Genomic DNA, 57,671 nt, shown 5'->3' on the forward strand with positions numbered 1-57,671 from the left:
TTCCTGTGGTCCGGCGCGGGGCAGGCGATCGCCGCCGGCCGGGCGCGCGAGGCGGTGTCCGGCCTGAGCGTGCGCGGCCTCGCGCGGCCCGCGGTGCCCGTGGCGTCGGACGCGTCCGTCGCCGCGGTGGGTCGCGACGTCGCGCGCGCCGGCGGGCCGCACGTGCTCGCCGTGGTGGTGGACCCGGCCGGGCGCCCGGTCGGGTACGTCGACGCCGCGGCGGCCGCCGCGGTGCCGCCGGACGTGGCGGAGAGCACGCCTGTCACGGCGGTCGCCGTCCCCGTCCCGGCCCAGGGGACCGTGGACGCCGGGCTCGCGGGACAGGACATGCTCGCGGCGCTCGCGCGCGCCGGTCGCGAGGCGTCGGTCGTCCCCGTCGTCGACGGCGGGCGCGTCGTCGGCGCGCTCGAGGTGACCCGGGTCGTGGCCGCGCTGCGCGACGCCCGGCGCCGCTGAGTCGCCGGTCCGCCCACGGGCGCCCGTAGGATGGTCGCCCGTGACCGACGAGCCGACCACCACGACGCCCGACGAGCCCGACGCGCCCCGCCCGCCCGCGACGGGGGCCGCGCAGCGCCGCGGCCCGTTGCGCGTCGGCGACAAGGTGCAGCTCACCGACCCGCGCGGGCGCCTGCACACCATCAAGCTCGCTCCGGGCGCCACGTTCCACACCCACAAGGGCTACCTGCGCCACGACGACCTCATCGACCGCCCCGAGGGCACGGTCGTGCGCAACACGGCGGAGATCGAGTACCTGGCGATGCGCCCGCTGCTGTCCGACTACGTGCTGTCGATGCCGCGCGGCGCGGCGGTCGTCTACCCGAAGGACGCGGGCCAGATCGTCGCCATGGCCGACGTCTTCCCAGGGGCGCGCGTCGTCGAGGCCGGCGTGGGGTCCGGCGCGCTGACGATGTCGCTGCTGCGCGCGGTCGGCGACGCGGGCGAGCTGCACTCCATCGAGCGGCGCGAGGACTTCGCCGCCATCGCGCGCGGCAACGTCGAGACCTTCTTCGGCGGGCAGCACCCGGCGTGGTCCCTGTCGGTGGGTGACCTCGCCGACGTCCTGCCCACGGTGGCGCCGGACGGTACGGTCGACCGCGTCGTGCTCGACATGCTCGCCCCCTGGGAGAACCTGGACGTCGTCGCCCGCGCCCTCGTGCCGGGCGGCGTGCTCGTGTGCTACGTCGCGACGACGACGCAGCTGTCCCGGCTCGCGGAGGACCTGCGCGCCGACGGCCGGTACGCCGAGCCCGTCGCGTGGGAGTCGATGGTCCGCGGTTGGCACCTCGAAGGCCTCGCGGTGCGTCCCCAGCACCGCATGATCGGGCACACCGGGTTCCTGCTGACCGCGCGCCGCCTCGCGGACGGCGTCGCGCCGCCCGAGCGCAAGCGTCGGCCCGCCAAGGGCGCGTACCCGACCGACGAGCAGCAGTGGTCGCCCGAGGAGCTCGGGGAGCGCCCCGTGTCGGAGAAGAAGATCCGGCGCGTGCGGCGCGACGTCGGGCAGGCGCCCCAGGCGGAGGCTCCCGGCGCAGAGCGCTCGGCGGACGTGCCTGACGCGTGACGGTCGGGTGACGATCCTCCGCGTCGCCGTCTCACCACGAGTGTCGTGCATGTACGCGGACGACAATTGTGCCTAAGGTCGAGGACCCGACCGCGAGAGGGGACACCCGATGAGCGAGACATTCGGCCGGAGCGACGAGGGTGCGACGAGCGCCGCGCGCGAGCTCGCGCTGCTCTCCGCGAAGAACGAGAGGCTCGCCGAGGCGCTGCGTGCCGCCCGCGACCAGATCCTCGAGCTGAAGCGGCAGATCGACGAGCTCGCGAAGCCCCCGGGGACGTACGCGGTGTTCCTCGCGGCGCACCCCGACGGGTCGGTCGACGTCTCCGCGTCCGGGCGCAAGATGCACGTCGGCGCGAGCCCCGGCATCGACGTCGAGCGGCTGCGCCCCGGCCAGGAGGTCAAGCTCAACGAGGCCATGACCGTCGTCGCCGCCGGCGGCTACGAGCGCACGGGCGAGATCGTCACCGTCAAGGAGATCCTCGACGCCGACCGCGTGCTCGTGGTCGGCCGCGCCGACGAGGAGCGCGTCGTGCGTCTCGCCGGGTCCGTCGCGCGGTCCTCGCTGCGGGTGGGTGACTCGCTGACGATCGACACCCGGTCCGGGTTCGTCTTCGAGGTCATCCCGAAGTCCGAGGTCGAGGAGCTGGTCCTCGAGGAGGTGCCGGACATCCGGTACGAGGACATCGGGGGCCTCGGACCGCAGATCGAGCAGATCCGTGACGCCGTCGAGCTGCCGTTCACCCACCCGGACCTCTTCCGCGAGCACGGGCTGCGGCCGCCCAAGGGCGTGCTGCTCTACGGCCCGCCCGGGTGCGGCAAGACGCTCATCGCGAAGGCCGTCGCGAACTCCCTCGCCCACACCGTGGCGCGCTCGCGCGGGGAGCCCGTCGAGCCCGGCACGGCGAAGAGCTACTTCCTCAACGTCAAGGGCCCCGAGCTGCTCAACAAGTACGTCGGCGAGACCGAGCGGCACATCCGGCTGATCTTCGCCCGCGCGCGCGAGAAGGCGTCGCAGGGCACGCCCGTCGTCGTGTTCTTCGACGAGATGGAGTCGCTGTTCCGCACGCGCGGGACGGGGCTGTCGTCCGACGTCGAGACGACCATCGTGCCGCAGCTGCTGTCCGAGATCGACGGCGTCGAGCGCCTCGACAACGTCATCGTCATCGGCGCCTCCAACCGCGAGGACATGATCGACCCGGCCATCCTGCGCCCGGGACGTCTCGACGTGAAGATCAAGATCGAGCGCCCCGACGCCGAGGGCGCGAAGGAAATCTTCGCGAAGTACCTCACGGACGACCTGCCGATCCACTCCGCCGACCTCGCCGAGCACGGCGGCAACCAGCGCGAGGCCCTCGACGCGATGATCCGCTCCGTCGTGGAACGGATGTACTCCGAGGACGAGGAGAACCAGTTCCTCGAGGTCACCTACGCCAGCGGCGACAAGGAGGTCCTGTACTTCAAGGACTTCAACTCCGGCGCGATGATCCAGAACGTCGTCGACCGGGCGAAGAAGTCCGCCATCAAGGACCTTCTCGCGACCGGCCAGCGCGGCATCCGCGTCGACCACCTCCTCGCCGCCTGCGTCGACGAGTTCAAGGAGAACGAGGACCTGCCCAACACCACCAACCCCGACGACTGGGCGCGCATCAGCGGCAAGAAGGGCGAGCGCATCGTCTTCATCCGCACGATCGTCCAGAAGAAGGGTGAGGGCGGGTCGCCGCGCACGATCGACACGGTGACCAACACGGGCCAGTACCTGTAGTGCGTCCGCGCCGGGGTCGCGTGCCGGGTGCGGGGTGCGCCGGGGCGTGACCTCCGGGGCGGCCGTGCCGGGTCCGCCATCCGCGCCGCTCGTCCCTCGCGACGCTCCCGCCAGACCCGCCACGACCCGCCACGGCCGCCCCTCCGGCCACGCCCCGCCGCAGTCGTCCACGCGACGTCGCCTCGGGCGCGGGGTGTCGCTCGTGCGGCATAGGGTGGGCGCGTGAGCGTTCGACGGGTCATGGGCATCGAGACGGAGTACGGGGTCCTGCAGCCGGGCCAGCCCCTGGCGAACCCGATGCTCATGTCGAGCCAGGTGGTCACGACGTACCGGGCGCTGGCGGCGCGCAGCGACGGCGCACGGGGCCGTGCGCGCTGGGACTACGACGACGAGGACCCGCTGCAGGACGCCCGCGGCTTCCACGTGCCGCGCGCCTCGGCGCACCCGTCGATGCTCACGGACGACCCGTCGGCGCCGGCGCCGTCCGGCCCGGTGGCGGACGACGGGGAGCGGGGCGGGTCGCTCCAGGAGCTCGCGCGGCCGACGACGGAGGAGTACGACGACCCCAGCGCGGCCAACGTCATCCTCACGAACGGTGCGCGGCTGTACGTGGACCACGCGCACCCCGAGTACTCGTCGCCCGAGGTGACGGTGCCGCACGACGTGGTGTGCTGGGACGTCGCGGGGGAGCGGGTCATGCTCGCCGCCGCGCGCGAGCTGGCGAACGCGCCCGGCGCGCCGGTGGTGCTGTACAAGAACAACGTCGACGGCAAGGGCGCGAGCTACGGCACGCACGAGAACTTCCTGGTGGACCGGGCGGTGCCGTTCGGCGTCGTCGTGGAGGTCCTCACGCCGTTCCTCGTGACCCGCCAGGTGTTCGCCGGCTCGGGACGCGTGGGGCTGGGCCCGGCGGGCGAGGAGCACGGCTTCCAGGTCTCCCAGCGCGCCGACTACGTCGAGGCGGAGGTGGGGCTCGAGACGACGCTGCGCCGCCCCATCGTGAACACGCGGGACGAGCCGCACGCCGACCGCCAGCGCTGGCGCCGGCTGCACCTCATCATCGGCGACGCGAACCTGTTCGAGCCGGCGACGTACCTCAAGACGGGCACGACGTCGCTCGTCCTGTTCCTCGTCGAGCACCTCGAGGAGCTGGGCCACGCCGTGCGGGCGCGGTTGGCCGGGCTGCGCCTCGCGGACACGGTCGGCGACGTGCAGCGCGTGAGCCGCGACCTCGACCTGAAGCGTCCGTTGCGCCTGGCGGACGGGCGCTCGCTCACGGCGCTCGAGATCCAGCGCGAGTACCTCGAGGTCGCGGCGGAGGCGTCCGCGAGCCTCTCGGGCAAGGACGGCGTCGACCGGCCGACGCGCGACGTGCTCGCACGCTGGGAGTCGGTGCTGACGCGCCTGGCGACCGACCGCGACGCGTGCGCGCGCGACGTCGAGTGGGTCGCGAAGCTGCGACTGCTCGACCGCCTGCGCGAGCGCGACGGGATCGGCTGGGACCACCCTCGGCTCGCGGCGATGGACCTGCAGTGGTCGGACGTGCGCCCCGAGCGGGGCGTCTACCACCGGCTGCTCGCGGCCGGCGCCGTGGACCGGGTCGTCACGGAGCGCGAGGTCGGCGCGGCGGTGCACCACGCGCCCGAGGACACGCGCGCCTACTTCCGGGGCGAGGTCGTGGCCCGCTACGGCGACCAGGTGTCCGCGGCGAGCTGGGACTCGGTGATCTTCGACGTCCCCGGCGCGCCGTCGCTGCAGCGCGTGCCCATGATGGACCCGCTGCGCGGCACGCGCGCCCACATCGGGGCGCTGCTCGACGCGAGCCCTGACGCGGCGGCGCTCCTCGCAGGTCTCGCCGCACCGGGGTGAGCCTCCGGCGACTAGGCTGGAGGCACGACGGCGCCCCTCGGGGCGCCGCGTGCGAGCAGGAACCGGCTGTGCCCGGTTCGCACGCGAGTCTGGGACGACGAGCGCCGGGCGTGCCCGGCGGACGAGGAGGCAACCATGGCGGGTACGGAACGCACCCACGCGTCGCACGAGGACCGGCGTCCCGACGACGAGCCGGACGTCCCGGAGACCCCCGCGGCACCGCAGGCCCAGTCCCGCGACGCGGAGGTGGACGCGCTCCTCGAGGAGATCGACGAGGTCCTGGAGACCAACGCGGAGTCCTTCGTCCGGGGATTCGTGCAGAAGGGCGGCGAGTAGGAAGAGTGGTCGAGCGCCGATGAGCACCCACCAGTCCCCGCGCCTTCCCCACACCTTCACGACCCCCGGGTCGTCGTCGTTCCTCGACTTCCTCTCCGGCCACGCACCGGACCTGCTGCCGTCGCGCCGTGCCGGGACGCACCCGGGATCGGCCCCTGAGGCGCCGCACGGGACCACGATCGTCGCGGCCACGTTCGGGGCCGAGGGCGCCGGCGGCGTCGTCATGGCCGGTGACCGGCGCGCCACGATGGGCCCGATGATCGCCCACCGCGAGATCGAGAAGGTCTTCCCGGCGGACGAGTTCTCGGCCGTCGGCATCGCGGGGACGGCGGGTCTCGCGGTCGAGCTGGTGCGCCTGTTCCAGCTCGAGCTCGAGCACTACGAGAAGATCGAGGGGGCGCTGCTCTCGCTCGACGGCAAGGCGAACCGTCTGTCGACGATGATCCGGCAGAACCTCGGGATGGCGATGCAGGGCCTCGCCGTCGTCCCGCTGTTCGCCGGGTTCGACCTCGACCGCGGACAGGGCCGGATCTTCTCCTACGACGTGACCGGCGGACGCTACGAGGAGCGCGACCACCACAGCGTCGGCTCGGGCTCGGTGTTCGCCCGGGGCGCGCTGAAGAAGCTGTGGCGGCCCGGCATGGACCGCGACGCGGTCGTGCGGGTAGCGGTCGAGTCCCTCTACGACGCGGCGGACGACGACTCCGCGACCGGTGGCCCCGACACGGTGCGGCGGATCTGGCCGGTCGTGGCGGTCGTCACGGGCGCGGGGTACGAGCGCGTGCCCGGCGACGAGCTGGAGGCCGTGGTCGAGCAGATCGTGACCGAGCGCCGCGAGGGCGCGGCCGGTGGCCGCGCCGTTCCGGGAGGTGAGCCCGCATGACGATGCCCTTCTACGTCTCGCCCGAGCAGCTGATGAAGGACCGGGCGGACTTCGCGCGCAAGGGCATCGCCCGTGGTCGCTCGGTCGTGGCCCTCGCCTACGAGGACGGCATCGCGTTCGCGACGGAGAACCCGTCGCGCGCGCTGCACAAGATCTCGGAGATCTACGACCGGATCGCGTTCGCCGCGGTCGGCAAGTACAACGAGTTCGAGAACCTGCGGGTGGCGGGCGTGCGGTACGCCGACCTGCGGGGGTACTCCTACGACCGGACGGACGTCAACGCGCGCGGGCTCGCGAACGCGTACGCCCAGACGCTCGGCACCGTGTTCACCACGGAGTCGAAGCCCATGGAGGTCGAGATCGTCGTCGCCGAGGTCGGACCGACCGCGGCGCAGGACCAGCTCTACCGCATCTCGTACGACGGCTCGGTCGCCGACGAGCAGGGCTACGTCGTCATGGGCGGTCAGGCGGAGCAGCTCGGCCGCATCCTCGCGGACGGCTGGGAGCCCGCGATGGCTCTCGGGGACGCGCTGCGCCTCGCCGTGCGGGCGCTGGGGGACGGGGCCGGGGAGTCGGCCGCGCGCGAGATCCCGGCCGGCCAGCTCGAGGCCGCGGTGCTCGACCGCACGCGCCCGCGCCGGGCGTTCCGGCGGCTCTCCGGCTCGGTGCTCGAGGACCTGCTGCGGGAGGCTCCCGCGGACGGGGCGGCACCGGTCGCCGACGTGTCGGACGGGGGGTAGGACGGATGGACCGCAGGATCTTCGGCATCGAGACGGAGTACGGCGTCACGTGCGCCTCGGACGACGGCCGCGGGCTGTCGGCGGACGAGGTGGCGCGCTACCTGTTCCGCAAGGTCGTCGCGTGGGGGCGCTCGTCGAACGTCTTCCTGCGCAACGGCTCGCGCCTGTACCTCGACGTGGGCTCGCACCCGGAGTACGCGACGGCCGAGTGCGACGACGTCCGCCAGCTCGTCGCGTACGACCGCGGCGGGGAGCGGATCCTCGAGGGGCTCGTCGCGGACGCGCAGCAGCGGCTCGAGCACGAGGGGCTGCCGGGACGCATCCACCTGTTCAAGAACAACACGGACTCCGCGGGCAACTCCTACGGCTGCCACGAGAACTACCTCGTGCGGCGCCAGGGCGACTTCGCGCGCCTGTCGGACGTGCTGGTGCCGTTCCTCATCACGCGGCAGATCCTCACCGGTGCCGGCAAGGTGCTCTCGACGCCGCGGGGCGCGGTCTACTGCCTGTCGCAGCGCGCGGACCACATCTGGGAGGCGGTGTCGAGCGCGACCACGCGGTCGCGCCCGATCATCAACACGCGCGACGAGCCGCACGCCGACGCCGAGAGCTACCGGCGCCTGCACGTCATCGTCGGCGACTCGTCGATGGCGGAGACCACGACGATGCTCAAGGTCGGGACGACCGACCTGATCCTGCGCATGGTCGAGGCCGGCATGCCGATGCGCGACCTCGCGCTCGAGAACCCCATCCGCTCGATCCGCGAGATCAGCCACGACGTCACGGCGAAGCAGCCGGTGCAGCTCGCGAGCGGGCGCACCGTGACGGCGATCGACCTGCAGGGGGAGTACCTCCAGCGTGTCAAGGAGTTCGTCGACTCCGAGATGTCGCCCACGCCGGTGGTCAAGCAGGTCCTCGACCTGTGGGAGCGGGGACTGCGGGCGCTCGAGACGGGCGACCTCTCGCTGGTGGACCGCGAGCTCGACTGGGTGATCAAGTACCGGCTCATCGAGCGCTACCGCGCCAAGCACGGGCTCGAGCTCGACGACCCGCGCGTCGCCCGTCTCGACCTCGCCTACCACGACATCTCGCGCACCGAGGGGCTGTACAACCTCCTCGCCGCACGCGGCATGGTGGAGCGGATCACGACGGACCTCGAGGTGTTCGAGTCGACCGCCGTGCCCCCGCAGACCACGCGCGCCAAGCTGCGCGGGGACTTCGTGCGTGCCGCGCAGGAGGCGCGCCGCGACTACACGGTGGACTGGGTGCACCTGAAGCTCAACGACCAGGCGCAGCGCACCGTGCTGTGCAAGGACCCCTTCCGCAGCGTCGACGAGCGCGTGGAACGACTCATCGAGTCGATGTGACGTGCGGGGCGTGATGTGAGGACCGTGGTTCCGACGGCCGTGCGACCCGACGGGGTCTGGGCACGGCCGGTACGACGTCGCGCGCCCGGGCCCGTGCGCCCGGTGCGCCGACTGGTCGTCGTGGCGCTGGCGCTCGTCGCCGCGCTCGTCCTGGGCGCCTGCGAGGAGCCCGAGGACGCGGCGCAGACCCCGCTCAACACGGCGGTCGAGGTCGCGGGCTCCGCGGGCGCGCCGCCGTCGCTGACGTACACCGCGCCGCTCGACGTGCCGCAGACCCGCTCGGAGGTCGTGTGGCCCGGCACCGGCCGCGAGCTCGTCGAGGGCGGGCCGCTGCTGCTCAACCTCTACGCGCAGGACGCGCGGGACGGGACGGTGCTGCAGAACACGTACACCGACGCGCCGCAGTGGTTCACCCTGAGCGACGAGTCCGTCGGCGACGACCTCGCCGACCTGCTGCGCGGGCAGCGCGTGGGTGCGCGGCTGCTCCTCGCCCAGGAGGACGACGGCGTGCCCGTCGTCCTCGTCGTCGACGTCCTGCCGACGCGCGCGGACGGCGAGGACGTCTCCCCGCCCGAGGGGATGCCGACGGTGGAGCGCGCCGAGGACGGCGCACCGACCGTCACGGTCCCGGCGGACACGCCGCCGCCCGCCGACCTCGTCGTGCAGCCGCTCGTGCGCGGGGACGGGCCGCAGGTCGAGGCGGGGCAGGTGGTCACCGTCCGCTACACGGGCGTGCGCTGGTCGGACGGCGGCGTCTTCGACTCGTCGTGGGCGGCCGGCGCCACGCCGTCGTCGGTCATGATCGGCATCGGCGAGGTCATCGAGGGCTGGGAGCAGGGGCTGCTCGAGCAGTCCGTCGGGAGCCAGGTGCTCCTCGTCGTGCCGCCCGACCTCGGGTACGCCGGCACCGCGAACCCCTTGGCGGACGAGACGCTCGTCTACGTCGTCGACATCCTCGACGCCCACTTCCCGGTGACCGCCGAAGAGGCGGCGGGCGAGACGTCCGGCGCCCCCGACCCGACCGGCGAGGAGCCGGCCGACCTAGGAGAGACCTCATGACCGTCGCGATCCGCGTGATCCCCTGCCTGGACGTCGACGCCGGCCGGGTCGTCAAGGGCGTGAACTTCGAGAACCTGCGCGACGCGGGCGACCCCGTCGAGCTCGCGTCGCGCTACGACCGCGAGGGCGCGGACGAGGTGACGTTCCTCGACGTGTCGGCGTCGTCGGGCAACCGGGAGACGACGTACGACGTCGTGCGCCGCACCGCCGAGCAGGTCTTCGTGCCGCTCACCGTCGGCGGCGGGGTCCGCACCGCCGACGACGTGGACCGGCTGCTGCGAGCCGGCGCGGACAAGGTCGGGGTGAACACGGCCGCCATCGCGCGCCCGGAGCTCATCGCGGAGATCGCCGACCGGTTCGGCAGCCAGGTCCTCACGCTGTCCGTGGACGCACGCCGCACGACGGACGGCACGAGCACGCCCTCGGGCTACGAGGTCACGACGCACGGCGGTCGACGGGGGACGGGGATCGACGCCGTCGAGTGGGCGGCGCGCGCGGCCGGTCTCGGCGCAGGCGAGATCCTGCTGAACTCCATGGACGCCGACGGCACGACCGCCGGGTTCGACCTGGAGATGTTCGCCGCCGTGCGCCGAGAGGTCCGCGTGCCGCTCATCGCGAGCGGCGGGGCGGGCACGCCCGAGCACTTCGTCGAGGCGGCGCGCGCGGGCGCGGACGCGGTCCTCGCGGCGAGCGTGTTCCACTTCGGTGCGCTCACCGTGGCGCAGGTCAAGGACGCGATGCGTGCCGCCGGCGTGGAGGTGCGCTGAACTCATGACCGACACCCTTCCGTCCGAGCCGGCCGTGCGGCGCCCGCACGGGCTCACCGGCTCGCGCGTGCGTCGCTCCCTCGTGCTCATGGGCCGCGGGATCCGCGACGAGCCGCGCACCTACGTCCTCGCGATCGGCGCCTCGGCGCTGTTCGGCGCGCTCACCGTCGGTGTCAGCCGCGCGGTCGGCACCGTGACGGACGAGGTGGTCGTGCCCGCGCTCGCGGGGGACGAGGTCGCGCGGGGACGCATCTGGCTCGCCGGGCTCGTGCTCGCCGGTATCGCGCTCTCCCTGGCCCTGAGCGTGGCCGCGCGCCGCATCTTCGCCGGCAACGGCTACGCGGCCCTGCAGGCGCGCCACCGCACCGCCGTCTCCCGCCAGTACCTGCGCCTGCCCATGTCCTGGCACCGTGCGCACCCGGCCGGGCAGCTGCTGTCGAACGCCAGCTCGGACGTCGAGGCCGCGACGGGGGTGTTCAACCCGCTGCCGTTCGCGCTCGGCGTCGTCGTCATGATCGGCGTGGCCGCGGTCATGCTGTTCCGCGTCGACGTGTGGCTCGCGTGCGCCGCGCTCGTGGTGATCCCGCTCGCGGTCGTCGTGAACGTGGTGTTCCAGCGGCACATGTCGCCGGCCGTCACGCGGGCGCAACAGCTGCGCGCGGAGGTCGCGGACGTGGCGCACGAGAGCTTCGAGGCCGCGCTGCTCGTCAAGTCGCTCGGCACGGAGGCGCGCGAGGAGCGACGGTTCGCCGCCCGGACGGACACGCTGCGCGCCGCCAACGTCCGCGTCGGCGTGGTCCGCGCCTTCTTCGACCCCGTGATCGAGCTGCTCCCGTCGCTCGGCACGCTCCTCGTGCTGGGCGTCGGCACCGCCCGGCTCGCCGCGGGGGGCGTGGACGCCGGCGACATCGTCACCGCCGCGTACCTGCTGACCGTGATGGCCGTGCCCGTGCGCGCGTTCGGCTGGGTGCTCGGCGAGCTGCCGCGCGGGCTGGTCGGTTACGAGCGCATCAGCCGCGTCATCGACTCGGGCGGCGTGCTCGTGCCCGGCACGCGACCCCTGCCCGCGACCGGTCACGGCCTCGCGGTCCGCCTCGAGGACGTGGGACTCGACGTGCGTGCCGGCGGGCGCGACATCACGCTGCTGGACGGGATCGACCTTGACCTCGCGCCGGGCGCCGTCGTCGCGGTCGTCGGGCCCACCGGCGCCGGCAAGACGACCCTCGTCTCGCTGCTCGCCCGGCTGTCCGACCCGACGCGCGGCCGGGTCCAGCTCGACGGCGTCGACGTGCGCGACGTCCACGAGCGCGACCTCACGCAGCAGGTCGCGCTCGTCGCGCAGCAGGCGTTCGTCTTCGAGGACTCCGTGCGGGCCAACGTCACGCTCGCGGACGAGGACGGGACCGGCCCCGACGACGAGCGCGTGTGGGAGGCGCTGCGCCTCGCGCGCCTGGACGACGTCGTCGAGCGGCTGCCCGAGGGGCTCGACGCCCCTCTCGGTGAGCGCGGTGCGAACCTGTCGGGCGGGCAGCGCCAGCGCCTCGCGATCGCCCGCGCGCTCGTGCGCCGCCCGCGGCTGCTCGTCCTCGACGACGCGACGTCCGCCGTGGACCCGCGCGTCGAGCAGCAGATCCTCGCCGGCCTCCGGCGCGAGGGCGGTGACCGGCCCACGGTCGTCATGGTCGCCTACCGCATGGCGAGCGTCGCGCTCGCGGACGTCGTCGTGCACGTCGAGTCCGGACGCGTCGTCGACGTCGGCACGCACGCCGAGCTCGTCGCCCGCGACCCCGGGTACCGCGAGCTCGCGACGGCGTACGCGCGCGAGGCGGAGCGTCGTGCCGCCGACGAGCGGGACGCCCTCGACGGGACGGTGGGCCGCGCCGGCCGGCCCGACGACGGGGGACCACCGGCCGACGCAGGACCGGGCGAGGACCTCGACCGGTACGAGGACACGGAGGCCGACGCCGTGGCGCGGCGGGCCGAGGCAGGGGCACTGGAGGAATGAGCACCTCGACCACCGGACCGGCCGCCGACGCGCGCATCGCGTCGGCCAGCACGCTCGGCGTGCTCGCGACCCTGCGCCGCGGCGTGCAGGTGTCGCCGCAGATCCTCGACGGGCTGTGGGTCACGCTCGGCCTCGCGGTCGCGGCCGCGCTCGGCCGGATCGTCGTGCCCGTCGCGGTCCAGCAGACCATCGACACCGGCGTCCTCGCCGAGGGCGGGCCGGACACCGGGCGCGTGGCCGTGCTCGTCGGCGCGGCGGCCGGCGTGCTCGTCCTGGCCGGTCTGTGCTCGGCGCTGGTCAACGTCCGCCTGTTCCGGTCCACGGAGGCCGGCCTCGCGGCGCTGCGCGTGCGGGCGTTCCGCCACGTGCACGACCTGTCCGTGCTGACCCAGAGCACGGAGCGGCGCGGATCCCTCGTCTCCCGCGTGACGAGCGACGTCGACACGATCTCCCTGTTCGTGCAGTGGGGCGGCATCATGCTGCTCGTCTCGGTGCTCCAGATCGGCGTCGCCACGATCCTCATGGCGGTCTACTCGTGGCAGCTCACCCTCGTCGTGTGGGCCTGCTTCGTGCCGCTGTTCCTCGTGCTGCGCCCCGCGCAGCGGCGGGTCAACGACGCCTACACCGCGGTCCGTGCGCGTGTGGGCGCGATGCTGGGCGCGATCTCCGAGTCCGTCGTGGGCGCCGAGACCATCCGCGCCTACGGCGTGGGCGCCCGCACGGCCCGGCGCATCGACGCGGCCGTGCAGGACACCCGGCGGGCCATGGTCCGGGCGCAGAAGCTCGTCGCCGTCGTCTTCTCGAGCGGCGTGCTCGTGGCGAACCTCGTGCTCGCCGTCGTCGTGGTCGTCGGCTCCCTCCTCGGGGTCGCGGGCGACATCTCGGTGGGTCGCCTCCTCGCGTTCCTCTTCCTCGTCCAGCTCTTCACCGGACCGGTGCAGATGGCCACGGAGATCCTCAACGAGCTGCAGAACGCCGTCGCCGGCTGGCGGCGCGTGCTCGCCGTCCTGGAGACGCCCGCGGACGTCGTCGACGCCGGCGACGACGGCGTCGACAGCCCGCGCGGTCCGGCCCACGTGCGCCTGGAGGGCGTCCGCTTCGCCTACCCGGACGGGCCCGAGGTGCTCCACGGCGTCGACCTCGACCTGCCGGCGCGCGCGTCGGTCGCGGTCGTCGGGGCCACGGGCTCGGGCAAGACGACGGTCGCCAAGCTCGTCACGCGGCTCATGGACCCCACGGCGGGCCGCGTCCTGCTCGACGGCGTCGACCTGCGCCGCATCCGCGCGGCCAGCCTGCGCGAGCGCGTGGTGCTCGTGCCGCAGGAGGGCTTCCTGTTCGACGGGACGCTCGCCGAGAACGTGGCGTACGGCCTGCGCGGCGCCGAGGCGGACGAGACGCCCGCGGCGGGTACGCCCGGGCGGCGGCGCATCGAGGAGGCCGTCGACCGGCTCGGCCTCGCCGACTGGGTCGCGGACCTGCCGGACGGGCTCGACACCCCGGTCGGCCAGCGCGGCGAGTCGCTCTCGGCGGGCGAGCGCCAGCTCGTGGCCCTGCTGCGCGCGTACCTCGCCCAGGGCGACCTCCTCGTCCTCGACGAGGCGACGTCCGCCGTCGACCCGGCGACGGAGGTGCGCATCGCGCGGGCGCTCGCGTCCCTGACGGAGGGCCGGTCGACGCTGACCATCGCGCACCGCCTGTCCACCGCCGAGGCCGCCGACGTCGTGGTCGTCGTCGACGCGGGACACGTCGTCGAGGTCGGTCACCACGACGAGCTCGCCCGCGCCGACGGCGTCTACGCCCGCATGCACGCCGCGTGGATCACGCAGACGCGGTGACGGACGTGCACGGTGAGCGCGGGCGACGGGCGGACCGCGTCGTCTGGCAGGATTCTCGGGTGCCCGACGACTCGACCAGCCCCGCCCCGGCGACCGCTCTCGCCCCCGACGTCGCGTCCCGCCTCAAGCGCGACGACGCCGGCCTCGTCGCGGCGGTCGTCCAGCAGCACGACACCGGCGAGGTGCTCATGCTCGGCTGGATGGACGACGAGGCGCTGCACCGCACGCTCACCACGGGCCGCGTGACGTTCTGGAGCCGCTCGCGCCGCGAGTACTGGCGCAAGGGCGACACGTCCGGCCACGTCCAGGTCGTGCGGTCCGTCGCGCTCGACTGCGACGGCGACGCGCTGCTGGTGCGCGTGCACCAGGTCGGGGCGGCGTGCCACACCGGCACGCGCACGTGCTTCGAGGCCGGGGGAGACCTCGGCGCCGTCGCCGGCGAGCTGCCGCCGGCCGCACCCGACGCCACGCACTCCGGCGCCCCGACGACCGACCCCGAGGAGGAGGACCAGTGACCACGTCCGACGCGGCCCGGAGCACGACCGTCCCGGCGGGCGGGCCCGCGTGGGGCGAGACCTGGCCCCACGCGCCGGGCTTCCGCGAGCTCGCGGCGACGCGCCGCGTCATCCCCGTCGTGCGACGCCTCCTCGCCGACGACGTCACGCCCGTCGGCCTCTACCGCACGCTCGCCGGTGGCCGCCCGGGGACGTTCGTGCTCGAGTCCGCGGAGTCCGACGGCACGTGGGGGCGCTGGTCGTTCGTCGGCGCCGCGTCGCGCGCCACCCTGACCGCGCGCGACGGCCGGGCGGTCTGGTCCGGTGACGTGCCCGTCGGCATCCCCACCGAGGGCGACGTCGTCGACGTGCTCGAGGCGACGCTCGAGGCGTTGCGCACGCCTCCGGTCGAGGGCCTGCCGCCGCTCACCGGGGGCCTCGCGGGTGCCGTCGGGTGGGACGTCATCCACCACTGGGAGCCGACGCTGCCCACCGCGGCCCCCGACGAGCTCGGCGTGCCCGAGCTGACGCTCTGCCTGGCGACCGACGTCGCCGCCGTCGACCACCGCGAGGGCAGCGTGTGGCTCGTGGCCAACGCGATCAACTTCGACGACACCGACGCGCGGGTCGACGACGCGTACGCCGACGCCGTCGCCCGGCTCGACGCGATGCAGGCGCGGCTCGTCGCGGGCGGGACGCACGTCGTCTCGGCCGCGCACGACGCGCCCGAGCCCGAGCTCGAGTTCCGCTCGACCCGCGAGGAGTTCGAGGACGCGGTCGCCGCCGGCAAGGACGCCATCCGCGAGGGCGAGGTGTTCCAGGTGGTGCTGTCCCAGCGCCTGGACCTCGACTGCCCGGCCGAGCCGCTCGACGTGTACCGCGCGCTGCGGACCATCAACCCGAGCCCGTACATGTACTACTTCCAGCTCACCGACGCCGACGGTCGAGACTTCGCCGTCGTGGGCTCGAGCCCCGAGACGCTCGTCAAGGTGACCGACGGGCGGGTCGTGACGTACCCCATCGCCGGGTCGCGGCCGCGCGGGGCGACGCCCGAGGAGGACGTCGCGCTGGGGGAGGAGCTGCTGGCCGACCCCAAGGAGCGCGCCGAGCACATCATGCTCGTCGACCTGTCGCGCAACGACCTCGTCAAGGTCTGCGAGCCCACCTCGGTCGAGGTCGTGGAGTTCATGGCGACCAAGCGGTTCAGCCACATCATGCACCTGTGCTCGACGGTCGTCGGCACGCTGCGCGCCGGGGCGTCCGCGCTCGACGCCTTCCGCGCGACGTTCCCCGCGGGCACGCTCTCCGGGGCGCCCAAGCCGCGCGCGATCGCCCTCATCGACGAGCTCGAGCCGGCTCGTCGCGGCATCTACGGCGGCACCGCGGGCTACTTCGACTTCGCGGGCGACATGGACATGGCCATCGCGATCCGGACCGCGCTGATCCGCGACGGGCGCGCGAGCGTCCAGGCGGGTGGCGGCATCGTCGCCGACTCCGTCCCCGCCCTCGAGTACGCCGAGTCGCGCAACAAGGCTGCCGCCGCCGTCCGCGCCGTCCAGGTGGCGGCACGGCTGCGAGGTCTCCCGTGAGGACGCCCACGCGCCGCACCGCCGTCTGGGTGCTCCTGCTGCTCGGCGGGGCGACGCTCGCCGCCGCCGCGCCGACGTGGTCGACCACCACCGGCGCGTCGGCGCTCGACCCCGTGGTCGACGTGGCCGTGACGGGCACCGCGGCGGCGCCGGGCGTCGGTGCCGCCGCGCTCGTCCTCGTGGCCTCGGCGCTCGCGCTCGGGCTCGTGGGCCGCGTCGGCCGGTGGGTCGTGCTCGCCGTGGCCGCGCTCAGCGGCGTCGTGACGACGGCCTCGGCGCTCGCGGTGGCGCTCGACCCCGAGCCGAGCGCGCGCTCCGCCGTGGCCGAGGCGACCGGCGTCACCGAGCTCACCGCGCCCGTGGCGCTCACCGCGGCGCCGTGGATCGCGGCGGTCCTGGGCGTCGTCACGGTGCTGGCCGTCGTCTGGGTGGCCGCCGGCACCCGGGCGTGGGGGCGGGCGTCGTCCCGGCACGAGCGCGACGCCGGCGCCCCGTCGGACGCCGCCGGCACGGCCGGTGCGACCGGTGCCTCCGGGGCCGACGTGCCCGCGCGGACCGACCTCGACGACCACGACGCCTGGGACGCGCTCTCGCGCGGCGAGGACCCCACCGACCGATGACACCCCGCAGCCGAGGACCGGCCCGGACAGGGCCGTTCCGATAGGCTGGGCGCACATCATGACGAAAGGCACGACCCCCATGGCCCACAAGCACCAGACCACCGAGATCGCGTACCTGCCGCCCGCGGCGCCGCCCACCAACCACGGCCACACCGTCGCGGCGTGGTTCACGATGATCGGCATCATCGTCGGCGTGCTCGTCGCCGCCGTCGGCGTCGTGGTCGCCGCCGTCTGGCTGTTCTGGGTCGGGATGGGCGTCGTCGCGGTGAGCCTGCTCGGCGGCCTCGTGCTGCGCAACCTGGGATACGGGCAGAAGCCGGCCTCCAGGTGACCTCACCGCCGGCCGCACGACCGGGCGAGGGCGGGGTCGCCGCGACCTCGCACCCTCCCGGTGCCCGTGCGGCCGGCGGTCCCTCTCTCGTCCCCCGTGCGGCGGCCGCGCCGCTCGCGACCGGCGCCCTCGTGGCGGCGGCGACGGCGTACGTCGCGCTCGTGGACCCGAACCGGCCCGGTCACTACCTGACCTGCCCGCTGCTCGCGCTGACCGGGTTCGCGTGCCCGGGCTGCGGCGGGCTGCGCGCGACGCACGACCTCGCCCACCTCGATCTCGCCGGTGCCTGGGCGGCGAACCCGCTGTGGGTGCTCGTGGCGCCGGTGCTCGTCGTGCTGTGGCTCGTGTGGCTGGCGCGGGCGTGGCGGGGGCTCCCGGGGCCTCGCGTGCCGGGAGGCGTCGCGTGGGCCTCGCTGGCGGTGCTGGTGCTGTTCGGCGTGCTGCGCAACGTGCCCGTCCTCACCGGCTGGCTCGGCCCGGCCGGTGGCTGAGCGCGGCCCGCTCGTCTCGTGGGATGAGCCGTGGTCAACGCCGGTCGGGCACGGCCCTACGATGGCTGTACCTCCCCGTCGACGGGGCGGCCGGCCGTGCGGGCGGAGCACGACCGGCTCGACGGCGAGGACGAGGCGACGAACCCGGGGAGTGATGGGGCGATGACGGTTCTGGACGACATCGTCGCGGGCGTGCGCGAGGACCTCGCCGCGCGCCAGGCGACGACCTCGCTGGACGAGCTCAAGGAGCGCGCGTCACGGGTGCCCGGTGCGCTCGAGTGCGTGAGCCGCCTCAAGGCGGACGACGCGGTCGCGATCATCGCGGAGGTCAAGAGGTCGAGCCCCAGCAAGGGCGCCCTCGCCTCGATCAGCGACCCGGCCGAGCTCGCGAGCGAGTACGAGAAGGGCGGGGCCTCGGCCATCTCCGTGCTGACGGAGCAGCGCCGCTTCAACGGCAGCCTGGCCGACCTCGACGCCGTCCGCGCACGTGTCGACGTGCCGGTGCTGCGCAAGGACTTCGTCGTGACGCCCTACCAGGTGTGGGAGGCGCGCGCGCACTGCGCGGACATCGTGCTGCTCATCGTCGCCGCGCTCGAGCAGACGGTGCTCACGTCCCTCGTCGAGCGCGTGCACTCGCTCGGCATGACGGCCCTCGTGGAGGTGCACACGCTGGAGGAGGTCGGCCGGGCGCTCGACGCCGGCGCGCGCGTCATCGGCGTCAACTCCCGCGACCTCAAGACGCTCGACGTCGACCGCACGACGTTCGCCCGCCTGGCGCCCGCGATCCCGGACGACGTGGTGCGCGTCGCGGAGTCGGGCGTGCGCGGTCCGCACGACGTCATGGACTACGCCCGCTCGGGAGCGCACGCGGTGCTCGTCGGGGAGGCGCTGGTCACGGACGACGCGCCCCGCGCGTCGGTCGCGGACCTCGTCGCCGCCGGCGCCCACCCGTCGCTGTGGTCCGTGCGGCCCTGAGGCGCCCGACCCCCCGGTCCCGCACCGCCTCGGAGCCGCGCCCCGGCCCGTCAGCCCTTCCATCCCGCAGGAGGTCCGGCCCCGTGCCCGACTCGACACCCACCACGCCCGAGGCGTCCGTGCCCGCGCCGTCCGCCGGCGCCGACCGCTCGGTGCGCGCCGACCTGGGGCGCACGCTCGCGAACCACCAGGGCCCGTACTTCGGCGACTTCGGGGGCCGGTTCGTCCCCGAGGCGCTCATCGCCGCGCTCGACGAGCTCGAGACCGAGTACCGCAAGGCGCTCGACGACCCGGAGTTCGTCGGCGAGCTCGCGCGCCTGCACCGCGAGTACACGGGGCGGCCCAGCCCCCTCACCGAGGTACCGCGCTTCGCGGAGCAGGTCGGAGGCACGCCGGGCGCGGTCCGGGTGCTCCTGAAGCGCGAGGACCTCAACCACACCGGCTCGCACAAGATCAACAACGTGCTCGGGCAGGCCCTGCTCGTCAAGCGCATGGGCAAGACGCGGGTCATCGCGGAGACGGGGGCGGGCCAGCACGGCGTGGCCACCGCCACGGCCGCGGCGCTGCTCGACCTCGACTGCGTCGTCTACATGGGTGAGGAGGACACGCGGCGCCAGGCGCTCAACGTCGCGCGCATGCGCCTCCTCGGTGCCGAGGTCGTGCCCGTGGCGATCGGCCAGCGCACCCTCAAGGACGCCATCAACGAAGCCCTGCGCGACTGGGTCGCGAACGTGGACACCACCCACTACCTGCTCGGCACGGTGACCGGCCCGCACCCGTTCCCCGAGATGGTGCGCGAGTTCCACCGGGTCATCGGCGAGGAGGCACGCACCCAGGTCCTCGACCGGGTCGGCCGTCTGCCCGACGCCGTCGTGGCCTGCGTGGGCGGCGGCTCGAACGCGCTCGGCATCTTCAACGCCTTCCTCGACGACGACGGCGTCGCGCTCCACGGGTTCGAGGCCGGCGGCGAGGGGATCGCGTCGGGCCGGCACGCCGCCCGGTTCAGCGGCGGGGCGCCCGGGGTGCTGCACGGTGCGCGGTCCTACCTGCTGCAGGACGCGGACGGCCAGACGCTGGCGAGCCACTCCATCTCGGCGGGCCTCGACTACCCGAGCGTCGGGCCCGCGCACGCGTGGCTGCACGACCTGGGCCGTGCGACGTACCAGCCGGTGACCGACGACGAGGCGATGGAGGCGTTCCGCCTCCTGTGCCGCACCGAGGGCATCATCCCGGCGATCGAGTCCGCGCACGCGCTCGCCGGGGCGCTGCGGCTCGGTCGCGAGGCCGTCGCCGCGGGCCGCGAGGACCACGTGATCCTCGTCAACCTGTCCGGGCGCGGGGACAAGGACGTGGCCACCGCCGCGCGGTGGTTCGACCTCGTGGACGACGACGCGATCGCCGAGACGGCGACGGGCACGGAGGGAGAGCTGTGAACGGCGTGCAGGAGCAGCCGCGGACGGGGGCGCCGGCGCGGTCGCGCACGGCGGACCGTCTCGCGCAGCTGCGCGAGGAAGGTCGGGCGGCCCTCGTCGGCTATCTTCCGGTCGGCTTCCCGACGGTCGAGCGCTCGGTCGAGGCCGCGGTCGCGCTGGTGGACTCCGGCGTCGACGTCCTCGAGCTCGGCATCCCTTACACCGACCCCGTCATGGACGGTCCGGTCATCCAGGCAGCGGCGGAGGCCGCGCTCGACGCGGGCGTCCGCGTCGCCGACGTCTTCGCCGTCGTCGAGGCCGTCACGTCGCGGACCGGCGGCCGGGTACCGGTGCTCGTCATGACGTACTGGAACCCGGTGCTGCGGCACGGCGTCGACGCGTTCGCGCGCGACCTCGCGGCCGCGGGCGGTGCCGGTCTCATCACGCCGGACCTCATCCCGGACGAGGGGCGCGCCTGGATCGAGGCCGCCGACCGCCACGGGCTCGACCGCGTGTTCCTCGTCGCACCGAGCTCGACGCCCGAGCGCCTGCGCCTCACGACGCAGGCGTCCCGCGGGTTCGTCTACGCCGCCTCCACCATGGGGGTGACGGGTGAGCGCACCCAGGTCGGCCCGCGTGCCGAGCAGCTCGTCGCCGACACCCGCGCCGCGGGCGCGCCGTACGTGTGCGTCGGCCTCGGCGTGTCGACCGGGACGCAGGCCGCCGAGGTCGCACGCTTCGCGGACGGCGTCATCGTGGGGTCCGCCTTCGTGCGGCCGCTCCTCGCGGACGCACCCTGGGACGAGCGGCTCGAGGCGTTGCGCGCCGTCGCCGCGTCCCTCGCCGAAGGGGTGCGGGGTGCGCGCCGCACGGACGTCGACACGGGTCCCGGGAGCCGTCCCGCCGGTGCGGGCGTCGGCGAGGTGGTCGCATGAGCGCCGCGACCGCCGTCGGTCAGCTGACCGCCTGGGCCGCGGGTGCCCCCGCCGCCGGGGTGCTCCCGGCCGCGATCCCGAGCCCGCCGCAGCACACCTGGTACCTCGGGCCGTTCCCGCTGCGCGCGTACGCGCTGGCGATCCTCGCGGGCATCGCGGTGGCGCTGTGGCTCACGCGCCGCCGCTGGGTCGAGCGCGGCGGAGAGGCGGACGACGTCCTGGAGATCGCGTTCTGGGCGGTGCCGTTCGGCATCGTGGGCGGGCGGATCTACCACGTCTTCTCCACGCCCGACCCGTACTGGGGCCCGAACGGTGACCCGGTGCGCGCGCTGTACGTCTGGGAGGGCGGTCTCGGCATCTGGGGTGCGGTCGCGCTCGGTGCCGTCGGTGCCTACATCGGCTGCCGCCGCCAGAAGGTCAGCTTCCCCGCGTTCGCGGACGCGCTCGCCCCCGGGCTGCTGCTCGCGCAGGCCGTGGGCCGGCTGGGCAACTGGTTCAACCAGGAGCTGTTCGGCGCACCGACGACTCTTCCGTGGGGGCTGCGGGTCGACGACTCCGTGGCCGCGGCGGCCGGTGCCGGGTACCCCCCGGGGACGCTGTTCCACCCCACGTTCCTCTACGAGATGGTCTGGAACGTCGGAGCCGCCCTGCTCCTGATCTATCTGGACCGTCGGTTCCGGCTCGGTCATGGTCGGGTATTCTGGCTCTACGTTCTCGTCTACACGCTCGGTCGTGTGTGGATCGAGATGTTGCGCATCGACGAGGCCGAGCTCGTCCTCGGTCTCCGGCTGAACGTCTGGACGTCGATCCTGGTCGGTCTCGGTGCGTTGGTAGCGTTCGTCGTGATCGGGCGCCGCCATCCTGGACGCGAGGAGACGGTGCAGCTCGCAGGTCGCCCTGAGGCGGCCGGCGAGCCGGATCAGGACCCTGCGCCCACCACGGGGTCCGCGGACGAGGTCGCGAGGTCGACCGACGCCGAGGACACCCAGAAGACCGAGGACTCCGACGACGCGGAGGAGTCCGAGCAGGCAGATGCCGCGCGACCAGACCCAGGTCGGTGAGCATCCGTCACCCCGTAGGACACCGCCCGGGCGACCGCCCGGTGGGTCCCATCATGTCCGTAGGGCCGATGACGTCCCGAAACCCCCCAGCTGGAATGAGCTCGGCCTGCGTGGCCGGGCGCCTGTGAGGACGGTGTTGATGACCACGCCGCAGTACCGGGACGCGTACCGGGCACCCGCCCTGGCCGCTCCTCCCACGGCTCTCGGTCTGTACGACCCCGCCGCCGAGCACGACGCCTGCGGCGTCGCCTTCGTGGCGACGCTGCGCGGTACGCCCGGACGCGACATCGTTGACGCGGGCCTGACGGCCCTGCTCAACCTCGACCACCGCGGCGCGGTCGGCGCCGAGGAGAACAGCGGCGACGGCGCGGGGATCCTCACGCAGATCCCGGACGCGTTCGTACGCGACGTCGTCGACGCCGAGCTGCCTCCCGCCGGTCACTACGCCATCGGCACGGCCTTCCTCCCGCAGGACGCCGAGGCGGCGGCCGCAGCCGTCCGCGGCGTCGAGGCGATCGCCGCGGAGGAGAAGCTCGACGTCCTCGCCTGGCGCGACGTGCCGGTGACGGCCGACCTCGTCGGACCCTCCGCGCGCGCCTCGATGCCGACGTTCCGCCAGCTCGTCGTCGCCGACCCGGCGCGCGAGCTCGCGGGCGTGGACCTCGACCGCCGCGCGTACCGGCTGCGCAAGCGGGTGGAGAACGAGCTCGGCCTGTTCTTCGCGTCGCTGTCCGCGCGGACGCTGACGTACAAGGGCATGCTCACGACGGCCCAGCTCGAGCCGTTCTTCCCGGACCTGTCCGACCCGCGCTACGCGAGCGAGATCGCGCTGGTCCACTCGCGCTTCTCGACGAACACGTTCCCGTCGTGGCCGCTCGCGCAGCCGTTCCGGATGATCGCGCACAACGGCGAGATCAACACGGTGCGCGGCAACCGCAACTGGATGGCCGCGCGCGAGGGCACGCTGGCGTCGGACGCGCTGGGCGACCTCGCCCCGCTGCTGCCCGTGTGCTCCGACGGCTCGAGCGACTCGGCGAGCTTCGACGAGGTGCTCGAGCTCCTGCACCTGTCGGGCCGCCCGCTGCCGCACGCCGTGCTCATGATGATCCCGGAGGCGTGGGAGAACCACGCCGCGATGGACCCGGACCTGCGCGCGTTCTACGAGTACCACGCGGCGCTCATGGAGCCGTGGGACGGTCCGGCGTGCCTGAACTTCACCGACGGCACCCTCATCGGTGCCGTGCTGGACCGCAACGGGCTGCGCCCGGGCCGCTACTGGGTCACCGAGGACGGGCTCGTCGTGCTCGCGAGCGAGGCCGGCGTGCTGGACCTCGACCCGGCGACGATCGTCCGCAAGGGCCGCCTCGAGCCGGGCCGCATGTTCCTCGTCGACACCGGCCAGGGCCGGATCATCGAGGACGAGGAGATCAAGTCCCAGCTCGCCGCGCAGCGTCCCTACGCGCGGTGGGTCGCGGAGAACTCCGTGTACCTCGACCAGCTCCCGGAGCGCGAGCACGTCGCGCACAGCCCGGCGTCCGTGCAGCGCCGCCAGCGTGCCTTCGGCTACACGGAGGAGGAGCTCAAGGTCATCCTCACGCCGATGGGCAACACCGGCGCGGAGCCGCTCGGCGCGATGGGCACCGACACGCCGATCGCCGTGCTCTCGCAGCGACCGCGCCTGCTCTTCGACTACTTCACGCAGATGTTCGCGCAGGTGACCAACCCGCCGCTGGACGCGATCCGCGAGGAGCTCGTGACCTCGATCGGCGGCGCGATCGGCCCCGAGCCGAACCTGCTCGTCGACACGCCGGACCACGCGCGCAAGCTCGTGCTGCCGTTCCCGGTGCTGGACAACGACCAGCTCGCCAAGATCATCCGCGTCGACAAGGACCCGCGCCTGGCCGGCACGTTCCGCTCGGTCACGGTCAAGGGCCTGTACCGCGTGTCCGGCGGGGGAGAGGCGCTGCTCGCGCGCCTCGACGAGATCTTCGCGGAGGTCGACGCGCACGTCGAGGCGGGCGCCAGCTTCATCGTGCTCTCCGACCGCGACTCCGACTCGGACCTCGCGCCGATCCCGTCGCTGCTGCTGTCGAGCGCCGTCCACCACCACCTGCTGCGCCGGCACACCCGCACCCAGGTGTCCCTCGTCGTCGAGGCGGGCGACGTGCGCGAGACGCACCACGTCGCGCTCCTCATCGGTTACGGCGCGGCCGCCGTCAACCCGTACCTCGCCATGGAGACCGTCGAGGACCTGGCCCGTCGCGGCTACCTCGCGGTCGACCCGGAGAAGGCCGTCGGGAACCTCATCAAGGCGCTCGGCAAGGGCGTGCTCAAGGTGATGAGCAAGATGGGCATCTCGACCATCTCCTCCTACCGCGGCGCCCAGGTCTTCGAAGCCGTCGGGCTCTCGCACGACCTCGTGCACGACTACTTCGCCGGGACCACCTCGCGCCTCGGCGGCGTCGGCCTCGACGTGATCGCGGCGGAGGTCGCGGCGCGGCACGCCGAGGCGTACCCGGCGTCCGGCAACCACCAGGCGCACGTGAGCCTGGCGACGGGCGGCGAGTACCAGTGGCGTCGTGACGGCGAGGAGCACCTGTTCGACCCGGAGACGGTGTTCCGGCTCCAGCACTCCACGCGCGAGCGCCGGTTCGACATCTTCCGCCAGTACACGCACCGCGTCGACGAGCAGTCGTCGCGTCTCATGACGCTGCGCGGGCTGCTCGCGATGCGCGAGGGCGAGCGTCCCGCCGTGCCGCTCGACGAGGTCGAGCCCGTGAGCGAGATCGTCAAGCGGTTCAACACGGGCGCGATGTCCTACGGGTCCATCTCGGCGGAGGCCCACGAGACCCTCGCGATCGCCATGAACCGTCTCGGCGGGCGCTCGAACACGGGTGAGGGCGGCGAGGACGCGGAGCGGCTGTACGACCCGGAGCGCCGCTCGCGCGTCAAGCAGATCGCGTCGGGACGCTTCGGCGTCACGAGCGAGTACCTGACGAACGCCGACGACATCCAGATCAAGCTCGCCCAGGGCGCCAAGCCCGGCGAGGGCGGTCAGCTGCCCGGGCACAAGGTGTACCCCTGGGTGGCGAAGACCCGGCACTCGACGCCGGGCGTCGGCCTCATCTCGCCGCCGCCGCACCACGACATCTACTCGATCGAGGACCTCGCGCAGCTCATCCACGACGCGAAGAACGCGAACCCCTCGGCCCGGATCCACGTCAAGCTCGTCTCCGAGTTCGGCGTCGGGACGGTCGCGACGGGCGTGTCCAAGGCGCACGCGGACGTCGTGCTGATCTCCGGCCACGACGGCGGCACGGGCGCGAGCCCGCTGACGTCGCTCAAGCACGCCGGTACGCCGTGGGAGATCGGCCTCGCCGAGACCCAGCAGACGCTCGTGCTCAACAACCTGCGCGACCGCATCGTCGTGCAGGTGGACGGGCAGATGAAGACCGGTCGCGACGTCGTCGTGGCGGCGCTGCTCGGGGCCGAGGAGTTCGGCTTCGCGACGGCCCCGATGGTCGTGTCCGGCTGCATCATGATGCGCGTGTGCCACCTCGACACGTGCCCGGTGGGCGTCGCCACGCAGAACCCCGAGCTGCGCGCGCGGTTCACGGGCAAGCCCGAGTTCGTCGTGAACTTCTTCGAGTTCATCGCCGAGGAGGTGCGCGAGTACCTCGCCCGCCTGGGCTTCCGCACGCTCGAGGAGGCCGTCGGCCACGTCGAGCTGCTCGACACCCGCAAGGCCGTTGACCACTGGAAGGCGCAGGGCCTCGACCTGGGCCCGGTGCTCGAGAAGCCCGTGCCGGTCGAGGGCTCGTCGCTGCGCAACACGACCACGCAGGACCACGGCCTGGACAAGGCCCTGGACAACCAGCTGGTCGCGCTCGCCGCGGACGCGCTCGAGCGGCGCGAACCGGTGCGGATCGCCCTGCCCGTGCGCAACGTCAACCGCACGGTCGGCACGATGCTCGGCCACGAGGTGACCAAGCGCTTCCGGGGCGACGGACTGCCCGACGACACCATCGACGTCACCCTGACGGGGTCGGCGGGCCAGTCGTTCGGGGCGTTCGTCCCGCGCGGCGTCACGCTGCGCCTGTTCGGCGACGCCAACGACTACGTCGGCAAGGGGCTGTCGGGCGGCCGCATCGTCGTGCGGCCCGACCGCAACGCGGTCCTCACCGGGTCGAGCAACGTGATCGCCGGCAACGTGATCGGGTACGGCGCGACGTCCGGGGAGGTGCTCCTGCGCGGACGCGTGGGCGAGCGCTTCGGCGTGCGCAACTCCGGTGCGACGCTCGTCGTGGAGGGCGTGGGCGACCACGCCTGCGAGTACATGACCGGCGGCACCGTCGTCGTCCTCGGCCCGACGGGCCGCAACTTCGGTGCCGGCATGTCCGGCGGGACGGCGTACGTCCTCGACCTGCGCGAGGAGGCTCTGAACACGAGCGCCCTCTCGACCGGGGAGCTCGGGCTCGGCCCGCTGGAGGACGACGAGGTGGCGTTCCTCGAGAAGCTCGTGCGCCGCCACCAGGAGGAGACCGGCTCGCCGCTGGCTGCCGAGCTCCTGGCCGACTTCTCCGCGGCGGCGCGGCGGTTCACCCGCGTGCTGCCGACCGACTTCGCGCGCATGCGCTCGGCGCTCGACAAGGCCGAGTCGGCGGGGCTCGACCCGGCCGCGCCGGGCGTGTGGGACCAGATTCTGGAGGTGGCCCGTGGCTGACCCCCGTGGCTTTCTGAAGGTGCGCGAGCGCGAGCTCCCGCCGAACCGGCCCGTGGCCGTGCGCCTGCGCGACTGGAAGGACGTGCACGCCCACCTCGAGGAGGGCCAGGTCTTCCTCAAGGAGCAGGCGGGGCGCTGCATGGACTGCGGCATCCCGTTCTGCCACCAGGGCTGCCCGCTCGGGAACCTCATCCCCGAGTGGAACGACCTCGTGTACCGCGAGCAGTGGGTCGACGCGATCGACCGCCTCCACGCGACGAACAACTTCCCCGAGTTCACCGGTCGCGTGTGCCCGGCGCCGTGCGAGTCGAGCTGCGTGCTCGGCATCAACCAGCCGGCCGTGACGATCAAGAACGTCGAGGTGTCGATCATCGACCAGGCGTTCGCCCGCGGGTACGTCACGCCGCAGGTGCCGCAGCGCCTGACCGGCTGGACCGTGGCCGTCGTCGGCTCCGGACCCGCCGGGCTCGCCGCTGCCCAGCAGCTGACGCGCGCGGGGCACACTGTGGCCGTCTACGAGCGGGACGACGCGATCGGCGGCCTCCTGCGCTACGGCATCCCCGACTTCAAGCTCGAGAAGTCCCACATCGACCGCCGCATCGCGCAGATGGAGGCGGAGGGCACGCGGTTCCGCCCGGGCGTCGAGATCGGCGTCGACATCACGTGGGACGAGCTGCGCGCTCGCTTCGACGCCGTCGTGGTCGCGACGGGAGCCACGGTGCCTCGCGACCTGACGATCCCGGGCCGGGAGCTCGACGGCGTCCACTTCGCGATGGAGTTCCTGCACCAGGCGAACGCGGTCGTGGCGGGGCGCGAGGTCCCGGACCAGATCACGGCGACCGGCAAGCACGTGATCGTCATCGGCGGTGGCGACACCGGCTCGGACTGCCTCGGCACCTCGCTGCGCCAGGGGGCGGCGAGCGTCACGACGCTCGCCATCGGCAAGCAGCCGCCGCTCGAGCGGCCGGCGAGCCAGCCGTGGCCGACCGACCCGATCGTCTTCGAGGTCTCCTCGTCGCACGAGGAGGGCGGCGAGCGTGAGTACCTCGCCTCGACGGTGGAGTTCCTCGACGACGGCCACGGGAACGTCCGGGCGCTGCGCGTGGCCGAGACCGAGTACCTGCCGGACGGCCGGCGCGCGCCGCGCGCCGGGACGGAGCGGGAGATCCCGGCGGACCTCGTGCTCGTCGCCATGGGCTTCACCGGACCCGAGACCGGCACGCTGACGGAGCAGGCCGAGGCGGGTCTCACGGGCCGGGGCCTGGTGGCGCGCGACGACGACTTCGCGTCGACGCTGCCCGGGGTCTTCGTGGCCGGCGACGCCGGCCGTGGTCAGTCGCTGATCGTGTGGGCGATCGCCGAGGGTCGGGCGGCGGCGGCTTCCGTCGACGCCTACCTGCAGGGTGGGACCGAGCTTCCGGCGCCGGTTCGCGCGAGCACCGTGTCGCTGCGCGCCTGACGTTCACCCGGTGCCGTGCCCGGCGCCGGGACGATGTGCGGGGCATCCTTGGGAGGGGCACCCCGCGACGGCCGGCTCGCCGCCGGACCGACAACTAGAGGCTGGAGATATGCGCAGAGCAAAGATCGTCTGCACCATCGGACCCGCGACCGAGTCGCCGGAGCAGCTCCGGGCGCTGGTCGACGCCGGCATGGACGTCGCCCGGATCAACCGCAGCCACGGCAGCGCGGAGGAGCACGAGGCCGTCTACCACGGCGTGCGCGCCGCGGCGGAGGCGTCGGGCCGGTCGGTGGCCGTGCTCGTCGACCTCCAGGGCCCCAAGATCCGTCTGGGCCGGTTCGCCGACGACGAGAAGCACTGGCTCGAGGTCGGCGACGAGTTCACCATCACGACCGAGGACGTCGTGGGGACCAAGGAGCTCGTCTCGACGACCCACAAGGGCCTGCCGGGCGACGCGCGCGTCGGCGACCCGATCCTCATCGACGACGGCAAGGTGCTCGTGCGGGTCACCGCCGTCGACGGCCCGCGCGTGGTGACGCGCGTCGAGGTCGCGGGCCCCGTGTCCAACAACAAGGGCCTCAACCTCCCGGGCGTGGCGGTCTCCGTGCCCGCGCTGTCCGACAAGGACCGGCAGGATTTGCGCTGGGCGCTGCGCCTCGGCGCCGACTTCATCGCCCTGTCGTTCGTGCGGTCGGCGAAGGACTTCGACGACGTCGCGCAGATCATGGCGGAGGAGGGCCGCACGGTCCCCGTCGTCGCCAAGATCGAGAAGCCGCAGGCCGTCGACAACCTCGCCGAGATCGTCGACGCGTTCGACGGCGTGATGGTCGCCCGCGGCGACCTCGCGGTCGAGCTGCCGCTCGAGCAGGTCCCGCTCGTGCAGAAGCGCATCGTCGAGCTCGCGCGTCGCAACGCGAAGCCGGTGATCGTCGCGACGCAGGTGCTCGAGTCGATGACGACCAACCCCCGCCCGACGCGCGCCGAGGCGTCCGACTGCGCCAACGCCGTGCTCGACGGCGCGGACGCGGTCATGCTCTCGGGCGAGACGAGCGTCGGCGACTACCCGATCGTCACGGTGCAGACCATGGCGCGCATCATCGAGGCGACGGAGGAGGCGGGCCGCGAGCGGATCGCCCCGCTCGGCTCGACGCCGCACACGCGCGGTGGCGCCATCACCCGCGCCGCCGCGGAGATCGGCGAGATCCTGGGCGTCAAGTACCTCGTGACGTTCACGCAGTCCGGCGACTCGGCGCGGCGCATGTCGCGTCTGCGCTCGTCGATCCCGCTGCTGGCGTTCACGCCGCGCGAGCACGTGCGCAACGTGCTGTCGCTGTCGTGGGGCACGCAGACGTACCAGGTCCCCGAGGTCGAGAACACCGACGCGATGGTGGGCCAGGTCGACACGACGCTGCAGGCCAACGGCCTGGCCGAGGTCGGCGACCTGGTGGTCGTCGTCTCGGGGGCGCCGGTGGGGCAGCCGGGCACGACGAACTCGATCCTCGTGCACAAGATCGGCGACCACTCCGACACGCTGAAGTGATCCCCGCGCACCCGTGAGGGTGCACCGGTCGACGCCCGGGTGGCGCACCCCACGGTGCGCGACCCGGGCGTCGTCGTGCCTGCCGGCGTCCTCGACTCGCGCCACGCCGTCACCGGACGTTCGCCCGCCGTCCACCTGGAGCCGCTAACCTCGCGCGACCGACCGTCCCACAGCAGGAGCAGCGTGCCGCACCCGACCACGACGCCCGACCCGCTCCTCGCGGCGACCCGGGCCCCCGCACCCCGCACGCTCCTGGAGGTCCTCGCCGCCACGGCGCACGAGCACCCGGACGCCCCCGCGATCGACGACGGCACGGTCCTGACGTACGCGCAGATGCTGCGCGAGGTCGAGGTCCGCGCGTCACGGCTCGTGGAGCAGGGTGTCGGGCCGGGTGAGCGGGTCGGCGTGCGCGCGACGTCCGGCCGCGCGGACCTGTACCTGTCGATCCTCGCGATCCTCACGGCCGGGGCGGCCTACGTCCCGGTGGACAAGGACGACCCCGAGGAGCGGGCCGAGCTCGTGTTCACGGAGGCGGGGGTGCGCGCGGTCGTCGGGGACGACGCCCGCCTGGCCGTGCCGCCGGGAGCGGAGCCCGGTGCACGGGCCGGCGAGGCGCCGGGGCTGCAGGACGACGCGTGGGTCATCTTCACGTCGGGCTCGACCGGCACGCCCAAGGGCGTCGCGGTGAGCCACCGCAGCGCCGCGGCGTTCGTCGACGCGGAGGCGCGCCTGTTCCTGCGGGACGCGCCGCTCGGACCGGGCGACCGGGTGCTCGCGGGCCTGTCCGTGGCGTTCGACGCCTCGTGCGAGGAGATGTGGCTGGCGTGGCGGCACGGGGCGTGCCTGGTGCCCGCGCCGCGGTCGCTCGTGCGCACGGGCGCGGACCTGGGACCGTGGATCGCGGCTCAGGGCATCACCGTGGTCTCGACCGTCCCGACGCTCGCCGGGCTGCTGCCGCCCGAGACGCTGCGCTCCGTCCGCCTGCTGATCTTCGGCGGCGAGGCCTGCCCGCCCGAGCTGGCGGCGCGCCTGGCCGTGCCGGGCCGCGAGGTGTGGAACACCTACGGCCCCACCGAGGCGACCGTCGTCGCGTGCGCGGCGCCGCTCGACGGCGAGGGGCCGGTCCGGATCGGGCTGCCGCTCGACGGCTGGGACCTCGCGGTCGTCGGTCCCGACGGCGCGCCGGTCCCGCCGGGCGGCACGGGCGAGCTGGTCATCGGCGGGGTGGGCCTCGCGCGCTACCTGGACCCCGGGAAGGACGCCGAGAAGTACGCGCCGCACCCCGGGCTGGGCTGGGACCGCGCCTACCGCAGCGGCGACCTCGTGGTCCGCGACGACGCAGGGCTGCTGTTCGTCGGGCGAGCCGACGACCAGGTCAAGGTCGGCGGGCGTCGGATCGAGCTCGGCGAGATCGACGCCGCGCTGCTCGGCCTCGACGGCGTGAGCGCCGCCGCGAGCGCGGTACGCCGTTCGGACGCGGGGAACCAGGTGCTCGTGGGGTACCTGGTGGCCGACCCGTCGCGCGCCCAGCCGCTCGACGCGCGCGCCGGCGTGGACGCGCTGCGCCGCACGCTGCCCGCCGCGCTCGTGCCGCTGCTCGCGGTGGTCGACGAGATCCCGACCCGCACGTCGGGCAAGGTCGACCGCGACGCGCTGCCGTGGCCTCTTCCCGAGGGGTCGCAGCTCGCGGCCGAGTCCCGTCCGGTGGAGGGCGCGGAACCGTTGAGCGCGACCGAGGAGTGGGTCGCGCAGGTGTGGCACGGGGTGCTCGGCGCGGCGCCGCAGGTCGCCGACGACGACTTCTTCGAGCTCGGCGGGGGGAGCCTCACCGCGGCGCAGGTGGTCTCGGCCCTGCGGGAGCGCCTGCCGAGCCTCACGGTCGCCGACCTGTACGACAACCCGTCCGTCGGCGAGCTCGCGGCGCTGGTGGAGCGCGAGGCCGGTGCTGCGGCCCGCACGGCCGGTCCGTCCGGCGCGGCCGAGCCGCCGGCAGGACCGGCCGTCCCGGTCGCCCGGCGCACGCAGGCCGTGCAGCTGCTCGTGCTGCTCGCCCTGCGCACGCTCGCGGGGCTGCGCTGGCTGACGGGTGTGGCCGCGATCAACAACGTCCTGGCCGCGACGACGCCCCTCGCGTTCCTCCACCCGGTCTCGTGGTGGTGGGTCGTGGCCGGCTGGGTCGTGCTCGTGAGCCCGCCGGGGCGCCTTCTCGTCGCGGCGGGCGGCGCGCGCCTGCTGCTGCGGGGCGTGCGCCCGGGACGCTACCCGCGCGGGGGCGGCGTCCACCTGCGCCTGTGGGCCGCCGAGGGGCTCGTCGGCGCGGCCGGCGGCGTGACGGTCGCCGGTGCGCCGCTCGTGGGTCTGTACGCGCGCCTGCTCGGCGCGAAGGTGGGCCCGCAGGTCGAGCTGCACACCCTCCCGCCGGTGACGGGCATGCTCACTCTCGGCGCGGGGTGCGCCGTGGAGCCGGAGGTGGACCTGTCGGGGTACTGGGTCGACGGCGACACGCTCCACCTGGGACGGGTCCGCGTCGGCGCGGGCGCGACGGTCGGTGCGCGGTCGACGCTGCTGCCGGGCGCGCGGATCGGCAAGGGCGCCGACGTGGCCGCGGGGTCCTGCGTGTCGGGGCGCGTGGGCGCGCGCGAGTACTGGGCGGGGTCGCCCGCGGTACGGGTGCGCAGCGAGGTGCGGCACCCCTGGCCGGCGGCCCGGCCGCCGCGCCGACGACGCTGGGCGCTCGCGTACGGCGTGAGCGGCGTCGCGCTGAGCCTCCTGCCGGTCGTGGCCGTCGCCACCGGGCTGGTGGTGCTGGTCGCGGGCGTGCCCACGGCGGGCGCGACGGACGTCTCGGCGCTGCTCGGTCCGCTCGCGGCACGGCTCCCGCTGGCGGCCCTCGCGGGCGCGGCGGCCTACGCGCTGCTGACGCTCGGGTGCGTCCGGCTGCTCGCGCTCGGCCTCCACGAGGGCTTCCACGCGGCGCACAGCCGCCGGGGCTGGCAGGCGTGGGTCACGCAGCGGCTCATGGACTCCGCGCGCACGGCGCTGTTCCCGCTCTACTCGAGCGTCGTGACGCCCGCGTGGTTGCGGCTGCTCGGCGCGCGCGTGGGACGCGACGTCGAGGCCTCCACGGTCGTGGGGCTCCCGTCGATGATGGAGGTCTCGCGCGGCGCCTTCCTCGCCGACGACACCATGGTCGCCCCGTACGAGCTCGGCGGCGGTTGGGTGCGCGTCGCCCGCGCGCGGGTGGGCAAGCGGGCGTTCCTCGGGAACTCGGGGATCACCGCGCCGGGCCGGTCGGTGCCCAAGAACGGCCTCGTGGCGGTCCTGTCGGCCGCGCCCGCGAAGGCCCGGTCGGGCTCGTCGTGGCTCGGGAGCCCGCCCACGCGGCTGCGGCGGGTCGCGTCCGAGGGGGCGGACGAGTCCCGCACCTTCTCGCCGCCCACGCGCCTGCTCGTCGCGCGCGGCGCCGTCGAGGCGCTGCGGTGGTCGGCGCTCGTGTGCTCCGCGGGCCTCGCGGTCGCGGTCGTCCTCGTGCTCCAGGCCGTGGTGGACGCCGGCGGCTACGGCGCGGCGGCGCTCGGGTCCGGCGTGGTCCTGCTGGCCGCGGGCGTGACGGGTGCCCTCCTGACGACGGCGGTCAAGTGGCTCCTCGTCGGCCGGTTCCGCGCGGGCGACCACCCGTTGTGGAGCACCTTCGTGTGGCGCAACGAGCTCCAGGACACGTTCGTGGAGACCGTCGCCGCGCCGTGGTTCGCCGAGCACGTGTACGGCACGCCGCTGCTCACGGTCTGGTTGCGCACCCTCGGTGCGCGGGTCGGCCGCGGCGTCTGGTGCGAGACCTACTGGCTCCCGGAGGCGGACCTCGTGCACCTCGCCGACGGGTCGACCGTCGGGCGGGGGTGCGTGCTGCAGACCCACCTGTTCCACGACCGCGTGATGAGCCTCGGCACCGTGCACGTCGGCACGGGCGCGTCCGTCGGGCCGCACGGCGTGGTCCTGCCGGCGTCCGTCGTGGCGGACGGCGCCCGTGTCGGCCCGGCGTCGCTCGTGATGCGTGGTGAGCTCGTGCCCGCCGGCTCCCGGTGGCACGGCAACCCGATCGTCCCGTGGACGCGCGACCCGGCCTGACGTCGGGGACGGTGGTGCGACCCCGTCGCGTACGATGCGGCGACCCGACCCTGGAGGACTGCGGAACGTGGCACGCCGTCATCGCTCGCCGAACGCCCCCGACCCGTACGCCCCGCACCGCGGGTCGACCGAGCACCACGTGGACCGGTACGGCCTCGACCTGACGTACCGCGTGCGTCCCAACCGCCTCGACGGCCTCGCGACGCTCGACGTCGTCCTGGACGCGGACGTCGACGCCGTCGAGCTCGACCTGGTCCACCTGCGCGCGTCGCGCGTCACGGTCGACGGGTCGCCCGCGCGCTTCTCGCAGGGCGCGGACCGCCTGCGCGTACGGCTCGGCCGCACCGTGGCCCGCGGGACGGCCCTGCGGCTCGAGATCGCGTACGGCGGGCGCCCGCGCCCGTCCATCGGCCCGTGGGGCGACGTCGGCTGGGAGGAGCTCTCGGAGGGCTCGCTCGTCGCCGGGCAGCCCGACGGCGCGCCCACGTGGTTCCCGTGCAACGACGGCCCGGCGCACAAGGCGACGTTCGAGATCTCCGTCACCGCGGACGCCGGGTACGTGGTGGCCGCCAACGGGCCCCTGCTCGAGGTCGCCCGCCGTGCCTCGACGCGCACCTGGCGGTTCGGCCCGACCGCGCCCATGTGCACCTACCTCGCGACGGTCCTCGTCGGCCGGTTCGACGAGATCGACCTCGTGCCGGCGGGGCAGGCGCACGCCTCGGTGGCGCAGAGCGCGCTCGTGCACGCGGCGCAGCGGGACGACGCCCGCACGGACCTCGCGGGGCACGCCGCGATGATGCGCGCGTTCGAGGAGAGGTTCGGCCCGTACCCGTTCCCCGAGGGCTACCGTGTCGTGGTCACCGAGGACGAGCTCGAGATCCCCCTCGAGGCGCAGGGGCTGTCGGTGTTCGGGGCGAACCACGTCGACGGCGAGGGGACGTGGGACCGGCTCGTCGCGCACGAGCTGGCGCACCAGTGGTTCGGCAACAGCGTGTCGGTCGCGCGCTGGCAGGACATCTGGCTCAACGAGGGCTTCGCCTGCTACGCGGAGTGGCTGTGGTCGGAGGCGGACGGGCGCGAGCCGGCGGACGACCACGCGCGCGCCGCGCGGGCCCGGCTGTCCTCGCTCACCCAGGACCTCGTCGTCGCGGACCCGGGTCCGGACCTGATGTTCGACGACCGGCTCTACAAGCGCGGTGCGCTGGCGGTGCACGCGTTGCGCCTGGAGCTGGGCGACGACGCGTTCTTCGCGCTGCTGCGGCGGTGGACCGACGAGCACCGGTACGGGTCGGTGACCACGGACGACCTGCGCGAGCTCGTCCGGGCTGCGCGCGACGACCTCGACCCGCTCCTCGACGCCTGGCTGCTCGAGACCGCGCTGCCGGAGCTGCCCCCGGCGCCGTGACCCCTGGGTGGTGCGGTCCGCCTCACCGGGCGAGCGTCGCCACGGCGGCCACGTGCCCGCCTGCGAGCCCCGCGACGTCGAGGAGGCGGACGTCGTCGAGCGGACCGAGGTGCGGGGGAGCCAGCAGCAGGGCGGGCGGCTCGTCGGGGGCGGACAGCACGAGCGCGGACGGTGCGACGACGAGACCGTGGCCGGTGGCCTTGAGCAGCGCCTCCTTGCGGACCCACGTGCGCGCGAGCGCGCGCGGGTCGGCGGGGGAGGGCTCACGGGGGTGCAGCAGCACGTCGGCGACCGGCGCCGCCGCGACCGCCGCGACCGACTCCACGTCCACGCCGACCGGCCCCGTGTCGCAGACGGCGGCCGCGACGAGGCCGGGCGCGGTGCTCACGGACACGTGCAGCCCGGCCGCGAGGGCGGCCGGCAGCTCGGGCTTGCCGTGGCCCGCTGCGCCGCAGGTCCGGCACCGGCGGACCGGCGTCGGCGCCACCTCGACGCCGGCGACCTCCTGCACGATCTCGGCCGCGAGGTGCCAGGCCGCGCGGGAGCGGGCGGCACGGGAGCCGACGGCGCGGGCGTCCGCAGCACCGGCGGGCGACCCCGGCGGCAGCGCTCGTGTGGTGACCGGCCGGGTGGTGACGTGGAGCACGACGCCATTGTCCCCGTCCCCGTCCCCGTCGCCGTCGTCGACGCGCGGGCCGGGCTCGCTCGACGCGCACGGTGCCCCGAGAGGGATTCGAACCCTCACTGTGCCGGGTTTGAGCCGACTGCCTCTGCCAGTTGGGCTATCGGGGCGGGCCGCGGCGCACCCGGGGAACGGGCGCGGCCGCGCGGGGTGAGCCTATCCGCAGGCGCGGCGCACGAGGAACTCCGCGCGTCCTCCGACGGGGCTGGAGCGAGAATCACAGTCCGCGACGCGCGAAAGGTCCGCCGTCACGGCCGCGCGCGCACTACGATGAACCCCGTGAGTGACGAGACAGCGCAGCCCGAGGACAGGACGCCGCTCGACCTGCCCCCCATGATCGAGACCGAGCCGGCCGAGCCGACGCCGCCGTCGACGGGTCGTCCCGCGCGCCGCGCGGTCGTCGCGGAGGACGAGGCGCTCATCCGCCTCGACGTGGTGGAGACGCTGCGCGAGGCCGGTTTCGAGGTCGTCGGCGAGGCCGGGGACGGAGAGACGGCCGTGCGGCTCGCGCTCGAGCTCAAGCCCGACGTCGTCGTCATGGACGTGAAGATGCCCGAGCTGGACGGCATCTCCGCCGCCGAGCGGATCGGCAAGGCGCACGCGGCCCCGGTCGTGCTGCTGACGGCGTTCTCGCAGGCCGAGCTGGTCGAGCGGGCACGCGACGCGGGCGCCATGGCGTACGTCGTCAAGCCGTTCACGCCGGCCGACCTGCTCCCGGCCGTCGAGATCGCGATCTCGCGCTACTCGCAGATCTCGGCGCTCGAGTCGGAGGTCGCGGACCTCGCCGAGCGGTTCGAGACGCGCAAGCGTGTCGACCGCGCCAAGGGCCTGCTCATGACGAAGATGGGCCTGACGGAGCCGGAGTCGTTCCGCTGGATCCAGAAGACGTCGATGGACCGGCGGCTCACGATGCGCGAGGTCGCGGACGCCGTCATCGAGCAGGTGGGCGGCGCCTGAGCCGCTCGAGCGGCCGGCGGCCGCGTCTTCGCCCTCCCGGCACGACCCTTTGTCACGACGGGCGGAGCGGGCTATCGTCTTCGACTGGCGTCCAGCTGTTCCGGGGCGGTGGACGTGGTCGCCACGTAGTGCTCAGTCGGCAGCCGACGGCATAGACACAGCGACGTGGAGTTCTCGCGCCCCCACGTGCTCGGTCCCGTCGGTCCACGGTGCGAACGAGGAGGACACGTGCGCCACGCAGTGGAGGTCAGGCCCGCGACCGGTGACGACCTGCCCCGGATCGCCGCGCTCTGCGCGGAGGCCCGGGCGGAGTCCGCGTCCGGCGCCCAGCTGTGCGCCCCGGACGAGGACCGCCTGGTGCGCCACCTGTCGGTGCTGCTCGCCCTGCCCGGAGGGAGCGTCCTGACCGCGGTCCAGGACGAGCGTCCCGTCGGGTTCGTGCTCGCCCGCGTCCTGGACCCGCACCTCTTCGCCGACGAGCCGAGCCTCTACGTCGAGGCCATCTACGTCGGTGAGGAAGCCCGTCGTCGTGGCGTGGGGCACGCGCTGCTCAGCGCGACGGCCGAGCTCGCCGCCTCCGAGGGCGCGTCGTACGTCTACTCGGTCCCGATCCCGGGCTCGCGCGGGGTGCAGAGATTCCTCGCGCGTCTCGGGTTCGCCCCGGTCGCCGGGCACCGCGTGGTCGCGACGGGTGTGCTGCAGCGACGCCTCGCCGCCGATCTCGCACCCGTGCGCCGCGGTGCGCGGTCTCTGGAGGACCTCATCGCGCGCCGCCGTCGCGCACGGACCGAAGGGCTCAGCGGCCCGGTCGACCTGCGCGAGTTCCAGGCCGAGTACCACCGGCGTCCGGCCTCCTGACGGCCGGCCGCGGGTTGCGTCAGGCGCGGTCGAGGATCATGCACGTCAGGCGTGCCGTGCACACGCGCCGACCTGCGTCGTCCGAGACGACGATCTCGTAGCTCGCGGTCGTGCGGCCGAGGTGCAGCGCCCGCGCCTGCGCGTGCACCCACCCCTCGCGCACCCCCCGGTGGTGCGTGGCGTTGACCTCGACGCCCACCGCCGCGCGGCCCGGACCGGCGTGCAGCTGCGCGGCCATCGACCCGAGCGTCTCCGCGAGGACGACCGACGCACCGCCGTGGAGCAGCCCGGCCGGCTGCGTGTTGCCAGCGACGGGCATGCGTGCCGCGGCGTGGTCGGCCGCGACCTCCTCGACCTCGATCCCGGTCCGCTCGATGAGCGTCCCGTCCGTGGTGAACCCCAGTGCCTCGTAGCCGTGGCGCGGAGCGCCGGTGGTGTCGGTCATGGGCGATAGGTTGGCACCCGTGACGACCTCCGCGCGACCCCGCCTGCTGCTCATCGACGGACACTCCATGGCCTACCGCGCGTTCTTCGCGCTGCCGACGGAGAACTTCTCGACGACGACGGGCCAGCACACGAACGCCGTCTACGGGTTCACGTCGATGCTCATCAACCTGCTCCGCGACGAGGAGCCCACGCACGTCGCGGTCGCGTTCGACGCGGGACGCCAGTCGTTCCGCACCGAGCTGCTGCCCAGCTACAAGGGCACGCGCGAGTCCACGCCGGAGCCGTTCCGCGGCCAGGTGCCGCTGATCAAGGAGATCCTCGAGGCCCTGCACATCCCCACGCTCGAGCGCGCGGGCTACGAGGCCGACGACATCTTCGCGACGCTCGCCACCCAGGGGGCCGCGGCCGGCATGGAGGTCCTCGTCTGCTCGGGGGACCGCGACGCGTTCCAGCTGGTCGGGCCGGACGTCACCGTGCTCTACCCCCGCAAGGGCGTCTCCGAGCTCTCGCGCATGGACCCGGCCGCGGTCGTCGAGAAGTACGGCGTGCCGCCGGAGCGCTACCCCGACCTCGCGGCGCTCGTCGGGGAGACGTCCGACAACCTGCCCGGCATCCCCGGGGTGGGGCCGAAGACGGCCGCCAAGTGGATCACCACCTACGACGGGCTCGACGCCCTGCTCGAGCATGCGGACGACGTCAAGGGCAAGGCCGGCGAGAACCTGCGCGCGCACCTCGAGCAGGTGCGCACGAACCGGCGCCTCAACGCGCTGCTGCGCGACCTCGAGCTCCCGGTCGGGCCCGACGACCTCGTCGCCCGGCCCTGGGACCGCGAGGCCGTGCACCGCGTCCTCGACGCCCTCGAGTTCCGCGTCCTGCGCGACCGGCTCTTCGCCATCGCCCCCGAGGGCGAGGTCGAGGTGGAGTCGGGGTTCGACGTCGACCTCGCGGACGTGCTGCCCGGCGGGCTCGGCGCGTGGCTGGCCGAGCACGGCGAGCGCCGGCTCGGCGTCGACGTGTCGGGCAGGGCCGTCCCCGGCGGCGGCGACGCCTGGGGCCTCGCGCTGTCCGACGACGCCGGGTCGGCCGTCGCGTTCGAGCTCGCCGACCTCGGCCCGGCGGACGACGAGGCGCTGGCCGCGTGGCTGCGGGACCCCGCACGACCCAAGGTCGTGCACGGCGCCAAGCCGGCCTCCCACGAGCTCGCGGCGCGGGGGTACGAGCTGCACGGCGTCGCGTTCGACACCGAGCTCGCGGCCTACCTGTGCCACCCCGACCAGCGCGGGTACGACCTCGGCGACCTCGTGGTGCGGCACCTGCACCGCGAGCTGCGCGCCGACACCGAGTCGGGGGACGACGCGCAGGGTGCGCTCGACCTCTCGCTCGACGGCGGCGGGGAGCGCGAGCGCGACGCCGTGCGCGCTCTCGCCGTGGCCCAGCTCGCCGACGTCCTCACCGGTGAGCTCGCCGACCGCGGCGCGACGCACCTGCTCACGGACCTGGAGCTCCCGCTGACAGGTGTGCTCGCGCGCATGGAGCGCACCGGGATCGCCGCGGACGTCGCCTACCTGACGGAGCTCGAGCAGCACTTCGGCGACCTCGTCGCGACGGCGGCGTCCGAGGCGTACGCCGTCATCGGCCGCGAGGTGAACCTCGGCTCGCCGAAGCAGCTCCAGGAGGTGCTCTTCGACCAGCTGGCCATGCCGAAGACGAAGAAGATCAAGACGGGCTGGACGACGGACGCGTCGGCGCTCGCGGACCTGTTCGTCAAGACCCAGCACCCGTTCCTCGAGCACCTGCTCGCGCACCGCGACGCCTCCCGGCTGCGTCAGACGGTCGAGGGACTGCTGAAGTCCGTCGCGGACGACGGGCGCATCCACACGACGTTCCAGCAGACGATCGCCGCGACGGGCCGGCTGAGCTCGACCGAGCCGAACCTCCAGAACATCCCCATCCGCACGGAGGCGGGCCGGCGGATCCGGCGGGCCTTCGTCGTGGGCGAGGGGTACGAGACGCTCATGACGGCCGACTACAGCCAGATCGAGATGCGGATCATGGCGCACCTGTCGGGCGACGAAGGGCTCATCGACGCGTTCCGCTCGGGCGAGGACCTGCACAGCTACGTCGGGTCGCGCGTGTTCGAGGTCCCCGCGGCCGACGTGACCCCGGCGATGCGCTCGAAGATCAAGGCGATGTCGTACGGGCTCGCGTACGGGCTGTCCGCGTTCGGGCTCTCGCAGCAGCTGACGATCGAGGTCGGCGAGGCGCAGACCCTCATGGACGACTACTTCGAGCGCTTCGGCGGCGTGCGCGACTACCTCACCGGCGTCGTCGACGAGGCCCGCGCGACCGGGTACACCGCGACGATCCTCGGACGTCGGCGCTACCTGCCCGATCTCACGAGCGACAACCGTCAGCGCCGCCAGATGGCCGAGCGCATGGCGCTCAACGCCCCCATCCAGGGCAGCGCGGCCGACATCATCAAGGTGGCGATGCTCGGCGTGCAGCGCGCGATCGACGACCGCGGGCTGCGCTCGCGCCTGCTGCTGCAGGTGCACGACGAGCTCGTGGTCGAGGTCGCGGCCGGCGAGCGCGACGCCGTCGAGGACGTGCTGCGCACCGAGATGGGCGCCGCCGCGCAGCTCGACGTGCCGCTCGACGTCTCGGTGGGCGCCGGCGCGACCTGGCACGACGCGGGCCACTGACGGGCCGTCCCCGTCGCGCGACCGCGCACCGGCGGGGACGGCTCAGCCGGGCCGGCGCGTGCGGAAGATCGCCGTGCCCGGGAGCAGGGCGCCGCGCTCCGGGCCCCAGCCGCCCCACACCTGCGTGTGGTCGACGGGCCACTCCGGCTCGACGACGTCGACGAGCTCGAGCCCGGCCGCGACCACGTCGCGCACGTGGTCACCGATCGTGCGGTGGTACTCGGCGTACACGACGTGCCCCGCGGCGTCCGACTCCACGTAGGGGCGCCGGTCGAAGTACGAGCGGTTCGCCGTGAGCCCACGGGCGCTCGGGTCGTCGGGGAACGCCCACCGGACGGGGTGCGTGACGGAGAACGTCCACGTGCCCCCGGGGCGCAGGACGCGCGCGATCTCGCGGTGGACCGCCTCGGCGTCGGGCACGAACGGCAGGGCGCCGAACGACGTGAAGGCGACGTCGAACGCACCGTCGGCGAACGGCAGCCGGCGGGCATCCGCCAGCACGAGCGGCACGCGCACGCCCGTGCGGGCGTCGAGCTCTCGCCCGGCCCGGAGCATCCCTGCCGAGACGTCCGTGGCGACGACGCGCGCGCCCTGGCCGACGAGCCAGCGCGAGCACTGCGCCGCGCCGGCGCCGACCTCCAGCACGCGGCGTCCGGCGACGTCGCCGAGCAGGTGCGCGTCGCGCTCGCGCAGGCCCTCGGGGCACCAGCAGAAGTCCGCGGCGCCGAGGAAGTCCCCGTGCTCGTCGAGGTACTCCCGCGCGTTGGCGTCCCACCACGACCGGCCCGCCCGGCCGCCCTCCGCCGCGGGGACGTCGTGGTAGCCGGCGCGCGCCGTCGGGCCGGGCGCGCCCTGCTGCGGGGACCGGTCGGGGTGCGGCGTCGTCACGCGGCCATTCTCGGTCACGCGGCGCGGATGGTCCCGTGGCGGGAGGACCTTGGTCGCCGACGCGCCCGGAGTGCGGGATGCGTCACAGGGACGGTCCACATCCTCGTTAGGGTGGGGCCGACGCGGCGCCGCGGGGCCGGTGCCCCGTCTCGCCTGCCGGACGGCGCGAGGGCGCGTGACGACGACGAGACGGAGGACTCAGGTGCGCATCGGACTTCTCACGGGGGGCGGCGACTGCCCCGGGCTCAACGCGGCGATCCGTGCCGTGGTGAAGCAGGGGACGGGGGAGTACGGGCACACCATCATCGGCTTCCGCAACGGGTGGCGCGGCGTCGTCGACGGCGACGTGTTCCCGCTCGGCCGGCAGGACATCCGCAACGTGCTGCCCGTGGGCGGCACCCTTCTCGGCACGGCGAGGTTCCACCCGTCCGCCGAGGACGGGAGCATGGACGCGGTGCTCGCGACCGTCGAGGCGGAGCGCCTCGACGCCCTGGTCTGCATCGGCGGGGACGGCACGCTGCACGCCGCGAGCCGGGTCGGCGAGGCGGGCGTCCCGATCGTCGCGATCCCCAAGACCATCGACAACGACGTCGAGGGCACGGACCTGTCGATCGGCTTCCACACCGCGGTGAACATCGCGACGGAGGCCCTCGACCGCGTGCACACGACCGCGGAGAGCCACAACCGCGTCATGGTCGTGGAGGTGATGGGACGGCACGCGGGCTGGATCGCGGTGAACGCGGGCATCGCGGGTGGCGCGGAGGTCGTCCTCGCACCCGAGGAGCCGTTCGACATCGACCAGGTCGTGAAGTTCCTGCGTCACCGCCACCGGGCGCACGCCAACTTCTCGATCGTCGTGGTGGCGGAGGGTGCCGTGCCGCGCGAGGGGTCGTCGATGGAGTTCACGCAGCAGCTCGGCCGCTTCGGCGAGATCGTCGCGGGCTCCGTGGGCGAGCGCGTGAGTGCCGAGATCGCCGAGCGCACCGGCTTCGACACGCGCCTGACCGTGCTCGGTCACGTGCAGCGCGGCGGGGAGCCGACCCCGACGGACCGCATCCTCGGCAGTCGTTTCGGCGTGGCGGCGGTGGACGCGGTCAGCGCTGGGACCACCGGGGTGATGACGGCGCTGCGCGGCGAGCGCGTCGAGCTGGTGCCCCTGTCCGAGGTCGCGGGCCGGCCGAAGCGCGTCCCGGCGGAGCTGCTGCGCGTCGCGCACGTGCTGGCATGAACGGCGCGCGGGACGGGCGCGCGGGACGGGCGCTGACCCGCCCGAGGGCGTGCGTTGACCCTCGCGGCGGGGGCCGCGTACGATGGACGGCGGTGCATTGCGCCCGTCGCCACGTCGGACCTCGCTCCACGGCCGTGCAGGGAATCCTGCTCGGGTCACGGTAGCGGACCTGTCCGGGCCCGGCGGCACCGCGATCGCCGCACGTCCCTACCCGTACGACTTCCCTGTCCGCATCGGAGCATCGAACTCAATGACCATCTCTACCCCCGCGAAGTCCGCACCCCAGGTTGCCGTCAACGACATCGGCACCGAGGAGGACTTCCTCGCCGCCGTTGACGCGACCATCAAGTACTTCAACGACGGCGACATCGTCGAAGGCACGATCGTCAAGGTGGACCGCGACGAGGTCCTCCTCGACATCGGCTACAAGACCGAGGGCGTCATCCCCTCCCGCGAGCTGTCCATCAAGCACGACGTGGACCCCGGTGAGGTCGTCAACGTCGGCGACGCCGTCGAGGCCCTCGTCCTCCAGAAGGAGGACAAGGAAGGTCGTCTGATCCTGTCCAAGAAGCGTGCGCAGTACGAGCGCGCCTGGGGCACGATCGAGAAGATCAAGGAGGAGGACGGCGTCGTCACCGGCACCGTCATCGAGGTCGTCAAGGGCGGCCTCATCCTCGACATCGGTCTGCGCGGCTTCCTGCCCGCGTCGCTCGTGGAGATGCGTCGTGTCCGCGACCTCCAGCCGTACGTCGGCAAGGAGATCGAGGCGAAGATCATCGAGCTCGACAAGAACCGCAACAACGTGGTCCTCTCGCGCCGTGCGTGGCTCGAGCAGACGCAGTCCGAGGTCCGCTCCACCTTCCTGCAGACGCTGCAGAAGGGTCAGGTGCGCCCGGGTGTCGTCTCCTCGATCGTCAACTTCGGTGCGTTCGTGGACCTCGGCGGGGTCGACGGTCTCGTGCACGTCTCCGAGCTGTCCTGGAAGCACATCGACCACCCCTCCGAGGTCGTCGAGGTCGGCCAGGAGGTCACGGTCGAGGTGCTCGACGTCGACTTCGACCGCGAGCGCGTCTCGCTGTCGCTCAAGGCGACGCAGGAGGACCCGTGGCAGACGTTCGCCCGGACCCACGCGATCGGTCAGGTCGTGCCGGGCAAGGTCACCAAGCTCGTCCCGTTCGGTGCGTTCGTGCGCGTCGAGGACGGCATCGAGGGCCTGGTGCACATCTCCGAGCTGGCCGTGCGCCACGTCGAGCTGCCCGAGCAGGTCGTCAACGTCGGTGACGAGGTCTTCGTCAAGGTCATCGACATCGACCTCGAGCGTCGCCGCATCTCGCTGTCGCTCAAGCAGGCGAACGAGGGTGTCGACCCCGAGTCCGAGGACTTCGACCCCGCGCTCTACGGCATGGCGGCGGAGTACGACGAGCAGGGCAACTACAAGTACCCCGAGGGCTTCGACCCCGAGACGAACGAGTGGCTCGAGGGCTTCGAGACGCAGCGCGAGGCGTGGGAGGCGGAGTACGCCAAGGCCCACGAGCGCTGGGAGGCGCACCGCAAGCAGGTCGCGGAGGCGCAGCGGGCCGACTTCGAGTCGGCGTCCGGCGACACCGGCGCGGCGCCGTCCAGCGGTGGCGGCGGCGGTGGCGGTGGCACCTCGTACTCGTCGGCCCCGGCCGCCGAGGCCACGGGCACGCTCGCCTCGGACGAGGCGCTCGCCGCTCTGCGCGAGAAGCTCACCGGCAACTGATCCGGCCCGCGGCCCTCGTGGTCGCACCCGGTCAGCACGAAGGCCCGTCACCCCGTCCGGGGTGGCGGGCCTTCGCCGTTCGCCGGCCGTGGATGCCACCTCGGCGGACGGCGCTCCGACGGCCGACGCGCTGCGACCGCGCCGACGGCGATGCGCTCAGACGGCGGCGGTCGGTGCGTCCGCGAACTGGGTCCGGTACAGCTCGGCGTAGCGGCCGTCGCGTGCGAGGAGGTCGGCGTGCGTGCCGGTCTCGACGACGCGGCCGGCGTCGAGCACGACGATGAGGTCGGCGGCGCGCACGGTCGACAGGCGGTGCGCGATGACGAGGGACGTGCGACCGCGCAGCGCCTCGGCGAGCGCGGCCTGGACGGCTGCCTCGCTGCGGGAGTCGAGGTGGGCCGTCGCCTCGTCGAGGACGACGAGGTCGGGTGCCTTGAGGAACACGCGCGCGATGGCGAGCCGCTGACGCTCGCCGCCGGAGAGGCGGTAGCCGCGGTCACCCACGACCGTCTGGACGCCGGACGGCAGCGCGGCGACGACGTCCCACACGTGCGCGCGGCGCAGCGCCTCCTCGACCTCGGCGTCGGTCGCGTCGTGCTTGGCGTACCGCAGGTTCTCGGCGATCGTGTCGTGGAACAAGTGCGCCTCCTGGGTGACGACGCCGACGGTGTCGTGCAGGCTGGCCTGGGTGACCTCGCGCAGGTCGCGTCCGGCGATGCGCACGGTGCCGTCCGTCGGGTCGTACATGCGCGTGACGAGCTGGGACACCGTGGTCTTGCCGGCGCCGGACGCCCCGACGAGGGCGACCATGGCGCCGGGCGGGACGGAGAACGAGACGTCCGCGAGCGTGTCCGTCGTGGGGTCCGTGCCCTCGACGGCGACGGACTCGAGCGACGCGAGGGAGACCTCGGTGGCCGACGGGTAGCGGAACGTGACGCGGTCGAGCTCGAGGCTCGCGCCGGCACGGGCGACGTCGTCGGAGAGGTCCGCGGCGTCGGGGGCGTCGACGACCGTGGGCTGCAGGTCGAGGACCTCGAGCACGCGCTCGAAGCTGACGAGGGCCGTCATGACGTCGACCTGGACGTTGGACATCGCGGTGAGGGGGCCGTAGAGGCGGCCGAGGTACGCGGTCAGCGCGACGACGGTACCGACCGTGAGGGACCCGGCGATCGCCATGACGCCGCCGATGCCGTAGACGATGGCGACGGCGACGGACGCGACGACGGTGAGTCCGACGCGGAAGACCGTCCCGTACATGGCCTGCTTGACGCCGATGTCACGCACCTGTCCTGCCTGCGCCGCGAAGCGGGCCGACTCCCGGCCCGTGTCACCGAACACCTTGACGAGGTGGGCGCCCGCGACGTTGAACCGCTCGTTCATCGTCTGGGCGGCCTCGGCGTTGAGCTCGTAGCTCTGGCGGGTGATCGCCGCGAGGCGCTTGCCGACCCAGCGCGCGGGCAGCACGAACGCGGGCAGGAGGGTCAGGGCGAGGAGCGTCAGCTGCCACGACATGGAGAGCATCGCGGCGAGCACGAACACGACCGTGAGGAGGTTGGAGAAGACGTTGGACAGCGTGGACGTGAAGGCCTGCTGCGCCCCGAGCACGTCGCCGTTGAGACGCTGGACGAGCGCGCCGGTCCGCGTGCGGCTGAAGAACGCGAGGGGCATGCGCTGGACGTGGTCGAACACCGCGGTGCGCAGGTCGACGATGAGGCCCTCGCCGATGCGTGCCGAGAACCAGCGCTGCGCGACCCCGAGCCCGCCGGACAGGACGGCGAGGGCCGCCGCCACGAGGGCGAGCGAGACGACGACGTCCGTGCGGTCCTCGGCGATGCCGACGTCGATGATGCGGCGGAACAGGAGCGGGGTCACGGCGCCCGCCGCGGCGTCGACCGAGATGAGGGCGAGGAACGCGGCGAGCCAGCGGCGGTACGGGCGGGCGAACGCGAGGACGCGGTGCACGGTCCCGCGCTGCAGGCGGCGGTGCGCGACGGTGGAGTCCTGACGGAACGAGCGCATGCCGCCGCCACCTCCTGGGCCGTGCGCAGGGAAGGACGAGGGGAACGTCATGGGGCCTCCCGGGGGGTGGGGAGCGCTCGTCGTCCGCGGGGACCGGGGTGGGCCGGCGGGCGGGGGCACCTCGTGGGGGCGGGCGCCGCTCGCGCGAAAGCGATGGTGAGTCTAACTCACTAATGCGGTAGGCACAAGGCGCGGTGCGCGCGAGTACGCTCGCCCCGTGACCGACCAGAGCCCGCCCGAGCCGGTGCCCGCGCCCTCGGACGACGAGGCGGGGGAGTTCCTGTCGCTCCTGCACACCGCGCTGCACGCGGTCCGGCGCGAGGCCGGCTCGCGGCTCGAACCCGTCGGCACGACGCCCGGACAGTTCCGCATGCTCCGGTTCCTCGCGCGCTGCGAGACGCCCTGCCGCCTCGGTGCCGTCGCGACCGCGCTCGACGTCGCCCCGCGCTCGGTGACCTCCAAGGTCGACGACGCGGAGGCGGCCGGGCTGGTGCGCCGCATCCCCGACCCCGACGACCGGCGCGCGACCCTCGTCGAGCTCACCGCCCGCGGGCGCGAGACCGTCGAGCGTGTCGGCGCGGTGCGCTCCTCCAGCGCAGGTTCCCTGCTCGCCCGCCTCGGCGACGCCGACCGCCGTGAGCTGCTCCGCCTCCTGCGGGTCCTCGCCGGCGAGCCGTCGGCCTGACGCGCTCCCGCACGTCGTGCGCGGCGTCGCCCTGGCAGGATGGGGCGCATGTTCCGTATCGGTCTGACCGGAGGCATCGCGGCAGGCAAGTCCGTCGCCCTCGCACGACTCGCCGAGCGGGGAGCCGTCGCCATCGACTACGACGTCCTGTCGCGGGAGGCGGTCGCGCCGGGCTCGGTCGGCCTCGACGAGGTCGTCGAGTCGTTCGGCACCGGTGTCCTCGCGCCCGACGGGTCCCTGGACCGGCAGGCCCTGGGAGCGATCGTCTTCGCGGACGACGCCGCGCGCGAGCGGCTCAACGCCGTCGTCCACCCCGAGGTGCGACGTCTCGCCGCCGAGCGGGAGGCCGCGGCCGCCGCCGCCGACCCGCGGGCCGTCGTCGTGCACGACGTCCCGCTCCTCGTGGAGACCGGCGACCCGGCGCGGTTCCACCTCGTGGTGGTCGTCCACGCCCCGGTCGAGCTGCGCACGCGTCGGCTCACCGAGCGCGGCCTGTCCTCGGAGGAGGCCGCCGCACGCATCGCCGCCCAGGCCGACGACGACGCCCGTCTCGCGGCCGCCGACGTGACCCTCGACGGCGCGGGGAGCGCCGACGCGCTGCGGGAGCAGGTCGACGCGCTGTGGGAGAAGGTCTCCACGGAGCTCGACGAGGAGAGCGAGGACGAGGCGTGACGGTCGTCGTCAGCGGGTTCGAGCCGTTCGGCGGCGACGAGACCAACCCGTCGTGGGACACCGCGCAGGCGCTCGCAGCGCGCGCGGACGAGCTCGTCGGGCAGGACGTCGTCGCGGTGCGCCTGCCCGTCACGTTCGACGGCGCCTGGCCCGTCCTCGCGGACGCGATCCGCGAGCACGCGCCCACCGTGGTCGTGGCGCTCGGCCTCGCGGGGGGCTCGCGCGGCGTGCGGCTCGAGCGCATCGCGATCGACGTCGTCGACGCACGGATCCCGGACAACGCCGGGGCGGCCCCGGTCGACCAGCCCGTCGTCGACGGCGGCCCGGCCGCGTACTGGTCGGGGCTGCCCCTCAAGGGCGCGCTCGCCGCGCTGCGTGCCGAGGGCATCCCGGCGGAGGTCTCCAACACCGCCGGGACGTACGTGTGCAACGCGACGTTCTACCAGCTCATGCACCACGCCCGGTCCGTGCCGGGGATGCGGGCGGGCTTCGTCCACGTCCCCGCCGTGGACGTCCTGCCGGTCGACACCCAGGTGCGGGCCGTCGCGACGGTGGTCCGGGCGGCGCTCTCGGGCGAGCCCGAGCCGGTGATCGCGGCCGGCGCCGAGGCCTGACCTCTGCTCAGCGTGCCGTCGCGCGTCGACGGGAGCGCACCGTGAGCAGCGTCGCCGTCCCGGCGGCGAGCAGGAGCGCCGCGACGGCCGCGGGGAGTGCTGCCGACGCGCCGGTCGCGACGAGCTCGTCCCCGCCCTGCGCGCCCGAGGCGGACACCGCGGCGTCGGCGGCGGCGATCAGCGCCGCGCCGGCCGGGAGGGGGAGCGGCGCAGGGGAGGCCGACGTGTCGGGAGCCGCACCGGGCACCGGGGCCTGCTCCGGGGCGTGGTCGTCGGCACCCTGCTCGCCGGGCCCGACGTCGGTCGTGCCGTCCGTGTCGTCGGTGACGGGAGGGTCGGCCGGGACGGCGGGGTCCGGCGCGTCCGGCTCCGGGGCTTCGGGCGCGGGGGCCGGTGCGCAGTCGACGCCCTCCGCGCCGACCCACGGGTAGTTGTGGTGCTCCAGGCCGGGCGCGCCGCCGACGACGAGGTCGCCGCCGACCCACAGGCGTCCGTTCGTGTGGGTGCGCTGCCGGACGACCGAGCCCTCGCGCGGGACCAGCACGCTGCCCACGAGCTGGCTCGTCGTCGTGCCGTCGCCGAGGTCGACGCTCGTGGCGTCCGCGAAGTTCCACAGGACTCGCGTGGCAGCGGGCCCGAGCGACGCGCCGCTGGGGTCGTCGACGCGCGCGGGCAGCGTGCCGACGGCGGTGTGCAGCACGCCGTAGTCCACGTCGGTGCCCGAGACGTCGACGACGACGGGCGAGCTCCCCGTGCCGACGTACAGCAGCGTGCGGGCGACGGCGAGGTCCTCGGCCCGGACGTCGAACACGTGGACCTCGGCAGGGCCGGAGGCCGTGAGGGTGAGGAGGTCGCCGGCGAGCGTGGTGGTCCCCGTCGCGGGCTGCGCGGCGAGGTCCGCGGCGAGCGGGGCGAGCGCGTCGCGCATCGGGCGCAGGAGGTCGGCGACGTCGGCCCCCTGGTGGGGCAGGAGCGCCCCTCCGTTCGTCTCGAAGGCGGAGCTGGGCCGGATCTCCCCGCCCGCGACCACGTCGCCGCCGGACGCGTCGGCGCCGACGATCCCGTGGCCGACGTCCACGGTGGAGCCCGTCGCGTCGATCGTCCCGCCGGCCACGAGCATCGCCGTGCCCGCGGGCGGGACGATCTGCGAGCCGCCTCCGGCGCGGCCCACGTTGAGGAGGTCGTCCGTCGCGACGCGGACGTCGCCGACCACGGCCAGGACGCCCTCCGACTCCTTCGCGCCGGCCCGCGCGGTGTACGAGCCGCCGACGAGCACCGCGACGCCGGTGTCGGTGGCGAGCGGTTCGCCGGTCGACAGGGCCGCGGGTGCGCCGGCGGTGCAGATGACCGTGCCGTCCGCACGCAGGGGCGCGGCGGTCGCGGACGCGCCGAGCGCCGTCACGGCGAGACCCGACGCGACGAGCGCGCCCGCGACGACGGGCAGGACGACGGGCAGGGAGGCGGCGAGGCGGTGCGCGCGACGGCGTGCGCGGGCACGAGGCATGCAGGGCTCCAGTACGGCCGGGACGACGGTGGTCGTCCACCGCCTGCGTCGGCCGCCCCCTCGGCCGCGGCGCGTCGCGCCGCACGACGACGTTAGGCGCTCGCCGGGCCGGCGTACAGCGCAGGGGCGGGTGATCTTGGACGACCGTCCAACTGCACCGTGCGGCGTCTGACGTGCCCGGCGCCCGCGGCGTCCTCCGCGGCGCGCGTGTGGGTGCCGGGTCGTACCGTGGTCGCATGCGTCCTGTGACCGACCTGCAGCGCGCCGCGGCGCCGTTCGAGGTGATCTCCGAGTTCCAGCCCTCCGGCGACCAGCCGACGGCGATCGCGGACCTGACGCGCCGCGTGCGGGCGGGGGAGAAGGACGTCGTGCTGCTCGGCGCGACGGGCACGGGCAAGTCCGCGACGACGGCGTGGACCATCGAGCAGCTCCAGCGGCCGACGCTCGTCATGGCGCCGAACAAGACCCTCGCCGCGCAGCTCGCCACCGAGTTCCGCGAGCTGCTGCCGAACAACGCCGTCGAGTACTTCGTCTCGTACTACGACTACTACCAGCCCGAGGCGTACATCGCGCAGACGGACACCTACATCGAGAAGGACTCGTCGATCAACGACGAGGTCGAGCGGCTGCGGCACTCGGCCACGAGCTCGCTGCTCACGCGTCGCGACGTGGTCGTCGTCGCCTCCGTGTCGTGCATCTACGGCCTGGGCACCCCGCAGGAGTACGTCGACCGCATGGTGCGGCTCGACGTCGGCATGCAGGTCGAGCGCGACGACCTGCTGCGGCAGTTCGTCACCATGCAGTACTCGCGCAACGACATGGCCTTCACGCGCGGCACGTTCCGCGTCCGCGGCGACACGGTCGAGATCATCCCGGTCTACGAGGAGCTCGCGATCCGCATCGAGTTCTTCGGCGACGAGATCGAGGCGATCCAGACGCTGCACCCGCTCACGGGCGACGTCGTGCGGTCGGAGCAGTACGTGCACCTGTTCCCGGCGACGCACTACGTCGCCGGCCCGGAGCGCATGGAGCGGGCGATCACGTCCATCGAGTCGGAGCTCGCGGAGCGGCTCGCCGAGCTCGAGGCGCAGAACAAGCTGCTGGAGGCGCAGCGGCTGCGCATGCGGACCACGTACGACATCGAGATGATGCGCCAGATCGGCACGTGCTCCGGCATCGAGAACTACTCGCGCCACATCGACGGCCGCGCGTCGGGCACCGCGCCGAACACGCTGCTCGACTACTTCCCCGAGGACTTCCTGCTCGTTATCGACGAGTCGCACGTCACCGTGCCGCAGATCGGCGCGATGTTCGAGGGCGACATGTCGCGCAAGCGCAGCCTCGTCGACCACGGCTTCCGGCTCCCGAGCGCGATGGACAACCGTCCGCTGCGCTGGGAGGAGTTCGTCGAGCGCATCGGGCAGACCGTGTACCTCTCGGCGACGCCGGGGTCCTACGAGCTGTCGATGTCCGACGGCGTGGTCGAGCAGATCATCCGACCCACCGGCCTGGTGGACCCGGAGGTCGTGGTCAAGCCGACCACCGGGCAGATCGACGACCTGCTCCACGAGATCCGCGAGCGCGTCGAACGGGACGAGCGGGTGCTCGTCACCACGCTGACGAAGAAGATGGCCGAGGACCTCACGGACTACCTGCTCGAGAAGGACGTCCGGGTGCGCTACCTGCACTCCGAGGTCGACACGCTGCGGCGCGTGGAGCTGCTGCGCGAGCTGCGCCTGGGCCAGTACGACGTGCTCGTCGGCATCAACCTCCTGCGCGAGGGCCTCGACCTGCCGGAGGTCTCGCTCGTGGCGATCCTCGACGCCGACAAGGAGGGCTTCCTGCGCTCGCCCAGGTCGCTCATCCAGACGATCGGCCGCGCGGCGCGCAACGTGTCCGGCCAGGTCCACATGTACGCCGACAAGATGACGCCCGCGATGAAGGAGGCGATCGAGGAGACGGAGCGCCGCCGCGAGAAGCAGATCGCGTACAACCGCGAGCGCGGTGTGGACCCGACGCCGCTGCGCAAGCGGATCTCCGACGTCACGGACATGCTGGCACGGGAGGACATCGACACGGCCGAGCTCCTCGCGGGCGGCTACCGGCAGTCCGGCAAGGGCCCGAAGGGCAAGGCTCCGGTCCCCGGCGGGCCCAAGGAGGGTGCGGCCACGGGCAGCCGGCTGGCGGGTGCGGCGGCGAGCGACCTCGCGGACCTGATCCAGGAGCTGAGCGACCAGATGCACGCGGCCGCGGCGGAGCTGCAGTTCGAGCTCGCGGCGCGGCTGCGCGACGAGATCGGCGGGCTCAAGAAGGAGCTGCGGCAGATGCACGCGGCGACGGCGTGACCGGCGTCGGCAGACGGTGAGACGGTCGTGGCGACGGGTGTGTCTGCCTCCGGAGCGGTTCGGCGACCACTACGCGCTCGTGGATCCGGACGGTGTCGGTCCGCGCCTCTGGTTCCAGCGGGTGCCCGAGCGCAAGACCGCGAAGAACCGCGTCCACCTCGACGTCGACGTCGGCGCGGGATCCGCTGACGCGCACGAGCGGGCCGCGCGCATCCGTGGGCACGCGCGTCACCTGGTGTCGTGCGGTGGCACCGTCCAGCGTGAGGTCGAGGAGGACGGCGAGTACTCGATCGTCATGCTCGACCCCGAGGGCAACGAGTTCTGCCTCCAGTGAACGGGGTGTGCGGCGCCCGGCGCGACGGCGAGGTCGAGGCTCCACCGTGCCGACCACGCGCCGCGGGCGGGCGACGCATGGCCTATGCTGGCACCTCGTTGAAGGGGAGTATTCCTCCGCGGTGACGTCGTCATCACGGCCGGCGCAGTCGTCGGTCCGGTGTCACCGGTCCCGCAACCACCAGCCCGCGTCCCGTGCGGGTGCGCGTGGCGGTGCGTGGCGGAAGAGACCTTCGGTACCCGAACACACCTACGTACCGGAGGTCTCTGCATGGACGTCCCCATCTGGGTCTGGGCCATCACCGTCGCCGCCATCGTCGCGATGCTCGCGGTGGACTACGTCGGGCACGTGCGCACCCCGCACGCGCCGAGCCTGCGCGAGGCGACACGCTGGTCGATCGCCTACGTCGCCATCGCCGTCCTGTTCGGCGGCGTCGTGTGGGCGGTGTGGGGAGGCACGTACGGCGGGGAGTACTTCGCCGGGTACATCACCGAGAAGAGCCTCTCGGTCGACAACCTCTTCGTCTTCGTCCTCATCATGACGAGCTTCCGCGTGCCGCGGGACTACCAGCAGAAGGTGCTGCTCATCGGCATCACCGTGGCGCTGATCCTGCGCACGATCTTCATCTTCCTGGGCGCCGCGATCATCGAGAACTGGGCCTGGGTGTTCTACATCTTCGGCGCGTTCCTCATCTGGACCGCGATCTCTCAGGCCCGCGCCGGCACCTCCCACGACGAGGAGTTCCACGAGAACGGCGTGCTGCGCCTGACGCGCCGCCTGTTCCCGACGACCGAGACGTACGTCGAGGACAAGCTCACCACGAAGATCGACGGCCGCCGGTTCATCACGCCGATGCTCATCGTCATGGTGGCGATCGGCAGCGCGGACCTGCTGTTCGCGGTCGACTCGATCCCCGCGATCTTCGGCCTCACGCAGGAGACGTACCTCGTGTTCACCGCGAACGCGTTCTCGCTGCTCGGCCTGCGCCAGCTCTACTTCCTCATCGACGGCCTCCTCGACCGGCTCGTGTACCTCAACTACGGCCTCGCGGCGATCCTCGGGTTCATCGGCGTCAAGCTGGTCATCCACGCGCTGCACGAGAACACCGTCCCGTTCATCAACGGGGGCGAGCACGTGACGGCCATCCCGGAGATCTCGACGCCCGTCTCGCTGAGCTTCATCGTGGTCGTGCTCACCATCACCACCGTCGCGAGCCTCGTCGCGGACCGCCGGCGCCGCGCCCTCGTCGCGACCGAGGACCAGCGCGAGCACCCGAGCCCGGAACGCGCCGAGTGACCCACGAGCTGCCGCTCTGGTTCGAGTGGGCGTCGCTCACGGCGCTGGGGGTGCTGCTGCTCGTCGACCTGTTCGTCGTCGGGCGGCGGCCCCACGTCCCCTCGGTGCGCGAGAGCGCGCTGTGGGTCGGCTTCTACGTCGCGCTCGCGCTCGTCTTCGGGGCGATCGTGGCGGCGGTCGGCGGCGGCGCGCCCGCGGGCGAGTTCTACGCGGGCTGGCTCACCGAGTACAGCCTCTCGGTGGACAACCTCTTCGTGTTCGTCCTCATCATGGCGCGGTTCGCCGTGCCGCGGGCGCAGCAGCAGCGGGTGCTCATGGTGGGCATCATCGTGGCGCTCGTCCTCCGCGGCGCCTTCATCCTCGCCGGCGCCGCGGTGCTCGAGCAGTTCGTGTGGGTGTTCTACCTGTTCGGCGCGTTCCTCGTGTACACCGCGGTCAAGCTCGTCGTCGGTGGCGACGAGCCCGAGGAGTACCGGGAGAACCGCGCCGTCCGCCTCCTGCGCCGGGTCCTGCCCATCGGCACGCGGTACGACGCCGGTCGGGTGCGCACCGTGGAGGACGGCCGCCGGGTCTTCACGCCGCTCGTCGTCGTGTTCCTCGCGATCGGCAGCACGGACCTGCTCTTCGCGTTCGACTCGATCCCGGCGATCTTCGGCCTCACGCAGGACCCGTTCATCGTGTTCACGACCAACGTCTTCGCGCTCATGGGCCTGCGCCAGCTGTACTTCCTGCTCGGCGGCCTGCTCGAACGGCTGGTCTACCTGCCGATCGGTCTCGCGGTGATCCTCGGCTTCATCGGCGTCAAGCTCGTCCTCGAAGCGCTGCACGAGAACACGGTGCCGTTCATCAACGGCGGCCAGCACGTCGAGGCCGTGCCCACGGTGCCGATCTGGCTCTCGCTCGTCGTGATCGTCGGGGCGCTGGCCGTGACGACGGTGGCGAGCCTCCTGCAGACGCGCGCCCTGCGGGCCGCGGAGGGCGCGGACGTCGTCACGGCCGGCACGCGCGACGAGGGCTGAACCGGGCGCTCAGGCGCGGTCGGCCCAGTCGCCGATCACGGGCGACCAGGGACGCACCGTCCGCTCGGCCACGAGGCCGGCACGGACGAACGGGTCGGCGTCGAGCACGCGGCCGACGTCGTCGGGCGACGCGGCCTCGAGGACCAGGAGCGCCCCCGCCCGCGCGTCGGCCGTGGCAGGCAGCGGGCCGGACGCGCGCAGCGTCCCGTCCTCGTGCAGGGCGCGCAGGAACGCACGGTGCTCGGGTCGCAGCGCGTCGAGATCGGCGGGACGGTCGGCGTACACATAGGTCACGGCGTGGAACGGCATGACGCCATCCAAGCAGGCCGACGGCGACCGGTCACCAGCGCCGGGCGCGCCAGGCGGGCAGGTGCGGTCGTTCGGCCCCCAGGGTCGTGTCGGCGCCGTGGCCCGGGTAGACCCGGGTGTCGTCGTCGAACCGCGCGAAGACCCGCTCGGTCACGTCGTCGAGAAGGCTCGCGAACCGCGCGGCGTCGTGGTCGGTGCTGCCGAGGCCACCCGGGAAGAGCGAGTCGCCCGTGAACAGGTGGACGCGCCCCGGGTTCGCCCCCGGCTCGTCGACACGGTCAGGCTCGCGGTAGGCGAGGGCGACCGAGCCGGCCGTGTGACCGCGCAGCGCCACGACCTCCAACCGGACGTCGCCGACGGCGAGGGTGTCGCCGTGGACGAGCGCACGGTCGACGCGCACGCCGGTGGCCGACGTCACCGCCGCGGCGTCGTCCGCACCGACGGCGACCGCGGCGCCGGTCGCCGAGACGACCTCGGCGAGCGCGCCGACGTGGTCGGCGTGCCGGTGCGTGGTGACGACGGTCACGAGTGCGCCCTCGGGACTGCCGGACCTCACGAGCTCGAGGAGGCGCCCGGCCTCGGCCGCGGCGTCCACGAGCAGCCGGTCGCCGGTACGGCGGCACGTGAGCAGGTAGGCGTCGTTGGCCATCGGCCCGACCGCGAGCTTGCGGATCTCCAGGGCGTCGAGGACGCGCACGTGCGCCGGCCCGCCGACGACGACCTCCCCCGTGTACGTCATGGCGCCAGTGTGCCCCAGGCGCCGGATGTGGACGAGGCCGCCCCGGGACGTGAGGGAACGGGGGAGGGGCGTCGAACACGTGTGCGAGCGTCGGTGGCCGGACGTACGATTCTTCGGTGAGCAATCGCCTCGTCATCTCCGGTGCCCGCGAGCACAACCTGCGCGACGTCGAGCTCGACCTCCCGCGCGACCAGCTCATCGTCTTCACCGGCCTGTCGGGGTCGGGCAAGTCGTCCCTGGCGTTCGACACGATCTTCGCGGAGGGCCAGCGGCGCTACGTGGAGTCGCTGTCCGCGTACGCGCGCCAGTTCCTCGGGCAGATGGACAAGCCCGACGTCGACTTCATCGAGGGCCTGTCGCCGGCCGTCTCGATCGACCAGAAGTCCACGAACCGCAACCCGCGCTCGACCGTCGGCACCATCACCGAGGTCTACGACTACCTGCGCCTGCTGTTCTCCCGGGCCGGCACCCAGCACTGCCCGGTGTGCGGCGAGCGTGTGACGGCGCAGACCCCGCAGCAGATCGTCGACCGCCTCCTCGAGCTGCCCGAGGGCACGCGCTACCAGGTTCTCGCACCCGTGGTGCGCGGCCGCAAGGGCGAGTACTCCGAGCTGTTCAAGGAGCTCCAGGCCAAGGGATTCGCGCGCGCCCGCGTCGACGGCGAGGTGCGCACCCTCACGGACCCGCCGGTCCTGGAGAAGAAGCTCAAGCACGACATCGAGGTCGTCATCGACCGGCTGGTCGCGCGCGAGGGCGTGCAGCGCCGGCTCACGGACTCGGTGGAGACGGCGCTCGGGCTCGCCGGGGGACTGGTCGTCGTCGAGCTCGTGGACGCCGACGCGGACGACCCGGCGCGCGAGCGCCGCTTCTCCGAGAAGCGGGCCTGCCCGAACGACCACGAGCTCGCGCTCGACGAGATCGAGCCGCGCACGTTCTCCTTCAACGCGCCGTACGGCGCGTGCCCGGAGTGCACCGGCATCGGCTTCCGCCTCGAGGTCGACCCGGACCTCGTCATCCCGGATGACGAGAAGTCGCTGCGCGAGGGCGCCGTCGCGCCGTGGGCGCAGGTCTCGTCGGAGTACTTCGAGCGCGTGCTCACGGCGCTCGCGGACGACCTCGGTTTCTCCATGGACACGCCGTGGCGGGCGCTGCCCGAGCGGGCGAAGAAGGCCGTGCTGCACGGCCAGAACCACCAGGTGCACGTGCGGTACAAGAACCGCTGGGGGCGCGAGCGGCAGTACTCGACGGGGTTCGAGGGCGTCATGACGTTCCTCGAGCGGCGGCA

46 protein-coding genes and 1 tRNA gene (2 of these 47 running past the window's edge) are annotated in these 57,671 nt (G+C 73.8%); 39 read left to right on the plus strand and 8 right to left on the minus strand.

The window, feature by feature from the left end:
* The 26 genes from ACFTZA_RS04005 to ACFTZA_RS04130 all read left to right on the plus strand — a co-directional run.
* A protein-coding gene (locus ACFTZA_RS04005) for a site-2 protease family protein (protein WP_378191019.1) crosses the window boundary here: on the plus strand, window positions 1–456 show its final stretch. It extends 726 nt beyond the left edge of the window; 456 of the gene's 1,182 nt are visible here — the last part of the coding sequence; its start codon lies off the left edge, out of view; the stop codon is at window positions 454–456.
* Between the two features lie 40 nt (window positions 457–496).
* Entirely contained in the window at window positions 497–1,561 is a 1,065-nt protein-coding gene (locus ACFTZA_RS04010; protein ID WP_378191021.1) for a tRNA (adenine-N1)-methyltransferase, read from the plus strand.
* 109 nt (window positions 1,562–1,670) lie between these two features.
* Window positions 1,671–3,323: a proteasome ATPase gene (gene arc / locus ACFTZA_RS04015; RefSeq protein WP_378191023.1), complete on the plus strand. Its 1,653-nt coding sequence runs from the start codon at window positions 1,671–1,673 to the stop codon at window positions 3,321–3,323.
* A gap of 240 nt (window positions 3,324–3,563) precedes the next feature.
* Window positions 3,564–5,192 carry a depupylase/deamidase Dop gene (gene dop, locus ACFTZA_RS04020; RefSeq protein WP_378191427.1) on the plus strand — a complete coding sequence of 543 codons (1,629 nt, stop codon included), beginning with the start codon at window positions 3,564–3,566 and terminating at the stop codon, window positions 5,190–5,192.
* Window positions 5,193–5,327: 135 nt separating this feature from the next.
* Window positions 5,328–5,528: a ubiquitin-like protein Pup gene (locus tag ACFTZA_RS04025; protein ID WP_378191025.1), complete on the plus strand. Its 201-nt coding sequence runs from the start codon at window positions 5,328–5,330 to the stop codon at window positions 5,526–5,528.
* A gap of 19 nt (window positions 5,529–5,547) precedes the next feature.
* Window positions 5,548–6,411, plus strand: coding sequence for a proteasome subunit beta (prcB, locus tag ACFTZA_RS04030; protein ID WP_378191027.1), 864 nt, complete (start codon window positions 5,548–5,550; stop codon window positions 6,409–6,411).
* Window positions 6,408–7,151: a proteasome subunit alpha gene (gene prcA / locus ACFTZA_RS04035; protein WP_378191029.1), complete on the plus strand. Its 744-nt coding sequence runs from the start codon at window positions 6,408–6,410 to the stop codon at window positions 7,149–7,151. The genes prcB and prcA overlap by 4 nt, the downstream gene beginning before the upstream one ends.
* A gap of 5 nt (window positions 7,152–7,156) precedes the next feature.
* On the plus strand, window positions 7,157–8,518 hold the full coding sequence (gene pafA / locus ACFTZA_RS04040; RefSeq protein WP_378191031.1) for a Pup--protein ligase: 1,362 nt from the start codon (window positions 7,157–7,159) through the stop codon (window positions 8,516–8,518).
* Window positions 8,519–8,620: 102 nt separating this feature from the next.
* Complete coding sequence (locus tag ACFTZA_RS04045; protein ID WP_378191033.1) at window positions 8,621–9,577, plus strand: FKBP-type peptidyl-prolyl cis-trans isomerase; 957 nt, start codon at window positions 8,621–8,623, stop codon at window positions 9,575–9,577.
* A complete protein-coding gene (hisF, locus tag ACFTZA_RS04050; RefSeq protein WP_378191035.1) occupies window positions 9,574–10,344 on the plus strand; it encodes an imidazole glycerol phosphate synthase subunit HisF in 771 nt (256 codons plus the stop codon). The genes ACFTZA_RS04045 and hisF overlap by 4 nt, the downstream gene beginning before the upstream one ends.
* Before the next feature lie 4 nt (window positions 10,345–10,348).
* Window positions 10,349–12,349: an ABC transporter ATP-binding protein gene (locus tag ACFTZA_RS04055; protein WP_378191038.1), complete on the plus strand. Its 2,001-nt coding sequence runs from the start codon at window positions 10,349–10,351 to the stop codon at window positions 12,347–12,349.
* Complete coding sequence (locus ACFTZA_RS04060; protein ID WP_378191041.1) at window positions 12,346–14,184, plus strand: ABC transporter ATP-binding protein; 1,839 nt, start codon at window positions 12,346–12,348, stop codon at window positions 14,182–14,184. Before ACFTZA_RS04055 ends, ACFTZA_RS04060 begins: the two co-directional genes overlap by 4 nt.
* Window positions 14,185–14,243: 59 nt before the next feature.
* The gene (hisI, locus tag ACFTZA_RS04065; protein ID WP_378191043.1) at window positions 14,244–14,699 is read left to right on the plus strand and encodes a phosphoribosyl-AMP cyclohydrolase; all 456 of its coding nucleotides are present in this window, start codon (window positions 14,244–14,246) and stop codon (window positions 14,697–14,699) included.
* A complete protein-coding gene (locus tag ACFTZA_RS04070; protein WP_378191045.1) occupies window positions 14,696–16,267 on the plus strand; it encodes an anthranilate synthase component I in 1,572 nt (523 codons plus the stop codon). Before hisI ends, ACFTZA_RS04070 begins: the two co-directional genes overlap by 4 nt.
* Complete coding sequence (locus ACFTZA_RS04075) at window positions 16,264–16,887, plus strand: Trp biosynthesis-associated membrane protein (RefSeq protein WP_378191047.1); 624 nt, start codon at window positions 16,264–16,266, stop codon at window positions 16,885–16,887. Before ACFTZA_RS04070 ends, ACFTZA_RS04075 begins: the two co-directional genes overlap by 4 nt.
* Before the next feature lie 58 nt (window positions 16,888–16,945).
* On the plus strand, window positions 16,946–17,218 hold the full coding sequence (locus ACFTZA_RS04080) for an HGxxPAAW family protein (protein WP_378191049.1): 273 nt from the start codon (window positions 16,946–16,948) through the stop codon (window positions 17,216–17,218).
* Window positions 17,215–17,709: a DUF2752 domain-containing protein gene (locus ACFTZA_RS04085; protein WP_378191051.1), complete on the plus strand. Its 495-nt coding sequence runs from the start codon at window positions 17,215–17,217 to the stop codon at window positions 17,707–17,709. The genes ACFTZA_RS04080 and ACFTZA_RS04085 overlap by 4 nt, the downstream gene beginning before the upstream one ends.
* Before the next feature lie 162 nt (window positions 17,710–17,871).
* On the plus strand, window positions 17,872–18,684 hold the full coding sequence (gene trpC, locus ACFTZA_RS04090; protein ID WP_378191054.1) for an indole-3-glycerol phosphate synthase TrpC: 813 nt from the start codon (window positions 17,872–17,874) through the stop codon (window positions 18,682–18,684).
* A gap of 152 nt (window positions 18,685–18,836) precedes the next feature.
* Window positions 18,837–20,117 (plus strand): tryptophan synthase subunit beta, encoded by a 1,281-nt coding sequence (trpB, locus tag ACFTZA_RS04095; RefSeq protein WP_378191429.1) that lies wholly within the window; start codon window positions 18,837–18,839, stop codon window positions 20,115–20,117.
* A gap of 5 nt (window positions 20,118–20,122) precedes the next feature.
* Window positions 20,123–21,031 (plus strand): tryptophan synthase subunit alpha, encoded by a 909-nt coding sequence (gene trpA / locus ACFTZA_RS04100; RefSeq protein WP_378191431.1) that lies wholly within the window; start codon window positions 20,123–20,125, stop codon window positions 21,029–21,031.
* Entirely contained in the window at window positions 21,028–22,092 is a 1,065-nt protein-coding gene (gene lgt, locus ACFTZA_RS04105) for a prolipoprotein diacylglyceryl transferase (RefSeq protein ID WP_378191056.1), read from the plus strand. Before trpA ends, lgt begins: the two co-directional genes overlap by 4 nt.
* A gap of 139 nt (window positions 22,093–22,231) precedes the next feature.
* Entirely contained in the window at window positions 22,232–26,815 is a 4,584-nt protein-coding gene (gltB, locus tag ACFTZA_RS04110; RefSeq protein ID WP_378191058.1) for a glutamate synthase large subunit, read from the plus strand.
* A complete protein-coding gene (locus ACFTZA_RS04115; protein ID WP_378191060.1) occupies window positions 26,808–28,274 on the plus strand; it encodes a glutamate synthase subunit beta in 1,467 nt (488 codons plus the stop codon). The genes gltB and ACFTZA_RS04115 overlap by 8 nt, the downstream gene beginning before the upstream one ends.
* 109 nt (window positions 28,275–28,383) lie before the next feature.
* Window positions 28,384–29,814 carry a pyruvate kinase gene (gene pyk / locus ACFTZA_RS04120; RefSeq protein WP_378191062.1) on the plus strand — a complete coding sequence of 477 codons (1,431 nt, stop codon included), beginning with the start codon at window positions 28,384–28,386 and terminating at the stop codon, window positions 29,812–29,814.
* A 183-nt stretch (window positions 29,815–29,997) separates the two neighbouring features.
* A complete protein-coding gene (locus ACFTZA_RS04125; RefSeq protein WP_378191065.1) occupies window positions 29,998–33,939 on the plus strand; it encodes a Pls/PosA family non-ribosomal peptide synthetase in 3,942 nt (1,313 codons plus the stop codon).
* A gap of 67 nt (window positions 33,940–34,006) precedes the next feature.
* Window positions 34,007–35,344: a M1 family metallopeptidase gene (locus ACFTZA_RS04130; RefSeq protein WP_378191067.1), complete on the plus strand. Its 1,338-nt coding sequence runs from the start codon at window positions 34,007–34,009 to the stop codon at window positions 35,342–35,344.
* A gap of 22 nt (window positions 35,345–35,366) precedes the next feature.
* Here the strand turns inward: ACFTZA_RS04130 and ACFTZA_RS04135 are convergent, their stop codons facing one another.
* Together ACFTZA_RS04135 and ACFTZA_RS04140 are read right to left on the minus strand one after the other, a co-directional pair.
* On the minus strand, window positions 35,367–35,990 hold the full coding sequence (locus tag ACFTZA_RS04135) for a 4'-phosphopantetheinyl transferase family protein (RefSeq protein WP_378191069.1): 624 nt from the start codon (window positions 35,988–35,990) through the stop codon (window positions 35,367–35,369).
* 72 nt (window positions 35,991–36,062) lie between these two features.
* Window positions 36,063–36,136 (minus strand) — tRNA-Leu (locus tag ACFTZA_RS04140).
* A 160-nt stretch (window positions 36,137–36,296) separates the two neighbouring features.
* On the opposite strand from ACFTZA_RS04140, the gene ACFTZA_RS04145 reads away from it, so the two are divergent.
* Entirely contained in the window at window positions 36,297–36,983 is a 687-nt protein-coding gene (locus ACFTZA_RS04145; RefSeq protein ID WP_378191071.1) for an ANTAR domain-containing response regulator, read from the plus strand.
* Window positions 36,984–37,211: 228 nt separating this feature from the next.
* Window positions 37,212–37,841, plus strand: coding sequence for a GNAT family N-acetyltransferase (locus ACFTZA_RS04150; RefSeq protein ID WP_378191073.1), 630 nt, complete (start codon window positions 37,212–37,214; stop codon window positions 37,839–37,841).
* A gap of 19 nt (window positions 37,842–37,860) precedes the next feature.
* Here ACFTZA_RS04150 and ACFTZA_RS04155 read toward each other — a convergent pair whose 3' ends face one another.
* Entirely contained in the window at window positions 37,861–38,286 is a 426-nt protein-coding gene (locus tag ACFTZA_RS04155) for a hotdog fold thioesterase (protein WP_378191075.1), read from the minus strand.
* Between ACFTZA_RS04155 and polA the strand changes: the two genes are divergently transcribed.
* On the plus strand, window positions 38,285–40,990 hold the full coding sequence (polA, locus tag ACFTZA_RS04160) for a DNA polymerase I (RefSeq protein ID WP_378191077.1): 2,706 nt from the start codon (window positions 38,285–38,287) through the stop codon (window positions 40,988–40,990). The genes ACFTZA_RS04155 and polA overlap by 2 nt on opposite strands.
* A 42-nt stretch (window positions 40,991–41,032) precedes the next feature.
* On the opposite strand, the gene ACFTZA_RS04165 is transcribed toward polA, so the two are convergent.
* Window positions 41,033–41,878 (minus strand): class I SAM-dependent methyltransferase, encoded by an 846-nt coding sequence (locus tag ACFTZA_RS04165; protein ID WP_378191079.1) that lies wholly within the window; start codon window positions 41,876–41,878, stop codon window positions 41,033–41,035.
* A gap of 202 nt (window positions 41,879–42,080) precedes the next feature.
* On the opposite strand from ACFTZA_RS04165, the gene ACFTZA_RS04170 reads away from it, so the two are divergent.
* On the plus strand, window positions 42,081–43,106 hold the full coding sequence (locus ACFTZA_RS04170; RefSeq protein WP_378191081.1) for a 6-phosphofructokinase: 1,026 nt from the start codon (window positions 42,081–42,083) through the stop codon (window positions 43,104–43,106).
* 250 nt (window positions 43,107–43,356) lie between these two features.
* Entirely contained in the window at window positions 43,357–44,850 is a 1,494-nt protein-coding gene (rpsA, locus tag ACFTZA_RS04175) for a 30S ribosomal protein S1 (RefSeq protein ID WP_378191083.1), read from the plus strand.
* A gap of 156 nt (window positions 44,851–45,006) precedes the next feature.
* On the opposite strand, the gene ACFTZA_RS04180 is transcribed toward rpsA, so the two are convergent.
* Window positions 45,007–46,869 carry an ABC transporter ATP-binding protein gene (locus ACFTZA_RS04180; protein ID WP_378191085.1) on the minus strand — a complete coding sequence of 621 codons (1,863 nt, stop codon included), beginning with the start codon at window positions 46,867–46,869 and terminating at the stop codon, window positions 45,007–45,009.
* Window positions 46,870–47,086: 217 nt separating this feature from the next.
* On the opposite strand from ACFTZA_RS04180, the gene ACFTZA_RS04185 reads away from it, so the two are divergent.
* From ACFTZA_RS04185 to ACFTZA_RS04195, 3 genes are read left to right on the plus strand one after another with little or no spacing between them, the layout of a single operon-like run.
* Window positions 47,087–47,554 carry a MarR family winged helix-turn-helix transcriptional regulator gene (locus ACFTZA_RS04185; protein ID WP_378191087.1) on the plus strand — a complete coding sequence of 156 codons (468 nt, stop codon included), beginning with the start codon at window positions 47,087–47,089 and terminating at the stop codon, window positions 47,552–47,554.
* A gap of 48 nt (window positions 47,555–47,602) precedes the next feature.
* The gene (coaE, locus tag ACFTZA_RS04190) at window positions 47,603–48,226 is read left to right on the plus strand and encodes a dephospho-CoA kinase (protein WP_378191089.1); all 624 of its coding nucleotides are present in this window, start codon (window positions 47,603–47,605) and stop codon (window positions 48,224–48,226) included.
* Window positions 48,223–48,840: a pyroglutamyl-peptidase I gene (locus ACFTZA_RS04195; RefSeq protein WP_378191091.1), complete on the plus strand. Its 618-nt coding sequence runs from the start codon at window positions 48,223–48,225 to the stop codon at window positions 48,838–48,840. The genes coaE and ACFTZA_RS04195 overlap by 4 nt, the downstream gene beginning before the upstream one ends.
* Before the next feature lie 7 nt (window positions 48,841–48,847).
* Here ACFTZA_RS04195 and ACFTZA_RS04200 read toward each other — a convergent pair whose 3' ends face one another.
* Window positions 48,848–50,344 carry a choice-of-anchor A family protein gene (locus ACFTZA_RS04200; protein WP_378191093.1) on the minus strand — a complete coding sequence of 499 codons (1,497 nt, stop codon included), beginning with the start codon at window positions 50,342–50,344 and terminating at the stop codon, window positions 48,848–48,850.
* Window positions 50,345–50,580: 236 nt separating this feature from the next.
* On the opposite strand from ACFTZA_RS04200, the gene uvrB reads away from it, so the two are divergent.
* The 4 genes from uvrB to ACFTZA_RS04220 all read left to right on the plus strand — a co-directional run bounded on the left by uvrB (window position 50,581) and on the right by ACFTZA_RS04220 (window position 55,338).
* The gene (gene uvrB / locus ACFTZA_RS04205; protein ID WP_378191095.1) at window positions 50,581–52,689 is read left to right on the plus strand and encodes an excinuclease ABC subunit UvrB; all 2,109 of its coding nucleotides are present in this window, start codon (window positions 50,581–50,583) and stop codon (window positions 52,687–52,689) included.
* Between the two features lie 37 nt (window positions 52,690–52,726).
* Window positions 52,727–53,023: a VOC family protein gene (locus tag ACFTZA_RS04210; protein ID WP_378191097.1), complete on the plus strand. Its 297-nt coding sequence runs from the start codon at window positions 52,727–52,729 to the stop codon at window positions 53,021–53,023.
* Between the two features lie 270 nt (window positions 53,024–53,293).
* Window positions 53,294–54,319: a TerC family protein gene (locus tag ACFTZA_RS04215; RefSeq protein ID WP_378191099.1), complete on the plus strand. Its 1,026-nt coding sequence runs from the start codon at window positions 53,294–53,296 to the stop codon at window positions 54,317–54,319.
* Window positions 54,316–55,338 (plus strand): TerC family protein, encoded by a 1,023-nt coding sequence (locus tag ACFTZA_RS04220; protein ID WP_378191101.1) that lies wholly within the window; start codon window positions 54,316–54,318, stop codon window positions 55,336–55,338. The genes ACFTZA_RS04215 and ACFTZA_RS04220 overlap by 4 nt, the downstream gene beginning before the upstream one ends.
* A gap of 9 nt (window positions 55,339–55,347) precedes the next feature.
* Here ACFTZA_RS04220 and ACFTZA_RS04225 read toward each other — a convergent pair whose 3' ends face one another.
* On the minus strand, window positions 55,348–55,647 hold the full coding sequence (locus ACFTZA_RS04225; protein ID WP_378191103.1) for a YciI family protein: 300 nt from the start codon (window positions 55,645–55,647) through the stop codon (window positions 55,348–55,350).
* A 31-nt stretch (window positions 55,648–55,678) separates the two neighbouring features.
* Window positions 55,679–56,386 carry an MBL fold metallo-hydrolase gene (locus ACFTZA_RS04230; protein ID WP_378191105.1) on the minus strand — a complete coding sequence of 236 codons (708 nt, stop codon included), beginning with the start codon at window positions 56,384–56,386 and terminating at the stop codon, window positions 55,679–55,681.
* A 116-nt stretch (window positions 56,387–56,502) separates the two neighbouring features.
* On the opposite strand from ACFTZA_RS04230, the gene uvrA reads away from it, so the two are divergent.
* Window positions 56,503–57,671 carry the beginning of an excinuclease ABC subunit UvrA gene (gene uvrA / locus ACFTZA_RS04235; RefSeq protein ID WP_378191107.1) on the plus strand. 1,828 nt of this gene lie beyond the right edge of the window, so the window shows 1,169 of its 2,997 coding nt (coding positions 1–1,169); its start codon is at window positions 56,503–56,505; its stop codon lies beyond the right edge, outside the window.

It is taken from the genome of Cellulosimicrobium sp. NPDC057127, from assembly GCF_042670945.1.
In the GTDB taxonomy this organism is placed as follows: domain Bacteria; phylum Actinomycetota; class Actinomycetes; order Actinomycetales; family Cellulomonadaceae; genus Cellulosimicrobium.

Excerpts from the sequence above, each read along its gene's own strand:
- arc (WP_378191023.1), top strand. The coding sequence starts at position 1,671 with ATGAGCGAGACATTCGGCCGGAGCGACGAGGGTGCGACGAGCGCCGCG.
- dop (WP_378191427.1), top strand. The coding sequence starts at position 3,564 with ATGGGCATCGAGACGGAGTACGGGGTCCTGCAGCCGGGCCAGCCCCTG.
- ACFTZA_RS04025 (WP_378191025.1), top strand. The coding sequence starts at position 5,328 with ATGGCGGGTACGGAACGCACCCACGCGTCGCACGAGGACCGGCGTCCC.
- prcB (WP_378191027.1), top strand. The coding sequence starts at position 5,548 with ATGAGCACCCACCAGTCCCCGCGCCTTCCCCACACCTTCACGACCCCC.
- prcA (WP_378191029.1), top strand. The coding sequence starts at position 6,408 with ATGACGATGCCCTTCTACGTCTCGCCCGAGCAGCTGATGAAGGACCGG.
- pafA (WP_378191031.1), top strand. The coding sequence starts at position 7,157 with ATGGACCGCAGGATCTTCGGCATCGAGACGGAGTACGGCGTCACGTGC.
- hisF (WP_378191035.1), top strand. The coding sequence starts at position 9,574 with ATGACCGTCGCGATCCGCGTGATCCCCTGCCTGGACGTCGACGCCGGC.
- ACFTZA_RS04055 (WP_378191038.1), top strand. The coding sequence starts at position 10,349 with ATGACCGACACCCTTCCGTCCGAGCCGGCCGTGCGGCGCCCGCACGGG.
- ACFTZA_RS04060 (WP_378191041.1), top strand. The coding sequence starts at position 12,346 with ATGAGCACCTCGACCACCGGACCGGCCGCCGACGCGCGCATCGCGTCG.
- ACFTZA_RS04080 (WP_378191049.1), top strand. The coding sequence starts at position 16,946 with ATGACGAAAGGCACGACCCCCATGGCCCACAAGCACCAGACCACCGAG.
- trpC (WP_378191054.1), top strand. The coding sequence starts at position 17,872 with ATGACGGTTCTGGACGACATCGTCGCGGGCGTGCGCGAGGACCTCGCC.
- lgt (WP_378191056.1), top strand. The coding sequence starts at position 21,028 with ATGAGCGCCGCGACCGCCGTCGGTCAGCTGACCGCCTGGGCCGCGGGT.
- gltB (WP_378191058.1), top strand. The coding sequence starts at position 22,232 with ATGACCACGCCGCAGTACCGGGACGCGTACCGGGCACCCGCCCTGGCC.
- pyk (WP_378191062.1), top strand. The coding sequence starts at position 28,384 with ATGCGCAGAGCAAAGATCGTCTGCACCATCGGACCCGCGACCGAGTCG.
- ACFTZA_RS04145 (WP_378191071.1), top strand. The coding sequence starts at position 36,297 with ATGAACCCCGTGAGTGACGAGACAGCGCAGCCCGAGGACAGGACGCCG.
- polA (WP_378191077.1), top strand. The coding sequence starts at position 38,285 with ATGGGCGATAGGTTGGCACCCGTGACGACCTCCGCGCGACCCCGCCTG.
- ACFTZA_RS04155 (WP_378191075.1), bottom strand. The coding sequence starts at position 38,286 with ATGACCGACACCACCGGCGCTCCGCGCCACGGCTACGAGGCACTGGGG.
- rpsA (WP_378191083.1), top strand. The coding sequence starts at position 43,357 with ATGACCATCTCTACCCCCGCGAAGTCCGCACCCCAGGTTGCCGTCAAC.
- ACFTZA_RS04180 (WP_378191085.1), bottom strand. The coding sequence starts at position 46,869 with ATGCGCTCGTTCCGTCAGGACTCCACCGTCGCGCACCGCCGCCTGCAG.
- coaE (WP_378191089.1), top strand. The coding sequence starts at position 47,603 with ATGTTCCGTATCGGTCTGACCGGAGGCATCGCGGCAGGCAAGTCCGTC.
- ACFTZA_RS04200 (WP_378191093.1), bottom strand. The coding sequence starts at position 50,344 with ATGCCTCGTGCCCGCGCACGCCGTCGCGCGCACCGCCTCGCCGCCTCC.
- uvrB (WP_378191095.1), top strand. The coding sequence starts at position 50,581 with ATGCGTCCTGTGACCGACCTGCAGCGCGCCGCGGCGCCGTTCGAGGTG.
- ACFTZA_RS04215 (WP_378191099.1), top strand. The coding sequence starts at position 53,294 with ATGGACGTCCCCATCTGGGTCTGGGCCATCACCGTCGCCGCCATCGTC.
- ACFTZA_RS04225 (WP_378191103.1), bottom strand. The coding sequence starts at position 55,647 with ATGCCGTTCCACGCCGTGACCTATGTGTACGCCGACCGTCCCGCCGAT.
- ACFTZA_RS04230 (WP_378191105.1), bottom strand. The coding sequence starts at position 56,386 with ATGACGTACACGGGGGAGGTCGTCGTCGGCGGGCCGGCGCACGTGCGC.